Source organism: Undibacterium pigrum (assembly GCF_003201815.1).
Classification (GTDB): domain Bacteria; phylum Pseudomonadota; class Gammaproteobacteria; order Burkholderiales; family Burkholderiaceae_D; genus Undibacterium; species Undibacterium pigrum.
Window position 1 is genome coordinate 341,752 of the sequence record NZ_QJKB01000005.1, and the last position, 40,389, is coordinate 382,140.

The 40,389-nt window shown below is 50.5% G+C and carries 44 protein-coding genes and 1 tRNA gene (1 of these 45 only partly in view); 31 read left to right on the plus strand and 14 right to left on the minus strand.

Annotation, left to right across the window (positions count from 1 at the left end):
- Positions 1-140 carry the 5' end (the start) of a sulfatase-like hydrolase/transferase gene (locus tag DFR42_RS17040; RefSeq protein WP_170133559.1) on the minus strand. Its footprint begins 1,876 nt before the window's first position, so only the first 140 of its 2,016 coding nucleotides appear in the window; the start codon lies at positions 138-140; its stop codon lies off the left edge, out of view.
- Between the two features lie 350 nt (positions 141-490).
- Here DFR42_RS17040 and DFR42_RS17045 point away from each other — a divergent pair, with 350 nt between their 5' ends.
- The 4 genes from DFR42_RS17045 to DFR42_RS17055 all read left to right on the plus strand — a co-directional run bounded on the left by DFR42_RS17045 (position 491) and on the right by DFR42_RS17055 (position 2,084).
- Positions 491-1,258: a LysR family transcriptional regulator gene (locus DFR42_RS17045; protein ID WP_211324331.1), complete on the plus strand. Its 768-nt coding sequence runs from the start codon at positions 491-493 to the stop codon at positions 1,256-1,258.
- Positions 1,236-1,385, plus strand: a complete 150-nt coding sequence (locus DFR42_RS29535) for a hypothetical protein (protein WP_211324332.1) — start codon at positions 1,236-1,238, stop codon at positions 1,383-1,385. Before DFR42_RS17045 ends, DFR42_RS29535 begins: the two co-directional genes overlap by 23 nt.
- 95 nt (positions 1,386-1,480) lie before the next feature.
- The gene (locus DFR42_RS17050; RefSeq protein ID WP_110256200.1) at positions 1,481-1,885 is read left to right on the plus strand and encodes a RidA family protein; all 405 of its coding nucleotides are present in this window, start codon (positions 1,481-1,483) and stop codon (positions 1,883-1,885) included.
- A gap of 125 nt (positions 1,886-2,010) precedes the next feature.
- A tRNA-Gly gene (locus DFR42_RS17055) sits at positions 2,011-2,084 on the plus strand.
- Positions 2,085-2,198: 114 nt separating this feature from the next.
- Here DFR42_RS17055 and DFR42_RS17060 read toward each other — a convergent pair.
- The 3 genes from DFR42_RS17060 to DFR42_RS17070 form a co-directional block, all read right to left on the minus strand.
- Positions 2,199-2,483, minus strand: a complete 285-nt coding sequence (locus tag DFR42_RS17060) for a type II toxin-antitoxin system RelE family toxin (protein WP_110256201.1) — start codon at positions 2,481-2,483, stop codon at positions 2,199-2,201.
- Positions 2,473-2,724 (minus strand): type II toxin-antitoxin system prevent-host-death family antitoxin, encoded by a 252-nt coding sequence (locus tag DFR42_RS17065; RefSeq protein WP_110256273.1) that lies wholly within the window; start codon positions 2,722-2,724, stop codon positions 2,473-2,475. Before DFR42_RS17065 ends, DFR42_RS17060 begins: the two co-directional genes overlap by 11 nt.
- A gap of 383 nt (positions 2,725-3,107) precedes the next feature.
- Positions 3,108-3,677, minus strand: a complete 570-nt coding sequence (locus DFR42_RS17070; RefSeq protein WP_110256202.1) for a HipA domain-containing protein — start codon at positions 3,675-3,677, stop codon at positions 3,108-3,110.
- A gap of 270 nt (positions 3,678-3,947) precedes the next feature.
- Here DFR42_RS17070 and DFR42_RS17075 point away from each other — a divergent pair, with 270 nt between their 5' ends.
- From DFR42_RS17075 to DFR42_RS17085, 3 genes are all read left to right on the plus strand, one after another.
- On the plus strand, positions 3,948-4,202 hold the full coding sequence (locus DFR42_RS17075; protein WP_110256274.1) for a FitA-like ribbon-helix-helix domain-containing protein: 255 nt from the start codon (positions 3,948-3,950) through the stop codon (positions 4,200-4,202).
- On the plus strand, positions 4,199-4,615 hold the full coding sequence (locus DFR42_RS17080; protein WP_110256203.1) for a type II toxin-antitoxin system VapC family toxin: 417 nt from the start codon (positions 4,199-4,201) through the stop codon (positions 4,613-4,615). The genes DFR42_RS17075 and DFR42_RS17080 overlap by 4 nt, the downstream gene beginning before the upstream one ends.
- A gap of 70 nt (positions 4,616-4,685) precedes the next feature.
- The gene (locus DFR42_RS17085; protein WP_110256204.1) at positions 4,686-5,708 is read left to right on the plus strand and encodes a ribonuclease T2 family protein; all 1,023 of its coding nucleotides are present in this window, start codon (positions 4,686-4,688) and stop codon (positions 5,706-5,708) included.
- Between the two features lie 24 nt (positions 5,709-5,732).
- On the opposite strand, the gene DFR42_RS17090 is transcribed toward DFR42_RS17085, so the two are convergent.
- Positions 5,733-6,101: a transcriptional repressor gene (locus tag DFR42_RS17090; protein ID WP_110256205.1), complete on the minus strand. Its 369-nt coding sequence runs from the start codon at positions 6,099-6,101 to the stop codon at positions 5,733-5,735.
- Positions 6,102-6,256: 155 nt separating this feature from the next.
- Between DFR42_RS17090 and DFR42_RS17095 the strand changes: the two genes are divergently transcribed.
- The 9 genes from DFR42_RS17095 to DFR42_RS17135 all read left to right on the plus strand — a co-directional run bounded on the left by DFR42_RS17095 (position 6,257) and on the right by DFR42_RS17135 (position 16,075).
- Positions 6,257-6,547: a YciI family protein gene (locus tag DFR42_RS17095; protein WP_110256206.1), complete on the plus strand. Its 291-nt coding sequence runs from the start codon at positions 6,257-6,259 to the stop codon at positions 6,545-6,547.
- A 153-nt stretch (positions 6,548-6,700) separates the two neighbouring features.
- Positions 6,701-9,088 carry a PAS domain-containing sensor histidine kinase gene (locus DFR42_RS17100; protein ID WP_110256207.1) on the plus strand — a complete coding sequence of 796 codons (2,388 nt, stop codon included), beginning with the start codon at positions 6,701-6,703 and terminating at the stop codon, positions 9,086-9,088.
- Positions 9,085-9,693 (plus strand): response regulator transcription factor, encoded by a 609-nt coding sequence (locus DFR42_RS17105; protein WP_110256208.1) that lies wholly within the window; start codon positions 9,085-9,087, stop codon positions 9,691-9,693. The genes DFR42_RS17100 and DFR42_RS17105 overlap by 4 nt, the downstream gene beginning before the upstream one ends.
- Before the next feature lie 110 nt (positions 9,694-9,803).
- A complete protein-coding gene (locus DFR42_RS17110) occupies positions 9,804-10,244 on the plus strand; it encodes a response regulator (RefSeq protein WP_110256209.1) in 441 nt (146 codons plus the stop codon).
- A gap of 1 nt (position 10,245) precedes the next feature.
- On the plus strand, positions 10,246-11,946 hold the full coding sequence (locus DFR42_RS17115) for a methyl-accepting chemotaxis protein (protein WP_110256210.1): 1,701 nt from the start codon (positions 10,246-10,248) through the stop codon (positions 11,944-11,946).
- Positions 11,947-12,064: 118 nt separating this feature from the next.
- On the plus strand, positions 12,065-12,562 hold the full coding sequence (locus DFR42_RS17120) for a response regulator (protein ID WP_110256211.1): 498 nt from the start codon (positions 12,065-12,067) through the stop codon (positions 12,560-12,562).
- Between the two features lie 44 nt (positions 12,563-12,606).
- Positions 12,607-14,289, plus strand: coding sequence for a methyl-accepting chemotaxis protein (locus tag DFR42_RS17125; RefSeq protein WP_110256212.1), 1,683 nt, complete (start codon positions 12,607-12,609; stop codon positions 14,287-14,289).
- A gap of 180 nt (positions 14,290-14,469) precedes the next feature.
- The gene (locus DFR42_RS17130; protein ID WP_110256213.1) at positions 14,470-15,687 is read left to right on the plus strand and encodes a DUF1444 domain-containing protein; all 1,218 of its coding nucleotides are present in this window, start codon (positions 14,470-14,472) and stop codon (positions 15,685-15,687) included.
- A 55-nt stretch (positions 15,688-15,742) separates the two neighbouring features.
- Positions 15,743-16,075: an aminoacyl-tRNA hydrolase gene (locus tag DFR42_RS17135; protein ID WP_110256214.1), complete on the plus strand. Its 333-nt coding sequence runs from the start codon at positions 15,743-15,745 to the stop codon at positions 16,073-16,075.
- Positions 16,076-16,099: 24 nt separating this feature from the next.
- On the opposite strand, the gene DFR42_RS17140 is transcribed toward DFR42_RS17135, so the two are convergent.
- A complete protein-coding gene (locus DFR42_RS17140) occupies positions 16,100-17,005 on the minus strand; it encodes a substrate-binding periplasmic protein (RefSeq protein ID WP_110256215.1) in 906 nt (301 codons plus the stop codon).
- Between the two features lie 605 nt (positions 17,006-17,610).
- Here DFR42_RS17140 and DFR42_RS17145 point away from each other — a divergent pair.
- Complete coding sequence (locus tag DFR42_RS17145) at positions 17,611-18,504, plus strand: CPBP family intramembrane glutamic endopeptidase (protein ID WP_146218877.1); 894 nt, start codon at positions 17,611-17,613, stop codon at positions 18,502-18,504.
- 8 nt (positions 18,505-18,512) lie between these two features.
- Here DFR42_RS17145 and DFR42_RS17150 read toward each other — a convergent pair whose 3' ends face one another.
- Complete coding sequence (locus tag DFR42_RS17150) at positions 18,513-19,445, minus strand: LysR substrate-binding domain-containing protein (RefSeq protein WP_110256217.1); 933 nt, start codon at positions 19,443-19,445, stop codon at positions 18,513-18,515.
- Between the two features lie 97 nt (positions 19,446-19,542).
- Here DFR42_RS17150 and DFR42_RS17155 point away from each other — a divergent pair, with 97 nt between their 5' ends.
- The 6 genes from DFR42_RS17155 (at position 19,543) to DFR42_RS17180 (ending at position 25,753) form a co-directional block, all read left to right on the plus strand.
- On the plus strand, positions 19,543-20,490 hold the full coding sequence (locus tag DFR42_RS17155; protein ID WP_110256218.1) for an NAD-dependent epimerase/dehydratase family protein: 948 nt from the start codon (positions 19,543-19,545) through the stop codon (positions 20,488-20,490).
- The gene (locus DFR42_RS17160) at positions 20,483-21,109 is read left to right on the plus strand and encodes a LysE family transporter (protein WP_170133560.1); all 627 of its coding nucleotides are present in this window, start codon (positions 20,483-20,485) and stop codon (positions 21,107-21,109) included. The genes DFR42_RS17155 and DFR42_RS17160 overlap by 8 nt, the downstream gene beginning before the upstream one ends.
- Positions 21,110-21,187: 78 nt before the next feature.
- Positions 21,188-22,366, plus strand: coding sequence for a basic secretory protein-like protein (locus DFR42_RS17165; RefSeq protein WP_110256220.1), 1,179 nt, complete (start codon positions 21,188-21,190; stop codon positions 22,364-22,366).
- 24 nt (positions 22,367-22,390) lie between these two features.
- The gene (locus DFR42_RS17170) at positions 22,391-22,960 is read left to right on the plus strand and encodes a DUF922 domain-containing protein (protein WP_110256221.1); all 570 of its coding nucleotides are present in this window, start codon (positions 22,391-22,393) and stop codon (positions 22,958-22,960) included.
- Between the two features lie 319 nt (positions 22,961-23,279).
- On the plus strand, positions 23,280-24,830 hold the full coding sequence (locus DFR42_RS17175; protein WP_110256222.1) for a DUF4214 domain-containing protein: 1,551 nt from the start codon (positions 23,280-23,282) through the stop codon (positions 24,828-24,830).
- A gap of 116 nt (positions 24,831-24,946) precedes the next feature.
- Positions 24,947-25,753 carry a hypothetical protein gene (locus DFR42_RS17180; RefSeq protein ID WP_170133561.1) on the plus strand — a complete coding sequence of 269 codons (807 nt, stop codon included), beginning with the start codon at positions 24,947-24,949 and terminating at the stop codon, positions 25,751-25,753.
- Positions 25,754-25,803: 50 nt separating this feature from the next.
- On the opposite strand, the gene DFR42_RS17185 is transcribed toward DFR42_RS17180, so the two are convergent.
- A complete protein-coding gene (locus tag DFR42_RS17185) occupies positions 25,804-26,541 on the minus strand; it encodes an LOG family protein (protein ID WP_110256224.1) in 738 nt (245 codons plus the stop codon).
- Here DFR42_RS17185 and polA point away from each other — a divergent pair, their 5' ends adjacent.
- The 5 genes from polA (at position 26,542) to DFR42_RS17210 (ending at position 31,651) form a co-directional block, all read left to right on the plus strand.
- Positions 26,542-29,340 carry a DNA polymerase I gene (gene polA, locus DFR42_RS17190; protein WP_110256225.1) on the plus strand — a complete coding sequence of 933 codons (2,799 nt, stop codon included), beginning with the start codon at positions 26,542-26,544 and terminating at the stop codon, positions 29,338-29,340.
- A gap of 191 nt (positions 29,341-29,531) precedes the next feature.
- A complete protein-coding gene (locus tag DFR42_RS17195; RefSeq protein ID WP_110256226.1) occupies positions 29,532-29,810 on the plus strand; it encodes a hypothetical protein in 279 nt (92 codons plus the stop codon).
- A 47-nt stretch (positions 29,811-29,857) separates the two neighbouring features.
- On the plus strand, positions 29,858-30,364 hold the full coding sequence (locus tag DFR42_RS17200) for a hypothetical protein (RefSeq protein ID WP_146218879.1): 507 nt from the start codon (positions 29,858-29,860) through the stop codon (positions 30,362-30,364).
- Between the two features lie 314 nt (positions 30,365-30,678).
- Positions 30,679-31,206: an REP-associated tyrosine transposase gene (locus DFR42_RS17205; RefSeq protein ID WP_110256228.1), complete on the plus strand. Its 528-nt coding sequence runs from the start codon at positions 30,679-30,681 to the stop codon at positions 31,204-31,206.
- A gap of 37 nt (positions 31,207-31,243) precedes the next feature.
- Positions 31,244-31,651 (plus strand): hypothetical protein, encoded by a 408-nt coding sequence (locus DFR42_RS17210; protein WP_110256229.1) that lies wholly within the window; start codon positions 31,244-31,246, stop codon positions 31,649-31,651.
- Between the two features lie 75 nt (positions 31,652-31,726).
- Here the strand turns inward: DFR42_RS17210 and DFR42_RS17215 are convergent, their stop codons facing one another.
- Positions 31,727-32,800 (minus strand): ADP-ribosylglycohydrolase family protein, encoded by a 1,074-nt coding sequence (locus DFR42_RS17215; protein ID WP_110256230.1) that lies wholly within the window; start codon positions 32,798-32,800, stop codon positions 31,727-31,729.
- Positions 32,801-32,931: 131 nt separating this feature from the next.
- On the opposite strand from DFR42_RS17215, the gene DFR42_RS17220 reads away from it, so the two are divergent.
- Positions 32,932-33,552: a hypothetical protein gene (locus DFR42_RS17220; RefSeq protein WP_110256231.1), complete on the plus strand. Its 621-nt coding sequence runs from the start codon at positions 32,932-32,934 to the stop codon at positions 33,550-33,552.
- An 11-nt stretch (positions 33,553-33,563) separates the two neighbouring features.
- On the opposite strand, the gene DFR42_RS17225 is transcribed toward DFR42_RS17220, so the two are convergent.
- The 4 genes from DFR42_RS17225 to DFR42_RS17240 all read right to left on the minus strand — a co-directional run bounded on the left by DFR42_RS17225 (position 33,564) and on the right by DFR42_RS17240 (position 37,587).
- Positions 33,564-35,519 carry an ATP-dependent Clp protease proteolytic subunit gene (locus tag DFR42_RS17225; protein WP_170133562.1) on the minus strand — a complete coding sequence of 652 codons (1,956 nt, stop codon included), beginning with the start codon at positions 35,517-35,519 and terminating at the stop codon, positions 33,564-33,566.
- Positions 35,520-35,652: 133 nt separating this feature from the next.
- Complete coding sequence (locus DFR42_RS17230; RefSeq protein WP_110256233.1) at positions 35,653-36,747, minus strand: serine hydrolase domain-containing protein; 1,095 nt, start codon at positions 36,745-36,747, stop codon at positions 35,653-35,655.
- A gap of 73 nt (positions 36,748-36,820) precedes the next feature.
- Positions 36,821-37,000, minus strand: a complete 180-nt coding sequence (locus DFR42_RS17235; RefSeq protein ID WP_110256234.1) for a hypothetical protein — start codon at positions 36,998-37,000, stop codon at positions 36,821-36,823.
- Positions 36,997-37,587, minus strand: a complete 591-nt coding sequence (locus DFR42_RS17240; RefSeq protein WP_170133563.1) for a protein tyrosine phosphatase family protein — start codon at positions 37,585-37,587, stop codon at positions 36,997-36,999. Before DFR42_RS17240 ends, DFR42_RS17235 begins: the two co-directional genes overlap by 4 nt.
- 101 nt (positions 37,588-37,688) lie before the next feature.
- On the opposite strand from DFR42_RS17240, the gene DFR42_RS17245 reads away from it, so the two are divergent.
- On the plus strand, positions 37,689-38,231 hold the full coding sequence (locus DFR42_RS17245) for a histidine phosphatase family protein (protein ID WP_170133564.1): 543 nt from the start codon (positions 37,689-37,691) through the stop codon (positions 38,229-38,231).
- A gap of 42 nt (positions 38,232-38,273) precedes the next feature.
- Complete coding sequence (locus DFR42_RS17250) at positions 38,274-39,356, plus strand: calcium:cation antiporter (RefSeq protein WP_110256237.1); 1,083 nt, start codon at positions 38,274-38,276, stop codon at positions 39,354-39,356.
- A gap of 181 nt (positions 39,357-39,537) precedes the next feature.
- Here DFR42_RS17250 and DFR42_RS17255 read toward each other — a convergent pair whose 3' ends face one another.
- Positions 39,538-40,068, minus strand: coding sequence for an REP-associated tyrosine transposase (locus DFR42_RS17255; protein ID WP_110256238.1), 531 nt, complete (start codon positions 40,066-40,068; stop codon positions 39,538-39,540).
- Positions 40,069-40,389: the final 321 nt, after the last annotated feature.

The window sequence follows — 40,389 nt, forward strand, 5'->3', positions numbered from 1 at the left end:
TACCTGGGTGGATAACGCATCTGGTCAACCATGATGAACAGGATATTGGGCCTGGCAGGTGCTGTGCTGGTATTGCCGGCAGAGCTGCTGGAATTGCTGGAATTGCCGGAGTTGCTGACATGGTGGCTTGCTGTGCTCATGATCGTCCTTTTTGCAGTAAGGGATAGAACATCGGGAGAAGTGCGGCAAGGGCATGAAGCCTTGCCTTGCATGGCGTAGCTGTTTATTAATTTTAATGCAACTTATCGAAAACACAAAGACGTATGTGCGCGGGCCACAATTTTTTTCAATTGGAGAGGGGCAATAGAATGTACACGTCATAAAAAACTGATGCTGGCACATCAAGGAATGTGCAGCCTGCAACTGGACGATGAGGCTTTATTCCAGTAGGCTGTATTTTTTGTTGATGCGTTGTTGATAAAGAATCTGGTTTCGAGCTGCCTGGCTTAATTTCACACTACCACAACACCGCAATACCATAAGAGACCGCATGATAGAAAAGCTGGAAATCAATCATCTCAGAACCCTGGATGCCTTATACAAGTTTGAAAACTTGTCAGCCGCCGCGGAGTATCTTGCGGTGTCACAGCAAGCCATCAGTCTGCAACTCAAAAAAATCAGAGAGATACTCGGCGACCAGTTGTTTGTCCGTACCGGGCATGGCGTAGTCGCTACGCCTTATGCAAAACTGATACAGCCACATATCCGTCAGGTGTTAATGCAGCTCAATGATATTCCGCTGCCGCATACCATCACGCCAGAAAATACAGCGAGAACCCTGGTCATCTCTGCCACCGACTATACGCAAAAAATCATCGTCGGCGAGTTGATAAAAGACTTGAGAATTTCTGCCCCCGGGGTCAAAGTCATCGTCATCAATATCGAGAGTGCCAGCCTGATACAGAAAATGCAGCAGGGTGACATTGATCTGACCCTGACTTCCAGCGGCTATGTACCAGAGGGTCTGGTTTCTGAAGCCCTGTTTACTGAAAAATATCTCTGCGTCAGCGCCAACAAGAATATTGTTTTTGATGACTATCTGCCGCTTGAGCGCCTGGTCGAGCATGATTTCGTCGTGGTCTCACCCGGCATCGCCAGCTTTAAAGGCTCAGCAGACAGCTGGTTTGAACAGCAAAAGCTGTCGCGCAAAGTGCATGTTTCCGTGCCCTCATTTTTCATGGCGCAAGAATACCTGAAGCAAACTGATATGGTCGGTTTTTTTGCCATCACGCCTGATGCCATGTGCAGGCCTGTTTGAAATACCGCTGAAGAAATATCCACCAGGCTATGAAGTCGTTGCGGCCTATCACTCCAGTGCAAAAGACGATGCATTCATGCTCTGGCTGCTCGACAGGATACGTCAAAAATTTCCAGTCACGGCATAACCGCGCTTGTATCCGGTACAAGCCCGCCTTGATGGCTAAGCACGGTCGCTGTCACTACACTTTCTCTATGTTCCTAATCACATAGAGAGGTTTTCATGAGCATCAACAAGATCAATCCCACCACGCTGTACGACGGCGCACCATTCGGCATGTCACAGGCCGCGACAGATGCAGATAGCGGCCTGATATTTATATCCGGCCAGGTAGACTGGGACAGCAACTACCAGGTAAAAAACCAGAGCATGCCAGCACAGGCAGAGGGCGCAATAAAAAACCTGCTGACCGTACTGGAAGCAGCAAATTCCTCCATAGAAAACCTGCTGCACCTGCGCGTCTATATCAGAGGTGAGCTGGCCGACCACATGGAAACAGTCGTGCCCATACTGCTCAACTACCTAGGCACATCCCGCCCGGCGCTGACAGGCATAGGCGTCGCATCACTGGCGACACGCGATACGCTGATAGAAATTGAGGCGGTGGCGAAGAGACGCACTGCGTGATGATTTGATGGTGGCTACAAACGATGAAGATGTCCGGTGCGTTGCATTGGGCGTTTTTGTTTGCCCGCCATGCCCTTATGAACGACAGTTTAACATCTTGAAAATGCGCGTAGAATAACTCTGGTGCGGGTGTAGTTTAATGGCAGAACGGCAGCTTCCCAAGCTTCATACGAGGGTTCGATTCCCTTCACCCGCTCCATTGAAATCAATGGCTTAGCTGATTTTTTCGGCCTCCGAGTTCCGCAAAACTCTATTTGCTCGTTCGCTTATAATAATGTTTCGCGCCAGATTTATGTTGCTTCCAGTCTACATACTACTTTCGGGCGTGCCCTTTTTGGTAAGCAATATTACCGTCTCGTTTTCCAATGGATAAAACGAGTACAACAATCTCTTTATCCTTAACTTGGTACACAAGCCGGTAACCGGTCGCTCTGAGTTTGATTTTATATAAGTTTTGACCGCCGCTGACACTTGCGCTTGGAACATGAGGTTGCTCTAAGCGTTCGGCCAATTTCTTTTTAAAGTGCGTTTTTACGGCACCATCCAATTTATCCCACTCTTTTTTTGCATCAGGGTGAAATTCAAGTTCATAGGTCATCTAACTTAACCTTTATTGATTTCTTCCCGTCTGTTAAACGAGCTTCAGCGATGCGACGTAATTCGACATCTTCCAAAATGCTATGAATTTTTTCCCAAGCCCCAGCAGTGAGCATATACCCAACTGGCTTATTTCTATTCAAAATAGCAACTGGTTTATCGCCGGAGGCTTCCAGCACAGCGGTAGGATTAGCTTTTAATTCGCTAATTCCAACGGATGACGGAGCAAGTATAGCTTCCATGATTGGCGCCTTTAAATGGTCTTTTAAATGGTCTTTTAAATGGTCTAATAATAGCACTTTTAAGTGCACAAGTGCACTTTCCTTTGCAAGTGAAGGTCGTAGAGTCACTATGTACAAAGATAGATGCTACCCATAAATACGAATGAATTTTGTTCCGCAAAGCAAGAGAGATGAGGAACAGCGCTAGGGAAGAATTGAAAAATAAAAAGAACTTTGCGGAACTAAAACAAGGCTGAAACCCTCGTGAATACTAAAAAGTTGCATGAGCTTCCCAAGCTTCATACGAGGGTTCGATTCCCTTCACCCGCTCCATTGACATCAAGGGTTTACCCATCATTCTTCTCAACCCCAAATGGGGCTTGGCAATACGTTGTCATCAACGTTCAAAATAATGCGCGCATGGTACTCAAGTGTTGTTCGGCAATAGTCGATTTGAATGCCTGGGAAATGCGTTCGTCGTGCAATACTGCTGTCCAGAATTGTTGTGCCATGTCATGGCATTTTGGCAGGTGGCGTAATTCAAGTCCGTTAGCGAGATCAGCCGCCCATGTGCGGGGGACAATTTCGCCATGTGTATTGGGTCTGTAGAACATGGGCAGCATGTCATAGGCTGGTAGTAAGTGATGTTTTTGCTTAAATGTCCATGACAGGGCAATATTGCCGTGATGCTTGTCCGTGTAGCCTATCAGCGTGCCGTAGAGGTCGAGAATTTCAACTGTTTCTGCATCTTTGGCTGATAGCTGACCCATGCGTACAAGTTCGCGGGCGACCGCTGTCCATTTCTGATCGAGCATGCCCAGGTCGCCGTCCATGGCGGCAAAGGTGGCCTTAGGGCGGCGGCCTTTGAGTCCCGCTCTGTCGAAACGGACGACTTCTAAAAAGACACTTCCTCCGGCTTGCAGTAGGTAGGCAGCAATTTGGAATGGCAGCGGTTTTCTACGGCTTTTGTGCACGCAAATGCCTGAGTTGATCTAAGTGTTGATTTTCGGCATTGTTTTAAATTTTTTATGGATAGATAAAATAAGCTAATTTTCATATTGAAAACTGGCTTATATGAATAGAAAAGTGAATAGATTAATTGTTAAATAATATGCAATTGTTTAAATTCAGGCAATGACAGGCAAGGCTCCTTGAACCTTCAATTTCAAACCAGTCCATCCTTGTAGACTTGCATTCAAACGTATATGATGAATGCATCGAATGCATTTGTTAAGGATGATGCTATGGCAATGTTGACAATACGTAATTTGCCCGACGATGTGCACAGGGCATTGCGGGTGCGGGCTGCCCAGCGTGGGCATAGTACTGAGGCAGAAGTTCGTGAGATTCTGGCGCATGTCGTCAAACCGGAGGCGCGCGTTCGTCTGGGGGATGCACTCTCGGCACTGGGGCGTGAGGTCGGCTTGAAGAATGAAGATTTTGAGGTTCTCCAGCAAGCCAAAGACAAGACACCCGCCGAGCCGTTGAGGTTTGAATGATCGTTCTTGATACCAATCTTGTTTCTGAGGCGATGAAACCTCAGCCGCATCCTGATGTGTTAGCCTGGTTGAATAATCAGGCCGCTGAAACCCTGTATCTGTCCAGTGTGACCCTGGCTGAATTGTTGTTTGGCATTGGTGCGCTTCCGGCAGGTAAGCGCAAGGATAGGTTCGCACAGGCTCTTGATGGTTTGATGGAGTTATTCAGGGACAGGGTGCTGTCTTTCGACGCCGATGCGGCACGGCAATACGCTGGGCTGGCAGTGAAAGCCAGACTGGCCGGGCGAGGATTTCCCTTACCAGACGGCTATATCGCTGCAATTGCAGCTTCGCACAAATTTATCGTGGCTTCCCGCGACACTGCACCGTATGAGGCGGCCGGGGTCACCGTCATTAATCCCTGGGAAGCCTGATATTAGATGCTCACAGCGTGAGTGCGCCATCATCTGCTACAACACCAAACGACAGAAAGTAATCATCAACATGCAACAACTGACTACGCGTCTCCTGTTCACACTCGCCTTGCTGGGCGGCACGGTTTTGTCTGCGCATGCCAGCGAACCTGTCAATGGCAGTTTCACGGCCAGCCAGTCTTGTGAGCTGTATTCGTCTTTCAACAAGCAAAGCAATCCCGGTGCATTACGGACCTTGGTGGGTAAGAGCTATGCGGTAAAGGAGATCAACAAGGCGGGGGACTATGGCTGGTTGCGGGTGGATGTGGAAGGGGCAAATCCGAATTTGCGCTGGGTGGCGCGCGACTGTGGTACGGCGCAGCTGGATCAGGTACCGCAAGAAAATGCGCCAGCAGGACGTGCCAAGGCGGCCAGGGCGGCGGACCAGCAGAGCATGTGTACTACACCCAACCAGGAAGACAGCTATGTGCTGGCCATCACCTGGCAGCCAGGTTTTTGTGAACACTTTGCCTACCGTGGCAAAAAGCCTGAATGTGATGCCATCAACAGCGGTGCGCTGAAGATATCCAACCTGACCCTGCATGGCCTGTGGCCCAACAAAAAAGAGTGTGGCATCAATTATGGTAATTGCCCTGGTGCGCCTCTGAAGTTGAATGCAGATACCGTCAACCGCATCGCCAAGTGGATGCCCAATTTTCAGTTTGAAAGCAAGTTTGGTGAATACGAATGGAACAAGCATGGTACTTGTCAGGCACGTGATGCAGACACTTATTTCAGGACTGCTGCGGCAGCGGTAGAAGAGGTAAATAATTCTGCAGTCGGCAAGTTCATCCTGTCACATGCTGGCAAGTCTTTCACTGTCAAAGAATTTTTTGATGTGATCAAAAACCAGGAAGGCGAGAAACTGGCCAACAATTTTATGCTGAGCTGTGCCGATGGCAAATACCTGCAAGAGATACGCCTGAAGCTGCCAACAAATTTTGAAACCGGTAAAGGTCTGGCCAAATTAATCGGTGATGCTGAAGGTTTTAGCCGTCAGGTGGACAAGTGCGATAAGGATATTATTGTGGAGACGAGCGGGCGCGGGCGCTAGGTGCAATGCTGATGGCGCGTCTTTTTATTTTGTAAGGTATGTGCCATCAATTTGTAAACCTTGCTTGCCCGCAAAAATCGCCTGCAATGCGGCAATAAGGCTGTCCCTGGATTCTTCTGGCAACTGGAATTGAATCCGGTACTCAGCAATGTGATCAAGTTCTGCCGCTGTTGCATTATCCAGGCACACAAGAATATTGTCAGCCTGCAGCCTGAAATCCAGATCTTGCACACGATGGATGACCTGGTCGAGGACCATGATTTCTATATAGTCTTCGTCAGGTAGCCTGGAAAGGGAGAAACAATAATTTTTCTGTTTGTCATAGCAATATAAAAAGGCCATTTCATAGCGTTCATCAAATGCTGAAAAGCTGATTTTGGTATGAAGATGCATGTCTTGGTCTTGTCCGGATAGAAAATTACTCTACAGGATTTTAGCATGTGTATTTGCTGCGAAAATTCCAGGCAATTGATGCGCTGGTCTGCCGTCGCCAATAATAAACTTCCATTTCTATCCGCATCTTTTTACGCGTTCCAGGGATTTTTCTTATGTTCATTATTGAACTGACCTACACCCAGCCACTTGCTCTAGTCGACCAGTTTGTTGCCGAACACAGGCTATTTCTGGAACGCCATTACGCCAGCGGGCAGTTTTTGCTGTCCGGGCGCAAGGAGCCGCGTACAGGTGGGTTTATTCTGGCAAATGTCGCCAGCCGGGCAGAACTCGACGCGATTTTGCTGGAAGACCCGTTTCAGCGCGAGGGCATTGCGCAGTACACAGTGACTGAATTTTTGCCGTCCATGGCAGCACCTGCGCTGGCGGGACTGTTGGGGAATTAAGCCGCTTAGACCTGATCCTTTGTACGTCTTACAGGACTAGAATACTATTTATGTATGGTCAATTAGCAACAGGATTTAGCTTCAGTATGATAAACCACAAGGTATTCAAGGGTTTATTGAGATAAGCTGACAAACCAAATCAACTCAATTCTCATGCAAACGAACGAAAATTCGCAAGTTGTGCTGAAAACCGGGCAAGACATGTTTGCGCGTTTGGAGCAGCTTGAGCAAGAAAATTTTGCGCTCAAGCATGCCAATCAGACCTTCCTGACTGGACAAGGTCTTTACCAAGATTTCTTCCTGCAACTGGCTACTCCCTGCCTGATAAGCAGTGCTAGTGGATTGGTGATGCATGCAAACCAGGCGGCAGCAGTTTTGCTGGGTACCACGCCAGATTTTCTCACCGGCAAGGCCTTACACACATTTGTCTTTGAAGATCATGCTGTCTTTGATGCACAGATCGCCCATCTAATAGCGATTGGTGGGCAATCTGTGTGCGAACTCAAAGCGATAAGGGCAGATCGCGAACTGCGCTTTTTGCGCCTGGAGATGGTTTTACTGCAAGCACAAGGGCAGCAATCCTGTGTGGGCATACAAATGACGGATATCACCCGGCGACAGGGGCAACCGATGAATCAGGTCGAGGGGCAATATTTCGCCAGTGTGGTCGCTGAAAATTTACCTGGAATGGTTGCTTACTGGAACTCTGATTTGCTTTGCACCTATGCAAACCATCACTACCTGAGCTGGTTTGGTCGCACGCCTGAACAAATGCAAGGTATACACATGCAGGATTTACTCGGGCAGGAACTGTTTTCCAGAAATATTGCCTATATCAAGGCTGTTTTGAAAGGGGTAGATCAGCGATTCGAACGTACTCTGGTCAAGGCAAATGGGGATGTAGCTCATACCTGGGCGCAATATATTGCCCATACCGTCGATGGCGTCGTTCAAGGTTTTTTTGTACTGGTGACAGACGTCAGCTTACTAAAGCGGGCGCAACAGGCATTGATGGAAAGTGAAGCTAAGTATCGCGCGCTGGTACATGCCATTCCTGACTTGATTTTGACCATACATCAGGACGGCACCCACCTTGATGTCCACGCTCCTGATCCTGGTATGTTATTGCAAAGCCGGGAACAACTCCTGCTGAAAAAGGTTGTAGACGTGTTACCTCCCTATGTGGCAAGTCAATATACACACGCGATCGAACAGGCCTTATGCAGCGGCAGATTACAACAATTTCGCCATGACCTGGCCGTTGCAGGCAGGGGAGACATGCAATTCGAAGCCAGGGTAGTGCCTTGTACCCAGGATACTGTCATTGCCATTATTCGCGATATTACAGAAACCGAGCGCGAAAGACGTGCGCATGAATTGCAGTTATCCGAGCGTCTGCAAGTACGGGAAAACGATGTACGGGCTATTCAGTTAAGCTTGACCATGGCAAGTGACATTACTCATATTGGTACCTGGATACGCGATCTGAGAACGGGGGAATTATGGGCTTCACTGGAATGGCGCAGGCAATTTGGCTTTAGTCTGGATGAGGTCCTGAACATGGATATGGTCTTACAACGCATACACCCTTCAGATCGTCGTCAAATTCAGAATATAACGGCTGATTACCATCTTGATCAGCAGCAGCGGTATCAGGCAGAATTCAGAGTAGTGTTAGATGGCGAGGCAGAGCGATGGCTGGCTGTCGTCTGGCAAGTGGAATTAGACGAACTACAAAAGCCATTGCTGACCCGCGGCGTGACAGTCGATATCTCTGCGCGCAAGGAAGCTGAACTTGAGCTGGGGCAAAAACGCATGGAAGTCATGCACCTGGCACGCGTGGCTACCATGGGCGAATTATCTGGTGCCCTGGCCCATGAGTTGAACCAGCCGCTGACCGCCATACTCAGCAATGCGCAGGCAGCACAGCGATATCTGGCGCGCCCCGAGGTAGACAGACAAGAACTGGGCGAGATACTGCAAGACATAGTCGATGAGGATAAGCGTGCCGGGGAAATCATACGGCGTCTGCGCCGTCTGTTTGACAAACGGAGTCAAGAACAGCAAAGCGTAGATATCAATAAGCTGGTGCTTGAAGTATTGTATATTTTGCGCAATGATATGATTAACCAGGACATTACTTTGCTAAGTGAGTTGCAAGACAATTTACCCAGTGTCAGCGCTGACACCGTGCAAATACAACAGGTCTTGATTAATCTGATCATGAATGCCAGTGAAGTTGTTGCCGGGCTCGATGCCAGCCAGCGCATCATAGAGATCAATACCCGATTGGACCAGGAGAACAGGGTGGAAGTCAGCGTCAATGATCACGGCCCTGGCGTGCCTGAAACTATGGGCAACAAGGTATTCGAAGCCTTTTACTCTAGCAAGGTCAACGGTATGGGACTGGGATTGTCAATTTGCAAAAACATCATTGAAGCCACTCGCGGCAGCTTGTGGTATGAAAACCTCGACGATCATGCTGGCACTGGCGCGAGCTTTCGCTTCTATCTTCCAACTTCTAGCGAATCTGCAACATGACAGAAGCAAGCAATGTTTTTCTTGTCGACGACCAGCCAGCGGTACTCAAGGCGATGTCGCGCCTATTGCAATCTGCCGGAATAAATGCCGTCACGTTTGAATCGGCGCAAGCCTTTCTGGAGAGCGGCAGCGCGAGTAAAGCGGGTTGCCTGGTGCTGGACCTGGCCATGCCAGGCATGGGCGGCATGGCATTGCAACGCAAGCTCATTGAGATGGGCAGTGATTTACCGATTATCTTTTTGACGGGGCATGGCAGTATTGACACAGGTGTGCTTGCCATGAAGCTGGGTGCGCAAGATTTTCTGACCAAACCCGTGGATGCAGACAAGCTCTTGACAGCAGTACAGACCGCCTGCGAGAACAACCGGCGTGCAAGACTTGCAAGAACCGAGAAACAAACAATACAAACCCGCCTGGACAGCCTCACCCCTCGTGAACTTGAAGTGCTCCATCTTTTAGTCGAAGGCAAACTCAACAAGCAAGTTGCGGCAGAACTGGGGACAGTCGAAAAAACCATCAAGGTACACCGTGCCAAAGTCATGAACAAGATGGATGTCACTTCTGTTGCTGCACTCATCCATTTACTGGAAAAACTGAAAGTCTGAGGCAGGCTGTCGCCGGCTTGCTCTGCGCCCAGCCACGTCACCTTGAATCACAATTGCATGCCCGTTATTGGACCAAGGTCCAATAGCTCCATCATCTTTGTCCACATAAGATGATGCTCATGGAAAACACATCTACATGGATAGCAGTGATCGATGACGAAGAAGGAATTCGTCGCGCTCTGCTGCGTTTGCTGCGCTCAGCCGGACTGGAAGCACATGCCTTTATCTCGGGCAAAGCCTTCCTCGACAGCTTGCGCACCAAGCGACCAGCATGCGTATTGCTTGACCTGAACATGCAGGATATGTCTGGATTTGCAGTCATAAAAACACTGGAACAAATAGATCATGAGCTGCCGGTGCTTGTCCTGACAGGGCAAGATCTGAGTGACAAACAGAAAAATGCAGAGCTGGCGCATGCCATGTCTATTTTGCAAAAGCCGGTCAATGATCAGGAATTGTTTGCAGCATTAGCAGCAACTTTAGTTGACCAGAAAAACCATGTATTTGATCCAAACTCTAATTTAGTAACATCCAATCAGCCGGAGACATAAAATGAAATTATCTAACATGAAAATAGGCCAGCAACTTGGCGTAGGTTATGGCCTGTTGCTCTGCATCCTGGCTATTGTTGCCTTATTGGGTATCCATGGCATGCGCAAATCCAATGAAGCGCTGCATCATGTTGTCGATGTCAATGTTGCCAAAATCAACCATCTGGAAGAGATGGCCAGTTCTGTACATGTCGTATCGAGGGTGATCAGAACCATTGCACTGCTGTCGGATGACAGCATGAAGCAAGAACAGCACAAGAAAATCGACGAAGCACGTAGCCATTACAACAAGGCATATTCGGAACTGGAAAAAATGCCCATGGATGATGCTGGCAAAAGCTTCATGGGTAAAATCAAGGCAGACCAACTGGCTGCGCGGACACTCAATGACAAATTTATAGAAATGGCAAAAACGGATAAGGATGCCGCAGTCAAATTTCTCTTGAAAGACGTCATTCCAGCGAACACCATCTGGCAAGATGCGCTGCATGAATTTGTCATATTGCAAGAAGCGAAGAATACCCAGGACGAAGTCAATGCCAAGGAAGCTTATCAGGCCTCGATGACCTTCATGATCATTGCGACGATCTCAGCCATTTTTATCGGCATAGGGATAGCCTGGAGCAGCACGCGTGCCATCACTACCCCATTAAAAAAGGCAATACTGGTGGCACAAAGCGTGGCGGAAGGTGATCTCACCAGCAAGATTGAGGTTCATTCACAAAATGAAGCAGGGCAGTTGATGCTTGCTTTGCAGCAGATGAATGACAGCCTGGCCCACCTGGTTGGTCAGGTACGGCAGGGCACAGAGACGATATCAACAGCTTCCTCTGAAATAGCCACTGGCAACATGGATCTGTCGTCCCGCACTGAATCGCAGGCGGGTGCTTTACAGGAAACTGCTTCATCGATGGAGGAACTAACTACTACCGTCAAGCAAAATGCGGACAATGCCCGGCAGGCAAACCAACTGGCCATCGCCGCAAGTGAAGTCGCCATACAGGGCGGGGTGGTAGTCGCGCAGGTTGTTAGCACGATGGGGGACATCAATACCTCATCGAAAAAGATTGTCGATATTATCAGCGTTATCGACGGTATAGCCTTCCAGACCAATATCCTGGCGCTGAATGCAGCAGTTGAAGCAGCCCGCGCTGGTGAACAGGGCCGGGGCTTTGCCGTGGTTGCCAGCGAAGTACGCAACCTGGCACAGCGCAGCGCCTCTGCTGCCAAGGAAATCAAGTTGCTGATCGATGATTCCGTTGAAAAAGTTGGTCTGGGCAGCCGCCTGGTTGATGAGGCTGGCGCAACCATGGACAAGGTCGTCAGTAGTATCAGTAACGTCACCGACATCATGGGTGAGATCACTGCAGCCAGTGCAGAGCAAACCTCAGGCATAGAACAAATAAATATTGCAGTCACGCAGATGGATGAAGTGACTCAACAAAATGCGGCACTGGTCGAGCAGGCAGCAGCAGCGGCTGGTTCCTTGCAAGATCAGGCCATTACCCTGGCCAATCTGGTTCAACAGTTTAAGATCGAGCATACAGCTCAAGTGCGAGAAAAGCCACGCGCTCAAAAACAATCTGGCGCGATACGTAAATCAACGGCAATGGGGATAGAAAAAATCCAGCGCGTTGTCGACAAGACTTTGCCAAAACCCAAATTTGTTGCAGCGATCGAAGGCAGCTGGGAAGAATTTTGAACTGATCAGACATGCTGTGTCAGTGTGATTTTTCGACTGAGCAAGTAGTGCAATACGGTGGATAGTGAGGGTATTAATTTTGAGGGACTGCAGAAAAATCTGCAGTCCCTTTTTTTTCATGTTTAACACAGCTTTACAAATGATGGCTGCGTATTGGACCAAGGTCCAATATCGCATATATGGACTAGGTTCTAATATGATGCTTATGGGAAATAAATCTACATGGATAGCAGTCGTCGATCATGACGCACATACTCGGCAGGCAATGGTCAGCTTATTGCGCTCTATGGAGTTTGATGCAATGAGTTTTAGTGCTGGCAGCTTGTTTATCGAAAGTTTGCGCCTCAGGAAACCGGATTGCATTGTGCTTGATTTGCACATGCCTTATATGTCGGGTTTTATGGTCATGTCCAGGTTACAGGAGTATGCAAAAAAAATACCTGTGATAGTTCTGACAAAGCTTGAGTTGTCGGAGGATTTTAAAAGGACTTGCCTTTTAGATGCCATTGCAGTGCTACAAAAGCCAGTTTCCGATCAAGTTTTGAGAGCGACTATTGAAGGTGCTCTTCATCAAAAATCAGCAGGATCAGCGCCGGGCCCCATGAGCGCAATATAAAAAAACACATATTATTAATTTAGGCACTCTTAAGGAGCATTGCGATGAGAAACAATTTACCGGTCACCAATCAGGAATACATCATGCAGGACATGGAAACCATCGTTTCCAAAACTGATCTGCAAGGTAATATCACTTACGTCAATGATGATTTTATCCGTATCAGCGGATTCAGCGAATCTGAACTCATTGGTGCTCCGCAAAACATAGTGCGCCATCCTGATATGCCAGCAGAGGCATTTGCCGATCTCTGGCGCACCATCAAGAGTGGCAAGTCCTGGACTGGACTGGTTAAAAATCGCTGCAAGAACGGTGACCATTACTGGGTGGAGGCGAATGCAGCGCCGTTGATCCAGAATGGAAAAATGGTGGGTTTTACGTCCATACGCATCAAACCCAATCGCGAACAGGTCAGGGCCGCAGAGTCTGCTTATCGCAGTATAAAGAACGGTGACAAATCTTTGGAAATCTGCGAGGGCGTTGCCAGAAAACGGAGTACGTTTTCCTGGTTGAACTTTTACTCCAGAATGAGTCTTGGCTTGAAACTTACGGCCTTTAATACTTTGCTCGCGGTGATCGTCACAAGCATGACTTATCTTGCCGTGAGTGCTAACACAGCCAACCAGGCAGGCAGCCATACTGCAATCGCTGCTCTTGCGGTCGTGATCATTTTTCTGGGACTGCTTTTTAGCCTTGACTTGCGTTCTAAGCTGATACGCCCCCTGCGACAGCTCGAGCAAGAAATGCAGACTATCAGTTCTGGTGATTTATCCAGTCATATCGGTACCGCTGGCAACAGCGAAGTAGTCAATTTGTCGCAAAATCTGCGTGTTCTGCAGACCAACATCAAACTGCTTATAGGCCAGATACGGCAAACAACGGACCATGTTAATACTGGTGCCAATGAGATTGCCGCTGGCAACGCCGATCTGTCAGCACGTACCGAGTCACAGGCAAGTTCGCTGGAAGAAACCGCATCCTCAATGGAGGAGTTGACCTCAACCGTCAGACAAAATGCAGATAGTGCCAATGAAGTAAGTTCACTCATCGCCACAACCGCACTGGTCGCAGAAAAAGGAGGCCATGCTGTTTCGGACGTGGTCAAAACCATGGGTGCCATCAAGCACAGTTCAAGCAAGATCACCGACATCATTGGCGTGATTGATGGTATCGCTTTCCAAACCAATATTTTGGCACTCAATGCCGCAGTAGAAGCGGCCCGTGCCGGTGAACAAGGACGAGGTTTTGCAGTTGTCGCCAGTGAGGTGCGCAATCTTGCGCAACGCAGTGCCAGTGCTGCTAAAGAAATCAAGATACTGATTCATGACTCAGTGGATCAGGTAGATATTGGTGGAAAACTGGTAGTTGAGGCAGGTAAAACCATGGAAGAAATTGTTCAGGGAGTCAAGCGTGTTGCCGATATCATGCATGATATTAATCTCGCCAGTCAGGAGCAAAGCTCTGGCCTTGACCAGATCAATCAGGCAGTGACACAAATGGATGACATGACCCAACAAAATGCCGCCCTCGTCGAACAAGCCGCTGCCTCAGCAGAGAGCCTCAAGAATCAGGCTATCGGCCTTAGTGAGCTAGTAGACTCATTTACGCTTGTGAGAAATGTTGGTAACTCACGCACGGTAAGGGCTGTACCGTCTGATATGAAAGTATACACAGCAGTCAAAAGTAGTGTTGCCAGACAAAGCAATCAAAAACTAATTGCCAACTAGGGTTAAAGCAAGCTAAGCGTGCTTGATGACCGATAATATCCTTGGTGATTGAGCAGTGTAGCAAATATGGCAAACACAGAAAACACAAAATGCCCCACTGCGGCTATCATACGAAAACTGCCATGTACTATTACTGTAGGGCAGTTTTGACCGTACGACAGTTTGCAGCCAGGGAGAAACATGGGATTTTTTGATTTATTCAAGTCCAGGCCATCGACGCAAAAATTTGCCCAGATTGTCATCAAATATGCGCGTAATCAGGGGCTGGCCCAGACCATGCATTTTGATGAGGCCGAATTTCGTCTGGTGGTGGGTGAAAATGGCTCGCACGTCCTGAACCTGCACAATGCCTACCGCGATTATTGCGCCGCCGCCAAAAGCCAGCGCGACAATGTGCTGTTGAAATATACCGCGGGTTTGCAAATCAGTGGCATACCTGAGGATTTTGCCAGCGCCAAAGAACATCTCATGCCCAGCCTCAAACCCCGTGGCCAGGGTGAATATCTGCGTTTGAATGCCATGCTGCAAGACCAGACCGCGTCTTATGAAGAGGCCGCACTCCCCTTTGGTGAAGATGCCCTGCTGATGCTGGCTTACGATACTGAACATTCCATGGCCCTGGTCAACCGGAGCAATTACGATACCTGGAACATCAGCCTGGAAGAAGCACTCAAGGTCGCGCTGGATAATTTGCGTGACCGTACCACCGATCAGTTCACTGATCTGGGTGACGGCGTCATCGCCGGTGTATGGGAAGATGCCTACGATTCTTCACGCATCCTGCTGTCTGATCTGCTCTATCGCGCCGGTTGCGGCAGTGCCCCGGTGATGATGGTGCCTACCCGTGGCCGTCTCTTGTTGTGTCCGGCCAATAGCAGCACAGCACAGTTGAACATGCTGAACCATGCAAAAAACTGCATGGAACAAGAGGGCCGGGTGGTATCGGCAGGCATGTATATGATCAGGGATGGCAAGCCTGTTAGCTACACCCCAGACAATGCCGACGTGCTTGACCGTCTGCATAACCTGCAAACCACGCAAAGGGCAGAAGACTACAGCACGCAAAAAGAATTGCTGGATGCCCTGCACGACAAAACCGGCAAAGACATTTTCGTCGCCAGTTATACCGTGCTCAAGAATAATGATACCGACAAGCTGACCTCACTCTCCACCTGGACCCAGGACGTGGTGTCGCTACTACCCAAAACTGATCTGGTCGCCATGGTCATACCCGGCATACAGGAAGGTGACTACAATAACAAAATCCTGAGCTGGGAAGACTTGCACAGCATTGCAGGCGAACTCATGCAAAGGGTGCATGGTTATCCTGAACGTTATCTGGTCACAGATTTCCCGGCGCAAGATAAGCTCGATGGGGTGGCGGAATCGACTTTGTGATCAGCTACTTAGGCAGTACGCATGGTATTTCCTGCTTTTTAGAAAAGATATCTGCGTGAAAATGTATATCCTCGTCAGAGATGACCTTCCCCTGGGGTTTGCCATGGTGGCTGTGGCACATGCCTCACTGGCAGGTTATTTGCGTTTCCAGGATACGCCCGAAGTCAAGGCCTGGCTGGCCGGACCCTTTTTCAAGACAGTCTGCCGTGTCAATGCCAAAGAATTCGAGAATGCCAAACTGGTCGAAGACCATGTGGTGCTGACCGAATCGGCGCTGGATAATTGCGAGGTTGCCATTGTCTTCAAGCCCAGGGAAGAATGGCCGAAGATGTTCAGGTTCCTGAAGCTGTATAAGGAAATGAAGGAAGTGCCTGCGGCAGCGGTGTAAGTAATTGAGTGGCGTTGACCTGCATCAAGGCTTGAACCATAGTTCCGGTCGGTTCAATGGCATCTTGTCCTGGCTCAGAGTGGGATTGCGCAGGGGGATGATGGTGCGGTTTTTGAGATTCGCGCCTTTGATGGTGGCCTGCTGATAACGCTGGAAGGTTTTTTCAAAGCTGCCATTCCTGATCATTTCTTCCAGGCCCTTGCGTATGTCTTCAGCCATTTTCGGCTCCCGCGGGCTGACAAAAAAATACAGGGCCGAAGGGTAATACAGGATGATATACGGGTCTATCGCCAGGTTTTTCCCCAGCGGACCCTCAAATTCAATTTGCGCTTCAAACAATGAACGCGGGAAGTAATCAAAGCGGCCAGCCCTCAGCATGGTGAACAGGGTTTCATAGGTGGCCGAGGTTCTTACCGGCAAGCCATTGCTTTGCAGGATGGTCACATCAGGCCAGTCAAGTTCCTGTCCCGCAGTAAATGCTGCCAGGTCTTTGGCGGTTTTCACCTGTTTCAAGAGCTTGATATTTGCCGGTGTCAGCAGGGCTACGCGCCAGCCTATCAAACCCTTGTCGATGGGGATGCGGATGGGGATCAACTGGGCTTCCCTTTCATCCGTGCTCATGGTCCAGAGTACATCGACGCTGCCATGGCTGGAAGTCAGCTCATAGATGCTGCGTGCCTGTTGCATGGTCGACTGGCTGCCTTGTAACTGATAGGGCTGGCCGCTGTAGCTGATGGCTTGCCTGAGCAGGTCGAGTACATATTCACTATGCGGGTCGGTGGTCATGGACAGACGCGGATAACGTATCACCTTCGTTACCCTGGCACTGGCCATCGCGTTGGTATTGCTGGTATTGCCGGTATCAGTCGCATGGGCGTTCAGGCACAGGCCAGCCAGAATTATCCCCAAGAGTGTCAGCAATCCCGGCACTGTTTTTCCTTCATCGTTGGCACTTCATTTGTCTGCTGGTTTGTTCGCTAATTTGTCTATTCTTATATTGACAGGATACCATCAGCGTCAGTGTAAACCGGGCCGGGCTGCTTGTGTAAACGGTATGACAACTAGAACTCATTTCATAAATAGGGGTGAGTGCGAACAAGGCGATTTGGGATGCAGTGCAAGGCGCGGCACGCTGCTAAGGCTCCTGCCTTAGCGAGGGGCGCAACACAGCAATGCGCCCAAATCGTCAGTTCCCGAAGGGTTTGTCTCATAACGTGTAATAGACTGGGTGAAGTTGTTCTCAACAACACCGCTATTGACTGCCATGTCCACATTAGCAGCCCCCGTTATGAGACAAACGCATCTCATCCATATTTATGAAATGAGTTCTAATGTGTACGCTTTTCTCCAATTGCTCCTCTTTCAAACCCCCATCTATTTATCCGCGTATTTTCCCTTTCAATCCCCAAATCCGACGCTTTGTCATATCGTTGATGCAATGAAAACAGCGGTTATTTATAGTGTTGACAAGTCAGCTGCGGCAAGATTTCAGGCTGGCTGATCAATTCATACTCAAAAAAATACGAAGGGGATATATGACAAGTGCAGAATTCGAGCTCAGTGCTTACAAGCCTGTCTGGCATCAAAAGCTATTGCAGTACACCATCATCAGGTTCTTGCTGGCCGTCGTTATTGTGGGGGCCGTGCAGTTTGTTTCGCGCAAGCTGATGTCGCAGTTTTTGCCAGGGTCAGACTGGATGGTGTTTCGCAACATGGCAGCCATGACACTGGGTTTGCTGAGCTATGCCTTTTATGTGCGCCTCATAGAAAAACGCAGGGTTACAGAACTGGCCGTTTTCTCTGCCTGGAAAGAATGGCTGATAGGCCTGGTGCTGGGTGCCATGCTGTTTGTGCTGGTGCTGGGCAGTTTGTCCTTGCTGGGCGTGTTCCATATTGATGGCTACAATGATCCCCGCGTCATGCTCAAGTATCTGCCCGTCTTCATCGTCGTGGCCGTCATGGAAGAATTATTTTTCCGCGCCATGATCTTTCGCATGATGGAAGAATCCCTGGGCAGCGTGGTCGCCCTGGCGATATCGGCACTGGCCTTTGGCTTTGCCCATGCATCCAATCCTGGTGCGACCTGGTTCAGTTCGGTGGCCATTGCGCTGGAAGCAGGCATTGCCTTTGGTGCTGCCTATATGCTGACACGCCGCCTGGCGCTGTGCATTGCCATGCATTTTTCCTGGAACTTTACCCAGGGCGCAGTGTTTTCCGTTGCCGTGTCTGGCCAGGAGAGCAAGGGCTGGCTGCAAACCCATATGACAGGTTCTGAATGGCTCAGTGGCGGTGCCTTTGGCGCAGAAGCATCCGTGCTGGCCTTGTTGCTGGCAACCCTGATGGGCATCGTGTTCTTGCACCTGGCCTGGAAGCGTGGCCAGTTCAAGCCAGGTTTCTGGAAAAAATCACCTCCATCAGCTCAGGCATAAATGCTGCGCTAAGGAACGACAGGCATGCCCTCAGTCTGTAGGTACGCCTGCATGTCTGCGATCTCGGCATGCAGCCAGTTGATGAAGTCATCCAGCTTGCCTGAGCGGGTAGCCGCCGTCACCAGACGATAGCAATAGCGTGAACTGAGTTGCGCACCAGAGAGGCTTAGCAGGCGGCCTTGCTGCAAATCCTCACAGGCGATGGCAGCGGGCAGCAGTGCCACACCCTGGGCAGCAACGGCAGCCTGTACCAGCAAACCGGCATGGCTGTAGTTTTGTGCAAAGTCATGTGGCTGGCCCAGCAGCCCATGCTCTTGCAGCAGGCGTATCCAGTGTTCTGGCGTACCTTCATACAGTAGCGGGTAGCGTAGCAGTCGTTTCAGGCCTGGTGCCTGGCGGCTGCGTCTGTCTTTTTCGTGCAGCAGGGCCGGGCTATAGGCCAGCAGCAATTGCTCACGCCAGAGCAGGCTGCTGGCATCTCCTTCTGCATATTGTTGATGGCGGATGGCGATATCACACTGGCCCAGAGCGGGATTGACCACAGCATCATTGGAGTCTATGCGGATATCAATATCCGGGTGTAATTGCGTATAGCGATGCAGGCGCGGCACCAGCCATTTCATCGCGAAGGAGTGGGTGCAGGAAATACGCAGGCTGTCATTGCTACTATCCTCACGCAGGGCGGCCACCTTGATATGCAAATCGCCCAGTAACTGGCTGACGGTTGTCGCCAACTCGCTGCCTTTTTCCGTGATACTCAAATGCCGCGCATGACGCTCGAACAGGGCAAAACCCAGTTGCTGTTCCAGTTGCCTGATATTCTGGCTGACAGCCGCTGGCGTCTTGTGTAACTCATGCGCCGCCAGCTTGAAGCTGCACCAGCGCGCCGCACATTCAAAGTCCACCAGTAGCGATAGATTACGTAAAGGCTGTTTTTGCATTGAGATAGTTTTACTTGTTCATGACTATGGTATTAGTCGTTTGTCCTGGCAATTCACATGCTTCATGATTGCCTCATGATGAAAACGAGGTGTCACCATGCATAAGAATATCTTGATTATAGGCGGTACGCGCTTTTTTGGAAAACAGCTGGTCAGGCGCGTGCTGGCACAAGGCCATCGAGTCACCATCGCCACCCGTGGCCAGACACCGGACGACTTTGGCAATGCCGTGCAACGCCTGCGCGTGGACAGGCGTGACGAAGCCGCCATGCATGCCAGCTTTGCCCATGCACGCTATGACCTCATCTATGACCAGATGTGCTATAGCCCGATCGACGCTGCCATCGCGCTGGATGTATTTGCTGGCAAGACAGCGCGCTACGTCATGTCTTCAACCATAGAAACCTACCGCCATTTGATACACAACATCGCACGGCCATTGCTTGAAGATGATCTAGATCTGGGCCAGGTCTGCATAGACTGGAATTATCACTGGCGCGATCCCGCCCTGGCTGAAGCCAGTTATGCCGCTGGCAAGTTACAGGCAGAAGCCGTGCTGCTGCAGGATGGCCGCCTGCCTGTCGTTACCCTGCGTATTGCCCATGTACTGGCTGCGCAGGATGATTTCACAGGCAGGCTGGCCAGCTATGTCAGCCGGGTGCAGCAAGGTCAGGTGTTGATGCATGCACCCGCGGCTGGCCGGTCCTCCTTCCTGAGTGTCGATGCGATCGTCGAGGCCATGCTATGGGCCGGAGAGGCAGATTTTCTGGGGCCAGTAAATCTCGCCTGCCAGGGCGACATGTCTGCCCCGCAACTGCATCAGCGCATCGCCCACTTGCTGGGAAAACCTGGTCTGTTGCAAGTCGCCAGTGATGAGATGCAAGAACACAGCCCCTTTGACTATGCCCATGATTACCGCATGGACACCGCCCGCGCACGCAGCCTGGGCCATGAATTTCCTGCGCTCGATGTCAGCCTGGATCAACTGATCCTGGATTTGCATGCTCATCTGCAAGCGACTCATCCAGAGGTGCAAAATGCCTGAGCTGGCCAATCTCTTGAGCTTTATCCTGGCGGCCTGCTTCGTCATCATCGTGCCCGGTCCTGCTACCTTGCTGGTGGCAGAACTGGCCAGCTTGTCCGTGCAAGGTGCTGCCATTGCAGTGGCAGGCATCGTCATGGGCGACATCGTGCTGATTGCCTTGTCGGCGGCAGGGTTTGCCGTGCTCATGCAAAGTCTGCCCTGGTTGTTGCCAGGCTTGCGCATGCTGGGGGCGGCTTACTTGCTGTATCTGGGCATCAATTTGCTGCGCAGCGCTGGCACAATGACGCAATTGCAGCCCAGACCAGCCAGCGTCAGCTTTGCGCGTGGATTGCTGATCACGATCAGTAATCCCAAGCCCATCCTGTTTTTCTCCACCTTTTTTCCCTTGTATCTGTCACCTGCACATGACGCTGCTGTGCAGGGTTTTGTCACGCTGGGTGCCATGTTTGAAGTGATCAATGTGCTGTACTTCATTCTCTTGTGCAGCATCCTCAGGTGGACGGCAAAACGACTGGCTCACAGCAAAGGCCGCCAGGGCTGGTTACAGAAAGCTGGCGTGCACAAAATTTGTTGTGTGGGCCTGATCTTGTGCAGCCTGGCTATGGCATGGAATTTTTGAGCAGCTTGTTGCATATGCATCAGCAGGCTGGCATTTGGTCGTAGAATAGGGCCTTGTCAACATCAGGCCCACATCGTCATGATCAAGAATTTTTGTTTCATTCTTCTCAGCGCGTGTATCCTGCTTGCAGGGGCTGCCCGTGCTGAAGAAGCAAAAAAACTGGTAGCCAGCATGCAACTGACACGCATCGCCGCTGACAAATGGCGTGCCGACTACAGGTTTTCTGAACCGGTAACAGCCCTGAAGTTTGAAAAGACCAGTGACTATCGCGCCACAGCCTGGAAGGCATTGACTGCCGGTGTGCTTCTGGAAGACGGCGAGCAGACAGAACGCTATGTCAGTGAGATAGGCATCAAAGAGTTCAGTGTTGAAATTGCCGCCTACGACAAGTTTGCACCCAAACAGTATGCACCCAATAATCGCTTCAGCGATGGTGGTGCCGCCCTGTACATGGGTTTCTTCAATGGCGAAGTGGAGCAGGGCGGCAAGACCCGGGAGCTGGCACTTAAGGTCAGGTATGCTGGCAGACCTGGCGAAACCGTCGTTCCTGGCCCCGTCTTTGCCGACCCTCAGTTAAGCCTGGAGTCGTATACTTATTTCGGGCCGCAAAAGCCAGTGACTGCCGGGGAAGCCAAACTCATCATGGATCCGGCAACGCCAGCCTGGATGGCAGAAGTCTTGCTGGCTACTACCAGTGAGGCAACGGCCTATTTTGCCAAAACGTATCAACGCCCCTTGTTGCGTGAGCTGGTGCTGATGGTGTCAGTATCAGAATTTGACAGCCCCGGCTTTTCCATGAAGGGCGGTGCCACCAACGGGCAAATTACTTACCGTCTGAGTGGCCAGGGCGTGCTCAAGGATAGTCCAAAGGCACGCCTCATCGTCAAACGTCTGGTTACCCATGAAATCGCGCATATCTGGCAAAACAATGTCAGCCGTGGCGGTATAGGTGAAGACGCGCCATGGATACACGAAGGCGGAGCCGAGGCCATGGCGCTGGACGCCCTGCAAAATACCGGCATGTGGACAATAGCAGAGGTAGAGGCTTATCAGAGTGCTGCAATTGCCAGCTGTGAAAAAGTCAAAGATCAGCCAACGGCCTATGATTATTTCTATGCCTGCGGCCTGCAAAAATTCATGCAGCTCAAACTGGCTGCACCTGTTATCTGGCGTGGCCTGATCGCCGAAACGGAAAAAACCGGGCAAACTTATTCCGAAGCGATGGTAGACCGTGTCAGCCAGCGCTTGCGTCAATGAGATTTCATACCTGCGGGGTAGACCATGAAGATCAACAAGCTGATATTGCTGAGTCTTTTGGCCGGCACTGCGCTGGCAAGAGCAGAAGTGACAGAGACAGTGAACTACGTCAAGTATCCTGTCAGGCACGAAGCCGGTACTTCCCTGCTAAAGGCACTCGATGCAGCTTCCATTCATCCTGAAGGTGACAAGAAGCATCATGGCCATACCAGCTGGGACATACAGTGGCGATACACCTATGATAAAACCAGTGACCTAAGGACCTGCAAAGTCAAATCCATCATCGTCACGCTGAAAGCGACCATCACCCTGCCAGAACTCAGCAGCAAGGACGACAAGGTGATTGCGCAGTTCAATAATTATTTGCCAGCACTGAAAAAACATGAGCTGGGTCATTTACAGATTGCGCAGGAAGCCGCAAAAAAAATAGACCAGGGCCTGCTGGCGCAAGCCGCATTGCCCAGCTGCGACATACTCAAAACCGTACTCAATGCCCAGGGCATGGCACTGACAGAAGAGGCAAAAACGCAAAGCGTGCAATACGATGCCCAGACCCGCTACGGCAAAACCCAGGGTGCATATTTGTCCGATTAAGTTGTTTTGCCTGGATCTCGAAGTGACTAGCAAATGCAAGCCTGATTTGCCGCTCGCCTGGGCTGCCACGAAACTTTTCCAGTAATAGCAAACAAAGCTGCTTGCAGTCAGGCGGAATGCCTGGAATCTGCGACGGCGGTTTTTGTGATGAACAGCACTCATCAAGCGGTTTTTTTAAATAAAGTGTTTTTCTGATATTTCGCAAGATGATAAAATGCCATTGATTTTACAATAAGATTTTAATGGCATATCAATTGAGCTGAGCAATTGAGCTGATCAGTTGATCGCCATTACAACACAAATAAATGAAGGAACAGGCATGGCAATAGTAACAATCTGGCAGGGAATTGAAGCTGGCAAGTTTGTGATTAAATTGTATTCAGACGGTTTGTCATCATCCAATTCTGTCAATTTAAAATTCTCTTATACCGCTTCGCAACTCATTTTAAAAGATATCCAGTTCAGTGGTTCTTCCAGTACCTCCTTGTCTGGTACTGTTGTTGGTAGCATGGGTAATGCCGAGGTCAGCGGACAATTTACTGGTGGCGGCAACGGGCAGCCATTTGCCACCCTGGTGTTTTCAGGTTCGGGTAGTGGCACGTTCAATCTGGACTTCTCCAGCCTGAGGCTTAATGGTGTTGCCTCTACCTTTGTTGATCCTCCTGCTTTTGCATTTGCGATCACAAGTACGCCGGACGCATCAAGTATTGTCCTCAATGAAGACAGTACTTTCAACAGCGGCTACAATCCATTTCCCAGCATGTTCGCCAGCAAGCTGGAGCTTGTTACGCAACCCAAGCACGGGACTGTCAGTTTCAATGCTAATGGACTCATACAGAGTTACAGCTATAAGCCTGACGCAAACTACAATGGTCAGGACAGTTTTAGCATCAAGGCCAAAGACGGGTTTGATGAAAAAACTTTCCTGGTGTCGGCAACAATCAACCCGGTGAATGATGAACCAGTTGGTTCTGTCACTATAACTGGCGAAAAGACGGTTGGCTATAAAATCACTGCTTCCAATAATCTGAGTGATGCAGATGGAATGGGCGTGGTTCAATACACCTGGCAAAAAAGCAGCAATAGCGTGAGCTGGAGCGATATCGCTGGCGCCAACTCCAGCAATCTTGATCTGGTGAGTGACCTGGCAGGGCAAAATGTACGCGTAGTTGCCAGCTACAAAGACCTTGCAGGAACGTCTGAGCGCGTGGAAAGTAGTTCCTTCCTGATTGCTGCTGGTGCGCCAGCCAAAGTAGTCAATGGCACTGCAGCAGCAGACCGTATTGTCAATACCCGCGACGCAGAGCTCGTCGATGGCGGTAACGGCATGGACACGTTTGTGAATGCCGGTTCTCGCTATAACTATACGATTGCCAACACTTCCAGCGGCTTCAAGGTAACGGACAAGTATGCACTGGAAGGCGTTGATACTCTGGTCAATGTAGAGCGCATCCAGTTTGTTGATATTAATGTCGCCCTTGATATCAACGGTACGGCTGGCCAGGCATACCGCCTTTATCAAGCGGCATTTGGTCGCAAGCCTGATCTGGAAGGCCTGGGTTACTGGATCAAGGACATGGATAAAGGATCCAGCCTGACGACAGTAGCGGCGGGATTTTTTCAGTCTCCAGAATTTCAAAAACTGTATGGCGCCAACCCCTCCGTCAACACCCTGATCACTAATTTTTATCAGAACGTTTTGCACCGTGCCCCTGATCAGGCAGGTTTTGATTACTGGAATGAGCAACTGAGCAAAGGCCAGATCACCGCTGCCGGTGCTTTGGCCAGTTTTTGTGAAAGCACAGAAAATCAGGCACAGATCATAGGTTCAATACAAAATGGGATAGATTACAAGGTCTGGAATGGATAACAATAGCGTATAGCATGCTGGGGGCCATTGCCAAATATTGTGAGCAAATGCAAGTCTGGTTTGCTGCCCCCTGACATGCTGCTATGGTGATGGTCATCTCAAAATCAACCATCATCATGCCCACTATCAGCCATCAGCAAGCCCTGGATAAACTGGCCGCCCGCCAATTGGTGCAAGTCATCGAAGATGATGTCGCCAATCTGGTTTCAGAAGCCATGAGTTATGCCAAGCACGACAAAAAATTGACGGTAGAAGGGTATGTGCTACCTCAATTGCTGGCGCGCTGGAATTGTGTCTTGCAAGGGTCTGCTGATGTAGTCAGCCCTGGCTATCAGGATAAAACCGCACTGGCACTGGCGCTGTTATTGCACAAGCACGGCATTGCTGAATCTGCGCTGACAGCGCGTGCCGTGCAGGCCATCGACAACTTGAATGCCGCTGTCGCTCTCAGCGATGCTTTTTTCAGGAATACTGATGCCATCAAAGACTTGCTGGCCAGCCCGCCAGCGGCCTTGAAGAAACGCCCGTCTACCCGTGACAACCTGACTTTCCTGCGGGCGCAAGATGTCTTTGCCATACAGTTGGAACAATATTTCTATGCCGCCTATGTACATGAAATCAGCGGCTTTAACGAATATCCCATCATAGAATTATATGATGCCCGCTTTGACAGCAGGCCAGCAATGGCGGATGTACAGGCTTGTACAGCCTGGGGCGAAACCTATAACGATGGGCAGGCCCGTGTTTCTCTACAAGCCATATGTGGCATGCGTCACTTGCCTGATCCTGCCAACCAGTTTCACCTGATCGCCAGTGGCGTATCAGAGAAACCCGGGCGCAGCCATTTGCAGGATGCGCGATCTTTATATGCGCTCAGTGATTTGTTCAGTTTGCAGAAAATTTTGCGCAAGATAGGGGCCTAGTACACCTTGCTAAAGCGGGCAGGGGGCGGCGCGCGCACCCTGCTGTTCTCCTACAAATACAACATCTTTTGCCGCTCATCTTCTGACAAATTAATATCCCTGGCTTCATAAAACGCAAAAATGGCATCGACGATATTGGCTGGTTCATCGATGAGTTGTACCAGGTTGAGGTCGTCATGGTTAATCATGCCATTGCCAGCCATTTGCACCCTGATCCAGTCCAGCAAACCCTGCCAGAAACTGTTGCCCACCAAAATCACCGGGATATTGCGGGTCTTGCCGGTTTGTATCAGCGTCAGTACCTCGCTGACTTCATCCAGAGTACCAAAGCCGCCAGGGAAAACCACATAGGCATCGGCATATTTGACAAAAGCCACCTTGCGCGCAAAAAAGTGGCGGAAGGAAAGACTGATGTTTTGCCATGGGTTACTACGTTGCTCGTGTGGCAATTCTATATTCAAGCCAACTGAAGGCGATGCTCCCTCGAAAGCCCCCTTGTTGGCGGCTTCCATGATGCCGGGGCCACCGCCAGAGATAACGGCAAAACCCTCGTCCGACAGGCGGCGCGACAAATCCACGCATTTGGCATAGTCAGGGTGGTCATCCCTGGTGCGGGCCGACCCAAAAATCGTCACTGCGGGGCGGATTGATGAAAGCCTCTCGGTGGACTCGATAAATTCTGCCATAATCGTGAACATATGCCATGATTCACGCGCTTTCAGCGAAGTTGCTTTTTCCTGATCGATAATCTGGCGCAACCTCGTTACTTCTTTTCTGTTTCCGTTCATATGCAAAATACCCTCTTGTTAGTCGATGGCTCCAGCTATCTGTACCGCGCCTTCCATGCCATGCCTGATCTGCGTAATCCGCAAGGTGAGCCTACGGGGGCCATCTACGGCATGATCAATATGTTACGCCGTTTGCGCGCTGATTACCCGGCAGCATACATGGCCTGCGTTTTTGATGCAAAAGGCAAGACCTTCCGCGATGACCTGTATGCCGAGTACAAGGCCCAGCGCGCCCCCATGCCCGACGACTTGCGCCTGCAGATAGAACCCATCCATGCCGCCGTAAAGGCCATGGGCTGGCCCATCCTCATGGTAGAGGGGGTAGAGGCCGATGACGTCATAGGCACGCTGGCAGTAGAAGCCACCAAGCTGGGTTTCAACACCATTGTCTCTACCGGTGACAAGGACCTGGCGCAACTCGTCAACGCCAATGTCACCCTGATCAATACCATGAGCAATGAAAAGCTCGATGAACCAGGCGTGCTGGCCAAGTTTGGCGTGCCACCCAACCGCATCATCGATTACCTGACCCTGATAGGCGACACCGTCGATAACGTGCCCGGCGTTGCCAAATGCGGCCCCAAGACTGCCGTCAAATGGCTGACAGAATACGACAGCCTTGATGGCGTCATCGCCAACGCCGACAAGATCAAGGGCGTGGTGGGTGATAACCTGCGCAGCGCGCTGGAATGGCTGCCACAAGGCCGCGTACTCATCACCGTCAAGACCGATTGCGACCTGGCAGGGCATTACGATTCCATACAAGACAGCCTGGTCGCCAAGGAAGAAAGCCGCGAAGACATGCTGGCCTTCTTCACCCGCTATGGCTTCAAGACCTGGCTGCGTGAAATCACTGGTGACGCCACCGCCGGCGCGACACCACTGCCAGCCGCCAAGGCTGCCACCAGTGGTGGTAACCCGGCACAGGCAGGTTTGTTCAATGACGATGCGAATGCTGATACGAATGTTGGCGACAGCCCGGCTGCACCAGTCCAGCACAATTATGAAACGGTATTGAGCGAAGCCGCACTCGACGAGTGGTTGGCCCGCATCAATGCCGCCAAACTGACATCGGTAGATACAGAAACCACTTCGCTGGAACCCATGACGGCGCAACTGGTGGGCATCTCACTGTGCTGCGAAGTCGGCCATGCGGCTTACATCCCCGTTGCCCATAACTACCCCGGTGCGCCTGAGCAATTATCGCTGGCTGTGGTGCTGGGCAAGATGAAGGCCTGGCTGGAAGATGACAGCAAGCCCAAGGTCGGCCAAAACCTCAAATACGACAGCCATATCTTCGCCAACCAGGGTGTGAGCCTGCGTGGTATCGCACATGACACCCTGCTCGAATCCTATGTCTTTGAATCGCATAAATCGCATGACATGGACAGCCTTGCCATGCGCCACCTCGGCAAGAAAACTATCAGCTTTGAAGAAGTCTGTGGCAAAGGTGCCAGCCAGATAGGCTTTAACCAGGTCGATCTGGAACGCGCCACTGCCTACGCCGCAGAAGACGCCGACATCACCCTGCAACTGCATCTGGCCATGTGGCCAGAGATACAACCTGATGCCAATTTGTTGCGCGTGTATCACGACATAGAGCTGCCCACTTCTGTCGTCCTGCAAAAGATAGAACGCAATGGCGTACACATCAATAAAGACTTGCTCGAAGCGCAATCGCATGAAATCGGCATACGCCTGCTGGAGCTGGAACAAAAGGCCTATGAACTGGCAGAGCAGCCTTTCAATTTGAATTCACCCAAACAACTGGGCGAGATTTTCTTTGGCAAGCTGGGCCTGCCCGTCGTCAAGAAAACCCCTTCCGGCGCACCATCGACGGATGAAGAAGTCTTGCAAAAACTGGCTGAGGATTACCCCCTGCCCAAGGTCTTGCTTGAATACCGCGGCCTGGCCAAACTCAAATCGACTTACACCGACAAACTGCCCAAGATGGTCAACGCCAGCACAGGCCGCGTCCACACCAATTATGCGCAGGCAGTGGCTGTCACTGGCCGCCTGGCATCGAATGACCCCAACCTGCAAAACATCCCCGTGCGCACTGCAGAAGGCCGCCGCATACGCGAAGCCTTTGTCGCCGGACCAGGCAATGTCATTATCTCTGCCGACTATTCGCAAATTGAATTGCGCATCATGGCCCACATCTCAGGTGACGCCAGCCTGCTGGCCGCCTTTGCCAATGGCGAAGACATCCACCGCGCCACTGCCTCCGAGATTTTTGCCGTAGCCCTTGATGAGGTGAGCAGCGAACAACGCCGCTATGCCAAGGTCATCAACTTTGGCCTCATCTATGGCATGAGCGCCTTTGGCCTCGCTGGCAACCTCGGCATAGAACGCAGCGCCGCACAAAGCTATATCGACAAATACTTCCAGCGTTATCCTGGCGTTGCCCAGTACATGGCCGACACCCGCACCAAGGCCAAGGCCCACGGCTATGTAGAAACCGTCTTCGGTCGCCGCCTGTGGCTGGCAGAAATCAATTCCCCCAACGGCCCCCGCCGGGCAGGCGCCGAACGTGCAGCGATCAACGCCCCCATGCAAGGCACAGCAGCCGACCTCATCAAACTTGCCATGATCGCCGTACAAGGCTGGCTGGAAACAGACCAACTGCAATCCAGAATGATCATGCAGGTCCACGATGAACTGGTACTCGAAGTACCGCAAGCTGAACTGGAACTGGTCAAACAGAAGTTGCCTGAGTTGATGGCGAATGTGGCCAAGCTGGATGTGCCTTTATTGGCTGAAGTGGGTGTGGGCGGGAATTGGGAGGAGGCGCATTGAAAAGCTAATTTCGTCTCTATAGCCTGGGCCGGGCCGTTCCAGGCTACTTTTTACCAACCCAACACTAGGCCCTGGATTACGTATGTATTCTGAATATGAATTGAATAAATCAGTGCTTCACATGTGTATATACCTTGACTTGCCCTGGCATCCAATGGATGCAATCATGCATGTAATTTCAAATGAGTACTATGGACGAAGCCCCAGATAAAAAACTTGATGAAGATATCGAGGCGGAAAAGGCGGTAGGTTCTATCGTAAAATTGATACTTATTTGTTTGGCTTATGGTTTACTCGTGTATGGAGCGTGGAACTACGATGGTCCAAGTGGGCAAACCACGAGTCTTGGTTCTTTTCTGATGTTCTTGTTTCCTGAAATTCTTATCTTTGTCTTTTTAGGATTAGTGATTATCGTTGGAGCAGTTGCCTTGCTAATACGCTTCATCCGAAATTTATTTTCTAGCCCTTAGCCTGGGCTGGGCCTCGCCAGGCTAAGCGTCATGAGTAAAACAAAAGCATGAATATTGAATTAATCGAGCAAACCATTATTCAGGCAAAATGGTTTTCAAAAATAGGAAAGTATTGTCCGGATGACGGCATGCTGGCAATCCCGAACTTGCGAGCGTGGGATACACAAATTTTCAATGCCGACATCGGCGAACGTGAAGCAGACATCGCAGCCAATATGGATTGGCTGCCAGGTTGCATCGCTGATAGCGATCCCATACACGGCAGTGCCTTACGCAATTTTCTCGAAGAAAGTCAAATTGATTATCGTCCCGTACTCAAAGAAATCAGTCAACTATGCATGAGATCCTTGCGTATTGTTGCCGATGATGCCATCACCAGTGGGCCTCACAATTTCACAAAACCTGCCAAGGATGCAGCTTTGTATTGCACACGTATCGCTGCAATGGAAAGCATGGCAAAAAAACCTGGCCGCTGGTGTCAATTGCTTGCTCTGTACGGGAGCGGGTACTGGCCTTGCGGCATGATGCCCGATGGAACACTAGTAGTGCTGTGACCTTATTATTATCATTATTATTCAGTGACGTAGGGCGGATTGTAATCCGCCGCATGAGATCGTCATCCTCCTCAGAAGGCCTGATTTAAAATGACCAGTGTTGTAGGTTGGGCTACGATTTATCAGCCCAACACTGGGCCTTGGATTACGTACGTGACAGAAAGTGAAGTTGAATAAATCTTTACTTCGTCTAGATGAAAATGTACGTTATTTATATGCCGAGTGTTGGGCTGATACCCCGTAGCCCAACCTACGATATACTGCCAGCTTGGATATTATGATGTACCCTTTACATCAACCACTAATTTAAAATCATGCGTTACCGCCGCGCTAATGTCCCCGGTGCCACTTACTTTTTTACGGTCAATCTGCAAAATCGGAAAAGTCAATTACTTACCGAGCATATAGACATTTTACGAACAGCGTTCCGCACGGTACAGCAAAGATATCCCTTTAAAATCATCGCCATGGTTGTTATGCCTGAACACTTGCATGCAATCTGGGAATTGCCACAAGGTGATTTGGACTTTTCCTTGCGTTGGTCACTTATTAAGGCTGCATTCTCCAAAGCTTTGCCCAAACAGGAAAACATCAGCATCAGCCGCCAGCAAAAGCGCGAGCGTGGAATCTGGCAGCGTCGTTTTTGGGAGCATTTGATACGAGACGATGATGACCTGGAAATGCATATCTCTTATCTGCACTACAATCCCGTCAAGCACGGCTATGTAGATCAAGCCAGCGCATGGCCCCATTCTTCATTGCATAAATTCATCGCGCAAGGCATTCTTGATATCAATTGGGGAGAAACTGCACGTACGATAGAATTACAAAAAGTTGAATGAATCATTTGTACTATTGCAGCACTGAAAAAGGAAGCTTATGGGAGTTGATCTCTGCCTAGTCCCGGTAGATTTTGAGCATGACAATGGTGAGCTGATCTGCACTAAGGGATTTGAGCTTGACTTGAACGAAGTCATTGCCCCTTTTTTAGAAATGGAGTGGCATCGCTATCCCGGTGCCAAGGTGTATTGGCCCTTTGTTCCTGTTCCGGAGAACATTCTTGAGCAGTTACCATTTGATCTGCCGCATATTGGCGGACCCTACAGTCATGTCATGTTTGGCAAGGCGCTTGAAGCAGAGCTTCATTACATCTATGCCAAAGATGTCAAGAGAGCCTATCCACCAGAAAAGCTACATTCGGTGGACATGAACGATGTTGAACGGGCAGGGATTTCCTACATCAACTGCCTTCATGATGATGTTAAGGTTTTTATTTTTACTTGGTAGTTTTAGTTGGAAACATTTTTAGGAATTGCTAAAATTTTGTTGAGACATAGCCGGAGCATGAGGTTAAGAAGCCAGCTAATACGGCGGCAATAAACGCCTGAACCCATGCAATAAGACGATCACCAAAAAAATAATATTGCGTGGAAATAGCCAAAAAGAGAAATGCAGCCCGGCTTTTACTTCTGGATCATGCGCCTTGCATGCCAATGCCTGCAAGTACTTGCGACTGTGTGGCCAGTCCATCAAGCCATCTTGCCACTCTTGTGGGATACCAGATAGTCCTGTACTGGCACCTGCCAGCGCACCCGCAATCGCGGCTACGCTATCAACGTCGCCACCAGCATTCACCACGGCGTCTATCGTATCGTGATAGCTGCCAAAATGCTGGTACCAGGCAATGATGGTGAACGGCACTGTGTGCATGGTGTAGCCCGACACACCATTCTTGCCACCAAAATATTTTTGCGCAATCAATGCAGGCTCAGGGGCAAGACAGGATTTTTGTATGCCTTTGACTGCAGCTTGCCATTCTGTGTCGCTCGACAAACTGTTGAGCATAGCAGTCAACTCATCAATGGGCGGCCTGGTCTGCCATTTTTGGTTGACTAATCGTGCAGCAATTTCAGCAATTGCCAGCGCTCCAGTGAAGGCCTTGGGGTCAGTATGCGTGAGCAGTGTCGATACTTGAACATGAGCACGCCGCGCTGATGCATCGTCAGAGAGAATTGCACCTGTCATGGCACTGCGCATGCAAGGGCCGTTGCCAGCAGAATAAATACCGCTGTTGGTAAATCCCAGCCATAGCTTGATAATGCTGCGCAGAGTTGCAAAGCCCACGCCCGCAGGCAGGCATATCAGCCAGAAGCGCAAACGCCATGCCAGGCTCTTTTTGAATTTTCCGATGTCTCCTTTGCTCTTCATCAGCGCCTGCGTGACAAAAATCGCGTGATCTGTATCATCACTGACCATGCCATGGCCAAAGAAGAAACGGTATTGCAGAGGCCCCTTACGCAAACGCGCTATCCTGCCTGGTGACAAGCCTTCAAACGGCAAGCCCACGGCATCGCCAACTGCGGCACCCAGCAGGCAGCCTGCGATTGCATCAGATGTTGAAGCGGGCACAATTTCTTTTTGCGTAGTTGTTGTCATGGTTTCTGTTCTAATTGCATGGTCATCTTTATCGTGTGACCTGTCTTTTTTTTAAATGATAGAAAGGGGGCTGATGGTACACGGAGTATTATCCTGATATTGTGGCATTTTTAAAAAAATAAACTGGCTACATGTATTATTTCATCCTCGCACTGACCCTTCTCATCCCGCTGCTCATCATCGCCGGTATTATCTATCTCTACAAAAAACTCTCGCGCCGTACATTTATATTATTGGCGTTGACGGTGACGGCTGGTCCCTACTTGGCTTACAAACTGCTTGAGCGACAATTCATGCTGGAGGCTGTGCCGGATGCTTTGGAGGTCACTTCAATTGCTTACCAAAAGGAAGAGTCCTGGGGATTTGGGCCGGGTGGAAATGAGGCCGGGGTACGCTTGTATCCATTGCCAGACAATATCGTGCAGACGATCCAGCAGCGTGGCATGGACTTTTTCAGCAAGATGCCCGCCAACCAGAACCAGCAAAGTCGCGACTGGCGGGGCAGTTATGACAACTGGAAGGCAACGCCCATACAAGCAAATGAATCCTGGCAGGTAAATCAAGAGTCAGGGCGCATGGATGTAAAAGATTATATTTGCGCTTATGGTTTTTGCCCCGGTATCAAACCTTCAGTCGCGCTGGAGATGAATGCCATCATCAACAGCCCTGGCAGTTACTATGCCTATGGACGGATAGGGATGATCATCGTCAGCCCTGAAAAAAAACTGGTGCTGTATTTTTACAATGGCTAAATTCATTCATACTATTTAGCCTGCACCAGCCCGCTCAATACCACATGCCTGTCTTTCTCGTTCAGGCGCTGGATGTTTTGATACAGGGCAGTGACGGCTTCGCATTGCAGCGCGGGTTGCTTGTCATAGGCGGACAAGTCTTCGGTGATTTTCTTGTGCAAAGGCGTCATGTAGTTCATCAGCCTGGTGGCGGCACTGGCAAATTCTGGTGTTCGCATGCTGTAACTCTTGCCGTGCTCTTTGGTGCTGATGACTTTTTCCATCAGTTCGCGATCGCGCGTGATGAGGTCTGGGGGCAAAGTGCGGTGTATGTCGAGCTGGCCTTTGACGAGTTTGGCGCAGGCTTCCGGACTGATATCGCTGGCGGCTTTCAATCCATCAACGAGCAAGATGCCATATTCAGCCAGCAGTGCATCTGGTGCGGTTTTCAGCGCGCCTGTGTATTCTTGTTTGATCAGTGATTGCACTGCATTTTGCAGCTCTTGTTGCTTTGCCCCTTGTTGTTTCATTTTCCAGATCAGGTCGGCCACTTCATCCAGTTTGCCTGGCTGGCGTTGTTCATACAGACGCCATATCCTGGCCTTGCGCAGCGTTGCTATGACTTCTTCGCGTGTGGTCATGCCTGAATAGGCGGTGACACTGGCTTCGCCGCCCAAAGACGTGCGGGTGATGACACCGGCTTCCAGCAATTCTTCACGGCTGGGGTACCACATGTCGTCGGAACTGGTGCGGCCAATTTTCTCGATAAACTGCTCAGGCAGGCGTGCCTGTCGATAATTGTTCAGCATGGCCTGGGTGGCCTGCTCTTTCTCGCGTCCATGCACACCCGGGAAATTGGGTTGATGAAAACCTATCTTGGCATTGGGGGTAGCTGCACGGTCTTTGCCCGCCAAAAAAATATAGGTGCAGGCACTGGCGCATTGTTCTTCGACATAGGTATCAAGCCCTTTGGTTTTCAGCAGATCAGCAATTTTCTGCGCTTCCAGAAGGCGGCCACCGGGTGAGTTCAATATGAGTGTTTTGACTTGCGGGCTGCTCTTGATGAACTCAGCAAAGCTGTCACTGCTGCCTTCGCCCAGGGTGCCACGCAGGGCCAGCATGTCCCCTTTTACGGAGCGTGTGATGCTCACTTTCGCCATGCTGTCATTGCCGCTGGCTATCAGGAAAAATTCCTGCAATTGTGGAATCTGTGAATTGAATAGCCTGACTACAATGATAAGGATGCTGAATCCCACTGACAGTTGCGCCAGCACGGCAACCAGGGCAGAACCGCCTCTGGATTGATGCCTGGCGGCAGAACGTGCCAGGCCAACCATGGCCCACAGCCAGATCAGGTAGACAATGCAGTAACTGAGGATGACGCTGCCCGCAATCACGCGCAAGGAGGCGCCGGATTTTTCCAGTATGCCGCCCAGAAAGGCACCTGTCATGCCCACAAATATATGGCCAATGAAGAGTCCATTGATCCAGTAAGACCTGGCCAGCGACATATCGCCACGCCAGTGCGCCAGTAGGTAGTTGGCCTTGTTGCGTATATCTTCTGTGATGCTGCTGACTTCGACTTTTGATGTATTGGCGGCTTGCTCGGCCCTGGTTCTGATTTCCCGGATTTTTTTGTCAAAGGCAAAGAAGTTCAACATCCAGGGCAGGCCATAGACGATGGCCAGTGCCAGCAGGATGGGCATGTCGAATTGCTCACCTGATGCCGATGCGATAATCATGATGGCCAGCGCCAGCAGTAAACTGACAAATGCATAACGTTTGGCAAAACGCAGGCGGCGCAAAGTGCTGTCGCTGGACAGTGCATACAAGGGCACAAGATTAAACGACAGTATCAGGAGAATGCCAAACACCGCGCCACCCGCCTGTGCACCATTACTGTATTTCATACTGGCAAAGCTGAAGAGTGTTGCGAAACCCACAAAGACCAGGAGTATCAGATTGGTATAGCGCATTAGCTTGATCATGGAACTTGCGGGCCTGGCAGTAGCGTTGATATGAATGCCTGCTAGCATGGCATAGCTGGATCAGGTGTACAAGTTTTTCAGGGCAAGAGTAGCAAACTCCTGACTTGGTCGCATGCCATATCTGTATCAAGCTTCATTTGCTGCCGGATACTGGCTGGTGATGCGGGCCTTGCAAATCTGGCAGATAGCTGGCTGCGACAATGTCGACAACGCGCCCCAGCAATGCGTCAGAGCGATTGCTCAGTATGATGATGCTCAAACCTGGTTCGATAAAGCGGCTGAACTGGGTCGTGAAACCCTGCCACGCACCATCATGTTCCACCACCGCATAGTGCTTCATGGTGGACATGGCCCAGCCATAGCCATAGGGGTAGCTGCCACCCTTGTTGAGTTTGACCGGCGTCCAGCTGGCCTGCTTCATGGCCGTGCTGAGTATTTGTTCGCCTCGCAAAGCCATATCCCACAAGGCCAGGTCATGCGCAGTCAGGTACAGGCTGCCATCGGCTGTAGTATTGAGGCTGGGCGATACCCATTCCTGATTTTTGTACTGGCCATCCACCACATCATAACCAGCGGCCCTGTGCATGATGATGTCGCGTTCATTGATGATGCGTGTCTGCATGCCCAGGGGCTGGAAAATTCTTTCGCGTAACTGCTCGCCATAAAACTTGCCACCCACCTGGTTGCAAATAAAACCCAGCAAATGGTAGCCAGTATTACTGTAAGACCATTTCTCACCAGGCTGGAACAATAGCGGCACCGAGGCGGCTATCCTGATCAGATCCTGGTCACGGTAATCGTGGCGCAAATTGACTTTTTCTTCGGCATCGCGCAGGCCTGATGTATGGCTCAGCAAATGATGGATGCGGATATTTTTCCAGATGGCTGGGGTATTCTTGAGGTACTTCGATATAGGGTCATTCAGCTTGAGCTTGCCATCTTTTTCCAGCAACAGTACCAGCGCCGCAGTAAATTGCTTGCCCACCGAACCTGACTGGAAAATGGTTTTTTCACTGACAGCAACCTGATGTTCCAGATTGGCCCAGCCATAGCCTTGCTCACGCACGATCTTGCCATCTTTGACCACTGCCAGACCCAGGCCAGGTATTTGCTGGCGCTGCATCTCCGCCTGTATCGCATCATCCAGCGCATCGGCATGGGCAGGGCTGACGAGGAAGAGCAGGATGGATATCGCCAGCAACGTGATATGACGCAGGGTAGTTAGCATGAGGGATTAGTGTAGAGCTGGAGAGAGGAATCTGCACTGCATCCAGTGTGAATGTAAGCGTGTGTCAGAAAATTCAACAAAGGTCCATCAAGCCCGCAGACAGGCAAATGAAAATACCAAGCACAGCACCCAGTGCCAGGCCCGAAATGACTAGCAAGGCTTTACCCAGGATTTGCCATGAGCTGAGGGCAGTCTTGGGTGTAGCTTGCTGTTCAGTATTCAATCCCGAGTTCAATTCAGTACCATCGCTCATGACTTACTACCCTCACCCCGGGCAGCAATACGCTTCTGTATCAAGGCTTCCAGATCATCTGCCTTTAAGCCGGCAGATTTGACGGTAGACAATATCGTGGCGGCATCCATGCCACCAGCGCGCGATGCTTCAACCAGGCTCCAGGTGCGGGCAGCGCGGCTGCCGCTGCGGCAATACAGCAATACCGGGCCCTCATTTTTATCGAGGGCTTGCTGCAGAGCGCTTATGCTGGCATCTGGTATATCACCGTGCGGTATGGGTATATAAGTAAACTTCAACCCGGCAGCCACTGCATTTCTTTCTATGGTTGCGGCGCTTGCCTGATTGGGAGCCTCACCGTCCGGACGCATGGCGATGATGTTTTGTATGCCCTGCTGTTTGAGTGCAGCAATATTTTCCGGCGTGATTTGCTCGCTCACATGGATTTGCCCATAAAGATGATGGGTGGCAGGCACCACTATTTTTTCATCGGCCTGTGTAGCAGGTTTTGCCGTTTCCAGGCGTGAGTAGGCTGCCATACCTACAATGGCCAGCGTGCCAGCCAGTATGGAAATCGCAAATAGAGCCTTATTACCAGGTAATTTCATGAAAATAATCCTGCCTGTGACAGATAGCGCAAGCATACCATGCTGACGTAGTAAAATTCATGGGACGGAAACGTCACAATTTATTTTCCTTTAGGGTATCCATGCCAAAATCCATCGCCATATTGCTTGTATTGTGCTGCAGCTTATTGTCCCCTCTCAAGGTACAGGCAGAGCCTGAGTTGATTATCCTGGTCCGTCATGCTGAAAAAGCGGCAGACAATCCGGCTGATCCGGCCTTGTCTGCACTTGGACAGGCGCGGGCGCAGGCTTTGGCAACGGCTTTGCAATATAGCGGTGTGAGCAGTATCTACACTACCCAGTTCAAGCGCACGCGTGAAACAGCGCTGCCACTGGCACAGGCCAGAAATATTACGCCGCAGGTGCTGGGTGCAAAGCGCGGTGCAGAACATATCAATGAAGTGGTGACGGCAGTGCGTGCCAGCAGTGGCGTGGTGCTGGTGGTGGGGCATGGCAATACTGTACCCGCCATTGCCACGGCCCTGGGTGCACCCGCCATGAAAGAATTTTGTGAAAGCAGTTTCAGTCATATGCTGGTGTTACGCCCAACTGCGCAGGGTGTGCACATGGTGCAAAGTCGTTATGGCGTAGTGGAAGCCAGCAGCACCGAGGCCAACTGCCAATGAAGTCATTAAAACTCAATCAGATAGTAACAACAAGGAGCAAGCATGACTAACTCTGCCACACTGCCGCGCTGGTCCATCATCATGCCTTTTGCTGCCTGGTTTATCCTCGGCGGCGGCTTGCTGATTACCGCACCACTCTATGCTATCTTGCTGACCATCGCCTTGTTTGGCGGTGTGCTGACTGCTGTCTATCATGCTGAAGTGGTGGCACACAAAATAGGCGAACCCTTTGGCACACTCTTGCTGGCCCTGGCGGTGACTCTGATTGAAGTCGCCCTGATCGTCTCGCTCATGCTGGCAGGCGGTGAAGCCACCTCTGGCCTGGCGCGTGATACCGTATTTGCCGCCATCATGATTATTCTCAACGGCATCATAGGCCTGTGTTTGCTGGCTGGTGCCAGCCTGCACAAGGAGCAAAGTTTCAGCCTGCAAGGTGCCAGCACTTCTTTGGCAACGCTGGCCGCACTCGCCATCCTGACCCTGGTCTTACCCAACTTTACCTCGACTGCACACGGGCCAGTCTACAGCCCCAGCCAGCTGGCTTTTATCGCTGTCGTGTCACTGGTCTTGTATGGTACTTTTGTACTGGTGCAAACCGTGCGTCACCGCAATTATTTTTTGCCTGCAGAAGCCGCTGCCGATGAAGAAGTGCATGCTGCCCTGCCCAGCAATGGCGTGGCCTGGGCCAGTGCCGGTTTGTTGATGCTGTGCCTGGGCGTAGTCGTATTGCTGGCCAAGTCACTGGCCCCGACGCTGGAGCATGCTGTCGCTGCCGCTGGTGCACCCCAGGCCTTGGTTGGTATCATCATCGCCATCGTGGTGTTGTTGCCGGAAGGTGTCGCGGCTTTTCGTGCTGCCCGCGCCAACCGCCTGCAAACCAGTATCAACCTGGCGCTTGGTTCTGCCCTGGCCAGCATAGGCCTGACGATACCGGTGGTGGCCGTGATCTCACTGACCACAGGCTGGTCACTGACCCTGGGGCTGGACGCCAAGTCGATGATACTGCTGTTATTGTCACTGATGATCACCACCATCTCGCTGGGGACAGGGCGCACCACCATCATGCAGGGAACTATTCATTGCGTAATTTTTGCGGTGTATTTGTTTACGACTATCGTGCCGTAAATTTCTCTCGCGATTTACCGTGATGATAGTAAGTGGATAGTCGTAAGGCGCATAGTAATGCGCCGTATGTGCGCGTGGTGCACGGTGCAGGTATTTCCCTGAGTATTTGATGGTCACATGCGGCGGATTACAATCCGCCCTACGTTACGGTAAATTCATTGGAGATGAGATTGTTGTGATTTCAGTCTTTATATTTTAAAAATACGTCTTCGCCGCCAGCCCAGTTGATTGGATAGACACCTTGTTTTACCAGTTGATGAAAAGTTGAGTACGGCCAGTCTGATACGCTTTTCACGAGGCCATGTTTTTGCGGATTGATGTGTACGTAATCCATATGGGCAGCAAAATCTGCTTCGTCGCGTATCAGGTGTTCCCAATAACGTCTTTGCCAGATACCCCTTTCGTTACGGCTTGCACGGACATTTGTCAGCCATTCGGTTTTGGGCAGGGATTTGGAAAAATAAGTTTTGATCAGACGCCAGCGCAATGCGAAATCACTATCCTCTTCCGGTAATTCAATCACGCAATGTAGATGATCCGGTAACACTACCCAGGCATGAATGTGAAAAGGATATTGCTGACGAACGCTGCGAACAGCTTCACGCAATGCCGAAATGTGGCGAACAAGCAAATCATTGCCGGAGCGTTGCAGTAAATTGACGGTGAAAAAATATGTACCACCCGGATGCCAGGCGCGTCGGTAATTGGGCATAGCAATAATCTGGCGAATTGTAAAACTTCAGCGCGATAGTCGCAAATAGATAGGTGTAAGACGCATTGTAATGCGCCGCATGTGTGCGTGGTTTACGGTGCGGGTATTTTTCTGGGTATTTAATGATCTCATGCGACGGATTACAATCCGCCCTACGTTACGGCTTACGATGATGATCTCGTAAATTTCACTTGTGATTTACCGTGATGATAGTAAGTGGATAGTCGTAGGGCAATGGAATGGACTCCTCCCCTTACGGCATCAAATGTGCCAAACTGAAGAGTGATGAAACGATTCAGTTCACAGAGGAGAAGTCCAAAT

Coding starts and splice junctions, on each gene's coding strand:
- DFR42_RS17045 (WP_211324331.1), top strand. CDS start 491: ATGATAGAAAAGCTGGAAATCAATCATCTCAGAACCCTGGATGCCTTA.
- DFR42_RS29535 (WP_211324332.1), top strand. CDS start 1,236: ATGCCATGTGCAGGCCTGTTTGAAATACCGCTGAAGAAATATCCACCA.
- DFR42_RS17050 (WP_110256200.1), top strand. CDS start 1,481: ATGAGCATCAACAAGATCAATCCCACCACGCTGTACGACGGCGCACCA.
- DFR42_RS17060 (WP_110256201.1), bottom strand. CDS start 2,483: ATGACCTATGAACTTGAATTTCACCCTGATGCAAAAAAAGAGTGGGAT.
- DFR42_RS17065 (WP_110256273.1), bottom strand. CDS start 2,724: ATGGAAGCTATACTTGCTCCGTCATCCGTTGGAATTAGCGAATTAAAA.
- DFR42_RS17075 (WP_110256274.1), top strand. CDS start 3,948: ATGGCAATGTTGACAATACGTAATTTGCCCGACGATGTGCACAGGGCA.
- DFR42_RS17080 (WP_110256203.1), top strand. CDS start 4,199: ATGATCGTTCTTGATACCAATCTTGTTTCTGAGGCGATGAAACCTCAG.
- DFR42_RS17085 (WP_110256204.1), top strand. CDS start 4,686: ATGCAACAACTGACTACGCGTCTCCTGTTCACACTCGCCTTGCTGGGC.
- DFR42_RS17090 (WP_110256205.1), bottom strand. CDS start 6,101: ATGCATCTTCATACCAAAATCAGCTTTTCAGCATTTGATGAACGCTAT.
- DFR42_RS17095 (WP_110256206.1), top strand. CDS start 6,257: ATGTTCATTATTGAACTGACCTACACCCAGCCACTTGCTCTAGTCGAC.
- DFR42_RS17100 (WP_110256207.1), top strand. CDS start 6,701: ATGCAAACGAACGAAAATTCGCAAGTTGTGCTGAAAACCGGGCAAGAC.
- DFR42_RS17105 (WP_110256208.1), top strand. CDS start 9,085: ATGACAGAAGCAAGCAATGTTTTTCTTGTCGACGACCAGCCAGCGGTA.
- DFR42_RS17110 (WP_110256209.1), top strand. CDS start 9,804: ATGATGCTCATGGAAAACACATCTACATGGATAGCAGTGATCGATGAC.
- DFR42_RS17115 (WP_110256210.1), top strand. CDS start 10,246: ATGAAATTATCTAACATGAAAATAGGCCAGCAACTTGGCGTAGGTTAT.
- DFR42_RS17120 (WP_110256211.1), top strand. CDS start 12,065: ATGTTTAACACAGCTTTACAAATGATGGCTGCGTATTGGACCAAGGTC.
- DFR42_RS17125 (WP_110256212.1), top strand. CDS start 12,607: ATGAGAAACAATTTACCGGTCACCAATCAGGAATACATCATGCAGGAC.
- DFR42_RS17130 (WP_110256213.1), top strand. CDS start 14,470: ATGGGATTTTTTGATTTATTCAAGTCCAGGCCATCGACGCAAAAATTT.
- DFR42_RS17145 (WP_146218877.1), top strand. CDS start 17,611: ATGACAAGTGCAGAATTCGAGCTCAGTGCTTACAAGCCTGTCTGGCAT.
- DFR42_RS17150 (WP_110256217.1), bottom strand. CDS start 19,445: ATGCAAAAACAGCCTTTACGTAATCTATCGCTACTGGTGGACTTTGAA.
- DFR42_RS17155 (WP_110256218.1), top strand. CDS start 19,543: ATGCATAAGAATATCTTGATTATAGGCGGTACGCGCTTTTTTGGAAAA.
- DFR42_RS17160 (WP_170133560.1), top strand. CDS start 20,483: ATGCCTGAGCTGGCCAATCTCTTGAGCTTTATCCTGGCGGCCTGCTTC.
- DFR42_RS17165 (WP_110256220.1), top strand. CDS start 21,188: ATGATCAAGAATTTTTGTTTCATTCTTCTCAGCGCGTGTATCCTGCTT.
- DFR42_RS17170 (WP_110256221.1), top strand. CDS start 22,391: ATGAAGATCAACAAGCTGATATTGCTGAGTCTTTTGGCCGGCACTGCG.
- DFR42_RS17175 (WP_110256222.1), top strand. CDS start 23,280: ATGGCAATAGTAACAATCTGGCAGGGAATTGAAGCTGGCAAGTTTGTG.
- DFR42_RS17180 (WP_170133561.1), top strand. CDS start 24,947: ATGCCCACTATCAGCCATCAGCAAGCCCTGGATAAACTGGCCGCCCGC.
- DFR42_RS17185 (WP_110256224.1), bottom strand. CDS start 26,541: ATGAACGGAAACAGAAAAGAAGTAACGAGGTTGCGCCAGATTATCGAT.
- polA (WP_110256225.1), top strand. CDS start 26,542: ATGCAAAATACCCTCTTGTTAGTCGATGGCTCCAGCTATCTGTACCGC.
- DFR42_RS17195 (WP_110256226.1), top strand. CDS start 29,532: ATGGACGAAGCCCCAGATAAAAAACTTGATGAAGATATCGAGGCGGAA.
- DFR42_RS17200 (WP_146218879.1), top strand. CDS start 29,858: ATGAATATTGAATTAATCGAGCAAACCATTATTCAGGCAAAATGGTTT.
- DFR42_RS17205 (WP_110256228.1), top strand. CDS start 30,679: ATGCGTTACCGCCGCGCTAATGTCCCCGGTGCCACTTACTTTTTTACG.
- DFR42_RS17210 (WP_110256229.1), top strand. CDS start 31,244: ATGGGAGTTGATCTCTGCCTAGTCCCGGTAGATTTTGAGCATGACAAT.
- DFR42_RS17215 (WP_110256230.1), bottom strand. CDS start 32,800: ATGACAACAACTACGCAAAAAGAAATTGTGCCCGCTTCAACATCTGAT.
- DFR42_RS17220 (WP_110256231.1), top strand. CDS start 32,932: ATGTATTATTTCATCCTCGCACTGACCCTTCTCATCCCGCTGCTCATC.
- DFR42_RS17225 (WP_170133562.1), bottom strand. CDS start 35,519: ATGATCAAGCTAATGCGCTATACCAATCTGATACTCCTGGTCTTTGTG.
- DFR42_RS17230 (WP_110256233.1), bottom strand. CDS start 36,747: ATGCTAACTACCCTGCGTCATATCACGTTGCTGGCGATATCCATCCTG.
- DFR42_RS17235 (WP_110256234.1), bottom strand. CDS start 37,000: ATGAGCGATGGTACTGAATTGAACTCGGGATTGAATACTGAACAGCAA.
- DFR42_RS17240 (WP_170133563.1), bottom strand. CDS start 37,587: ATGAAATTACCTGGTAATAAGGCTCTATTTGCGATTTCCATACTGGCT.
- DFR42_RS17245 (WP_170133564.1), top strand. CDS start 37,689: ATGCCAAAATCCATCGCCATATTGCTTGTATTGTGCTGCAGCTTATTG.
- DFR42_RS17250 (WP_110256237.1), top strand. CDS start 38,274: ATGACTAACTCTGCCACACTGCCGCGCTGGTCCATCATCATGCCTTTT.
- DFR42_RS17255 (WP_110256238.1), bottom strand. CDS start 40,068: ATGCCCAATTACCGACGCGCCTGGCATCCGGGTGGTACATATTTTTTC.